Annotated in this window: 54 protein-coding genes and 3 tRNA genes (1 of these 57 only partly in view); 25 read left to right on the top strand and 32 right to left on the bottom strand. The window is 59.7% G+C overall.

The window, feature by feature from the left end; translation table 11 throughout:
- Window positions 1-109 precede the first annotated feature (109 nt).
- From CCR96_RS01605 to CCR96_RS01595, 3 genes are all read right to left on the bottom strand, one after another.
- Window positions 110-1,054: a restriction endonuclease subunit S gene (locus tag CCR96_RS01605; RefSeq protein ID WP_201215437.1), complete on the bottom strand. Its 945-nt coding sequence runs from the start codon at window positions 1,052-1,054 to the stop codon at window positions 110-112.
- Window positions 1,051-2,499 (bottom strand): class I SAM-dependent DNA methyltransferase, encoded by a 1,449-nt coding sequence (locus CCR96_RS01600; RefSeq protein WP_201215435.1) that lies wholly within the window; start codon window positions 2,497-2,499, stop codon window positions 1,051-1,053. The genes CCR96_RS01605 and CCR96_RS01600 overlap by 4 nt, the downstream gene beginning before the upstream one ends.
- Window positions 2,500-2,612: 113 nt before the next feature.
- Window positions 2,613-2,697, bottom strand: a tRNA-Leu gene (locus tag CCR96_RS01595).
- Window positions 2,698-2,943: 246 nt separating this feature from the next.
- Here CCR96_RS01595 and CCR96_RS01590 point away from each other — a divergent pair.
- From CCR96_RS01590 to CCR96_RS01580, 3 genes are all read left to right on the top strand, one after another.
- On the top strand, window positions 2,944-3,600 hold the full coding sequence (locus tag CCR96_RS01590; protein ID WP_201215418.1) for an LON peptidase substrate-binding domain-containing protein: 657 nt from the start codon (window positions 2,944-2,946) through the stop codon (window positions 3,598-3,600).
- Window positions 3,601-3,687: 87 nt separating this feature from the next.
- Window positions 3,688-4,014, top strand: a complete 327-nt coding sequence (locus CCR96_RS01585) for a HesB/IscA family protein (protein WP_201215410.1) — start codon at window positions 3,688-3,690, stop codon at window positions 4,012-4,014.
- A gap of 36 nt (window positions 4,015-4,050) precedes the next feature.
- The gene (locus CCR96_RS01580) at window positions 4,051-4,461 is read left to right on the top strand and encodes a SufE family protein (protein ID WP_201215408.1); all 411 of its coding nucleotides are present in this window, start codon (window positions 4,051-4,053) and stop codon (window positions 4,459-4,461) included.
- Between the two features lie 6 nt (window positions 4,462-4,467).
- Here CCR96_RS01580 and CCR96_RS01575 read toward each other — a convergent pair whose 3' ends face one another.
- Complete coding sequence (locus tag CCR96_RS01575; RefSeq protein WP_201215406.1) at window positions 4,468-5,142, bottom strand: Fe2+-dependent dioxygenase; 675 nt, start codon at window positions 5,140-5,142, stop codon at window positions 4,468-4,470.
- A gap of 178 nt (window positions 5,143-5,320) precedes the next feature.
- On the opposite strand from CCR96_RS01575, the gene CCR96_RS01570 reads away from it, so the two are divergent.
- From CCR96_RS01570 to mepA, 4 genes are all read left to right on the top strand, one after another.
- Window positions 5,321-5,992 carry a hypothetical protein gene (locus CCR96_RS01570; RefSeq protein WP_201215404.1) on the top strand — a complete coding sequence of 224 codons (672 nt, stop codon included), beginning with the start codon at window positions 5,321-5,323 and terminating at the stop codon, window positions 5,990-5,992.
- A gap of 20 nt (window positions 5,993-6,012) precedes the next feature.
- On the top strand, window positions 6,013-7,800 hold the full coding sequence (locus CCR96_RS01565) for an SLC13 family permease (protein ID WP_201215403.1): 1,788 nt from the start codon (window positions 6,013-6,015) through the stop codon (window positions 7,798-7,800).
- 235 nt (window positions 7,801-8,035) lie between these two features.
- Window positions 8,036-8,716 (top strand): hypothetical protein, encoded by a 681-nt coding sequence (locus tag CCR96_RS01560; protein WP_338035792.1) that lies wholly within the window; start codon window positions 8,036-8,038, stop codon window positions 8,714-8,716.
- A gap of 307 nt (window positions 8,717-9,023) precedes the next feature.
- On the top strand, window positions 9,024-9,866 hold the full coding sequence (gene mepA, locus CCR96_RS01555) for a penicillin-insensitive murein endopeptidase (RefSeq protein WP_201215401.1): 843 nt from the start codon (window positions 9,024-9,026) through the stop codon (window positions 9,864-9,866).
- Window positions 9,867-9,890: 24 nt separating this feature from the next.
- On the opposite strand, the gene CCR96_RS01550 is transcribed toward mepA, so the two are convergent.
- From CCR96_RS01550 to CCR96_RS01520, 7 genes are all read right to left on the bottom strand, one after another.
- Window positions 9,891-10,295: a hypothetical protein gene (locus CCR96_RS01550; protein WP_201215399.1), complete on the bottom strand. Its 405-nt coding sequence runs from the start codon at window positions 10,293-10,295 to the stop codon at window positions 9,891-9,893.
- 18 nt (window positions 10,296-10,313) lie between these two features.
- Complete coding sequence (locus tag CCR96_RS01545; protein WP_242518313.1) at window positions 10,314-10,961, bottom strand: 2OG-Fe(II) oxygenase; 648 nt, start codon at window positions 10,959-10,961, stop codon at window positions 10,314-10,316.
- Window positions 10,958-11,905: a protein translocase subunit SecF gene (secF, locus tag CCR96_RS01540; RefSeq protein WP_201215397.1), complete on the bottom strand. Its 948-nt coding sequence runs from the start codon at window positions 11,903-11,905 to the stop codon at window positions 10,958-10,960. The genes CCR96_RS01545 and secF overlap by 4 nt, the downstream gene beginning before the upstream one ends.
- Window positions 11,906-11,931: 26 nt before the next feature.
- Window positions 11,932-13,785 (bottom strand): protein translocase subunit SecD, encoded by a 1,854-nt coding sequence (gene secD / locus CCR96_RS01535; protein WP_201215395.1) that lies wholly within the window; start codon window positions 13,783-13,785, stop codon window positions 11,932-11,934.
- A gap of 232 nt (window positions 13,786-14,017) precedes the next feature.
- Entirely contained in the window at window positions 14,018-14,347 is a 330-nt protein-coding gene (yajC, locus tag CCR96_RS01530) for a preprotein translocase subunit YajC (protein WP_201215393.1), read from the bottom strand.
- Window positions 14,348-14,405: 58 nt separating this feature from the next.
- On the bottom strand, window positions 14,406-15,512 hold the full coding sequence (gene tgt / locus CCR96_RS01525; RefSeq protein WP_201215391.1) for a tRNA guanosine(34) transglycosylase Tgt: 1,107 nt from the start codon (window positions 15,510-15,512) through the stop codon (window positions 14,406-14,408).
- Complete coding sequence (locus CCR96_RS01520; RefSeq protein WP_201215389.1) at window positions 15,512-16,231, bottom strand: HAD family hydrolase; 720 nt, start codon at window positions 16,229-16,231, stop codon at window positions 15,512-15,514. The genes tgt and CCR96_RS01520 overlap by 1 nt, the downstream gene beginning before the upstream one ends.
- A gap of 275 nt (window positions 16,232-16,506) precedes the next feature.
- Here CCR96_RS01520 and msrA point away from each other — a divergent pair, with 275 nt between their 5' ends.
- Window positions 16,507-17,166 carry a peptide-methionine (S)-S-oxide reductase MsrA gene (gene msrA, locus CCR96_RS01515; RefSeq protein ID WP_201215387.1) on the top strand — a complete coding sequence of 220 codons (660 nt, stop codon included), beginning with the start codon at window positions 16,507-16,509 and terminating at the stop codon, window positions 17,164-17,166.
- A gap of 329 nt (window positions 17,167-17,495) precedes the next feature.
- On the opposite strand, the gene queA is transcribed toward msrA, so the two are convergent.
- Window positions 17,496-18,599: a tRNA preQ1(34) S-adenosylmethionine ribosyltransferase-isomerase QueA gene (gene queA / locus CCR96_RS01510; RefSeq protein ID WP_201215385.1), complete on the bottom strand. Its 1,104-nt coding sequence runs from the start codon at window positions 18,597-18,599 to the stop codon at window positions 17,496-17,498.
- Window positions 18,600-18,671: 72 nt separating this feature from the next.
- On the opposite strand from queA, the gene CCR96_RS01505 reads away from it, so the two are divergent.
- The 4 genes from CCR96_RS01505 (at window position 18,672) to CCR96_RS01490 (ending at window position 21,387) form a co-directional block, all read left to right on the top strand.
- Window positions 18,672-18,758, top strand: a tRNA-Leu gene (locus CCR96_RS01505).
- A 137-nt stretch (window positions 18,759-18,895) separates the two neighbouring features.
- Entirely contained in the window at window positions 18,896-20,098 is a 1,203-nt protein-coding gene (locus CCR96_RS01500) for an exo-beta-N-acetylmuramidase NamZ family protein (RefSeq protein ID WP_201215383.1), read from the top strand.
- A 293-nt stretch (window positions 20,099-20,391) separates the two neighbouring features.
- Window positions 20,392-20,467 (top strand) — tRNA-Phe (locus CCR96_RS01495).
- 266 nt (window positions 20,468-20,733) lie between these two features.
- Window positions 20,734-21,387, top strand: a complete 654-nt coding sequence (locus CCR96_RS01490) for a hypothetical protein (protein WP_242518311.1) — start codon at window positions 20,734-20,736, stop codon at window positions 21,385-21,387.
- A 163-nt stretch (window positions 21,388-21,550) separates the two neighbouring features.
- On the opposite strand, the gene CCR96_RS01485 is transcribed toward CCR96_RS01490, so the two are convergent.
- Window positions 21,551-21,871 (bottom strand): (2Fe-2S) ferredoxin domain-containing protein, encoded by a 321-nt coding sequence (locus CCR96_RS01485; protein WP_201215381.1) that lies wholly within the window; start codon window positions 21,869-21,871, stop codon window positions 21,551-21,553.
- A 116-nt stretch (window positions 21,872-21,987) separates the two neighbouring features.
- Between CCR96_RS01485 and CCR96_RS01480 the strand changes: the two genes are divergently transcribed.
- Together CCR96_RS01480 and coq7 are read left to right on the top strand one after the other, a co-directional pair.
- Window positions 21,988-23,364, top strand: a complete 1,377-nt coding sequence (locus CCR96_RS01480; RefSeq protein ID WP_201215379.1) for a (Fe-S)-binding protein — start codon at window positions 21,988-21,990, stop codon at window positions 23,362-23,364.
- 25 nt (window positions 23,365-23,389) lie between these two features.
- Window positions 23,390-24,034 (top strand): 2-polyprenyl-3-methyl-6-methoxy-1,4-benzoquinone monooxygenase, encoded by a 645-nt coding sequence (gene coq7 / locus CCR96_RS01475; RefSeq protein WP_201215377.1) that lies wholly within the window; start codon window positions 23,390-23,392, stop codon window positions 24,032-24,034.
- Between the two features lie 97 nt (window positions 24,035-24,131).
- Here the strand turns inward: coq7 and speD are convergent, their stop codons facing one another.
- Both speD and CCR96_RS01465 read right to left on the bottom strand, forming a co-directional pair.
- Window positions 24,132-24,965 carry an adenosylmethionine decarboxylase gene (gene speD, locus CCR96_RS01470; protein ID WP_201215375.1) on the bottom strand — a complete coding sequence of 278 codons (834 nt, stop codon included), beginning with the start codon at window positions 24,963-24,965 and terminating at the stop codon, window positions 24,132-24,134.
- A gap of 84 nt (window positions 24,966-25,049) precedes the next feature.
- Window positions 25,050-25,472, bottom strand: a complete 423-nt coding sequence (locus CCR96_RS01465) for an OsmC family protein (RefSeq protein WP_201215373.1) — start codon at window positions 25,470-25,472, stop codon at window positions 25,050-25,052.
- A gap of 118 nt (window positions 25,473-25,590) precedes the next feature.
- Here CCR96_RS01465 and crp point away from each other — a divergent pair, with 118 nt between their 5' ends.
- On the top strand, window positions 25,591-26,238 hold the full coding sequence (crp, locus tag CCR96_RS01460) for a cAMP-activated global transcriptional regulator CRP (protein ID WP_201215371.1): 648 nt from the start codon (window positions 25,591-25,593) through the stop codon (window positions 26,236-26,238).
- A 23-nt stretch (window positions 26,239-26,261) separates the two neighbouring features.
- Here the strand turns inward: crp and trpC are convergent, their stop codons facing one another.
- From trpC to rpmH, 8 genes are all read right to left on the bottom strand, one after another.
- On the bottom strand, window positions 26,262-27,068 hold the full coding sequence (gene trpC, locus CCR96_RS01455) for an indole-3-glycerol phosphate synthase TrpC (protein WP_201215362.1): 807 nt from the start codon (window positions 27,066-27,068) through the stop codon (window positions 26,262-26,264).
- On the bottom strand, window positions 27,065-28,084 hold the full coding sequence (gene trpD, locus CCR96_RS01450; protein WP_201215453.1) for an anthranilate phosphoribosyltransferase: 1,020 nt from the start codon (window positions 28,082-28,084) through the stop codon (window positions 27,065-27,067). Before trpD ends, trpC begins: the two co-directional genes overlap by 4 nt.
- A gap of 20 nt (window positions 28,085-28,104) precedes the next feature.
- Window positions 28,105-28,512, bottom strand: coding sequence for a DUF4332 domain-containing protein (locus CCR96_RS01445; RefSeq protein WP_201215360.1), 408 nt, complete (start codon window positions 28,510-28,512; stop codon window positions 28,105-28,107).
- A 247-nt stretch (window positions 28,513-28,759) separates the two neighbouring features.
- The gene (mnmE, locus tag CCR96_RS01440; RefSeq protein ID WP_201215358.1) at window positions 28,760-30,181 is read right to left on the bottom strand and encodes a tRNA uridine-5-carboxymethylaminomethyl(34) synthesis GTPase MnmE; all 1,422 of its coding nucleotides are present in this window, start codon (window positions 30,179-30,181) and stop codon (window positions 28,760-28,762) included.
- A 19-nt stretch (window positions 30,182-30,200) separates the two neighbouring features.
- Window positions 30,201-31,922 (bottom strand): membrane protein insertase YidC, encoded by a 1,722-nt coding sequence (gene yidC / locus CCR96_RS01435; protein WP_201215356.1) that lies wholly within the window; start codon window positions 31,920-31,922, stop codon window positions 30,201-30,203.
- Between the two features lie 19 nt (window positions 31,923-31,941).
- Window positions 31,942-32,217 carry a membrane protein insertion efficiency factor YidD gene (gene yidD / locus CCR96_RS01430; RefSeq protein ID WP_201215354.1) on the bottom strand — a complete coding sequence of 92 codons (276 nt, stop codon included), beginning with the start codon at window positions 32,215-32,217 and terminating at the stop codon, window positions 31,942-31,944.
- A complete protein-coding gene (gene rnpA, locus CCR96_RS01425) occupies window positions 32,214-32,588 on the bottom strand; it encodes a ribonuclease P protein component (protein ID WP_201215352.1) in 375 nt (124 codons plus the stop codon). The genes yidD and rnpA overlap by 4 nt, the downstream gene beginning before the upstream one ends.
- Window positions 32,589-32,638: 50 nt before the next feature.
- The gene (gene rpmH, locus CCR96_RS24320) at window positions 32,639-32,773 is read right to left on the bottom strand and encodes a 50S ribosomal protein L34 (protein WP_200243277.1); all 135 of its coding nucleotides are present in this window, start codon (window positions 32,771-32,773) and stop codon (window positions 32,639-32,641) included.
- Window positions 32,774-33,158: 385 nt separating this feature from the next.
- Between rpmH and dnaA the strand changes: the two genes are divergently transcribed.
- From dnaA to gyrB, 4 genes are all read left to right on the top strand, one after another.
- The gene (dnaA, locus tag CCR96_RS01415; RefSeq protein ID WP_201215351.1) at window positions 33,159-34,499 is read left to right on the top strand and encodes a chromosomal replication initiator protein DnaA; all 1,341 of its coding nucleotides are present in this window, start codon (window positions 33,159-33,161) and stop codon (window positions 34,497-34,499) included.
- Window positions 34,500-34,691: 192 nt separating this feature from the next.
- Window positions 34,692-35,813, top strand: a complete 1,122-nt coding sequence (gene dnaN / locus CCR96_RS01410; protein WP_201215349.1) for a DNA polymerase III subunit beta — start codon at window positions 34,692-34,694, stop codon at window positions 35,811-35,813.
- A gap of 37 nt (window positions 35,814-35,850) precedes the next feature.
- Entirely contained in the window at window positions 35,851-36,909 is a 1,059-nt protein-coding gene (recF, locus tag CCR96_RS01405; protein ID WP_201215347.1) for a DNA replication/repair protein RecF, read from the top strand.
- A 529-nt stretch (window positions 36,910-37,438) separates the two neighbouring features.
- Entirely contained in the window at window positions 37,439-39,844 is a 2,406-nt protein-coding gene (gene gyrB, locus CCR96_RS01400) for a DNA topoisomerase (ATP-hydrolyzing) subunit B (protein WP_201215339.1), read from the top strand.
- Here the strand turns inward: gyrB and CCR96_RS01395 are convergent.
- From CCR96_RS01395 to glyQ, 4 genes are all read right to left on the bottom strand, one after another.
- On the bottom strand, window positions 39,841-40,614 hold the full coding sequence (locus CCR96_RS01395) for a lysophospholipid acyltransferase family protein (protein WP_201215337.1): 774 nt from the start codon (window positions 40,612-40,614) through the stop codon (window positions 39,841-39,843). The genes gyrB and CCR96_RS01395 overlap by 4 nt on opposite strands.
- Before the next feature lie 21 nt (window positions 40,615-40,635).
- Window positions 40,636-41,178, bottom strand: a complete 543-nt coding sequence (gmhB, locus tag CCR96_RS01390; RefSeq protein WP_201215334.1) for a D-glycero-beta-D-manno-heptose 1,7-bisphosphate 7-phosphatase — start codon at window positions 41,176-41,178, stop codon at window positions 40,636-40,638.
- Between the two features lie 85 nt (window positions 41,179-41,263).
- Entirely contained in the window at window positions 41,264-43,360 is a 2,097-nt protein-coding gene (gene glyS / locus CCR96_RS01385) for a glycine--tRNA ligase subunit beta (protein ID WP_201215332.1), read from the bottom strand.
- Entirely contained in the window at window positions 43,357-44,286 is a 930-nt protein-coding gene (gene glyQ, locus CCR96_RS01380; protein WP_201215330.1) for a glycine--tRNA ligase subunit alpha, read from the bottom strand. The genes glyS and glyQ overlap by 4 nt, the downstream gene beginning before the upstream one ends.
- Before the next feature lie 146 nt (window positions 44,287-44,432).
- On the opposite strand from glyQ, the gene CCR96_RS01375 reads away from it, so the two are divergent.
- From CCR96_RS01375 to CCR96_RS01355, 5 genes are all read left to right on the top strand, one after another.
- Window positions 44,433-45,578, top strand: a complete 1,146-nt coding sequence (locus CCR96_RS01375; RefSeq protein WP_201215328.1) for a cation diffusion facilitator family transporter — start codon at window positions 44,433-44,435, stop codon at window positions 45,576-45,578.
- A gap of 355 nt (window positions 45,579-45,933) precedes the next feature.
- Window positions 45,934-47,343, top strand: coding sequence for a glutamate--ammonia ligase (gene glnA, locus CCR96_RS01370; protein ID WP_201215326.1), 1,410 nt, complete (start codon window positions 45,934-45,936; stop codon window positions 47,341-47,343).
- Between the two features lie 501 nt (window positions 47,344-47,844).
- Complete coding sequence (gene glnL / locus CCR96_RS01365; protein WP_242518306.1) at window positions 47,845-48,927, top strand: nitrogen regulation protein NR(II); 1,083 nt, start codon at window positions 47,845-47,847, stop codon at window positions 48,925-48,927.
- Complete coding sequence (gene ntrC, locus CCR96_RS01360; RefSeq protein WP_201215324.1) at window positions 48,920-50,368, top strand: nitrogen regulation protein NR(I); 1,449 nt, start codon at window positions 48,920-48,922, stop codon at window positions 50,366-50,368. Before glnL ends, ntrC begins: the two co-directional genes overlap by 8 nt.
- 198 nt (window positions 50,369-50,566) lie before the next feature.
- Window positions 50,567-50,989, top strand: coding sequence for a hypothetical protein (locus tag CCR96_RS01355; RefSeq protein ID WP_201215322.1), 423 nt, complete (start codon window positions 50,567-50,569; stop codon window positions 50,987-50,989).
- Window positions 50,990-51,109: 120 nt separating this feature from the next.
- On the opposite strand, the gene CCR96_RS01350 is transcribed toward CCR96_RS01355, so the two are convergent.
- Entirely contained in the window at window positions 51,110-51,334 is a 225-nt protein-coding gene (locus CCR96_RS01350; protein WP_201215319.1) for a hypothetical protein, read from the bottom strand.
- A gap of 173 nt (window positions 51,335-51,507) precedes the next feature.
- Between CCR96_RS01350 and CCR96_RS01345 the strand changes: the two genes are divergently transcribed.
- Complete coding sequence (locus tag CCR96_RS01345) at window positions 51,508-51,969, top strand: tRNA (cytidine(34)-2'-O)-methyltransferase (protein WP_201215317.1); 462 nt, start codon at window positions 51,508-51,510, stop codon at window positions 51,967-51,969.
- 87 nt (window positions 51,970-52,056) lie between these two features.
- On the opposite strand, the gene CCR96_RS01340 is transcribed toward CCR96_RS01345, so the two are convergent.
- The 4 genes from CCR96_RS01340 to CCR96_RS01325 form a co-directional block, all read right to left on the bottom strand.
- Window positions 52,057-53,052 carry an NAD(P)H-dependent glycerol-3-phosphate dehydrogenase gene (locus CCR96_RS01340; RefSeq protein ID WP_201215315.1) on the bottom strand — a complete coding sequence of 332 codons (996 nt, stop codon included), beginning with the start codon at window positions 53,050-53,052 and terminating at the stop codon, window positions 52,057-52,059.
- A gap of 15 nt (window positions 53,053-53,067) precedes the next feature.
- Window positions 53,068-53,577 (bottom strand): protein-export chaperone SecB, encoded by a 510-nt coding sequence (gene secB / locus CCR96_RS01335; RefSeq protein ID WP_201215313.1) that lies wholly within the window; start codon window positions 53,575-53,577, stop codon window positions 53,068-53,070.
- Window positions 53,578-53,679: 102 nt separating this feature from the next.
- Window positions 53,680-54,096, bottom strand: a complete 417-nt coding sequence (locus CCR96_RS01330) for a rhodanese-like domain-containing protein (protein ID WP_201215449.1) — start codon at window positions 54,094-54,096, stop codon at window positions 53,680-53,682.
- 169 nt (window positions 54,097-54,265) lie between these two features.
- Window positions 54,266-54,563: the 3' portion of an ArsR/SmtB family transcription factor gene (locus tag CCR96_RS01325; RefSeq protein WP_242518302.1), read on the bottom strand. 101 nt of this gene lie beyond the right edge of the window; the window shows 298 of its 399 coding nt (coding positions 102-399); its start codon lies off the right edge, out of view; it ends in the stop codon at window positions 54,266-54,268.

The following is a 54,563-nucleotide window of genomic DNA, read 5'->3' as shown; positions in this document are numbered from 1 at the left end:
CCAACACGTTCAGAAATCGTGCTACTCGCATGGCTGATCAGGTGATCTTGGTCGTTGCAGGGTTGGCCAACCTCAAAAATAACTATGTTTTTCAATGAGAAAACGATTATTATTTGGTCACAAGTCTTTTGTGCCAGCCTTCCTTGAGCACCAACTTTGCAGCATTTTCTGTCAGGTTAGCTCCGTCCAAGTGATCTGGTACGATCCCTGTCTTTCCAATTGTTCCAGCGATACTTATATAAACGTCCCGACTGCTAATTGTATAGCGGAGGATCGTTTCTCTAATCTCTTCGGAGATAAACCCAAGGCCTAATGCGGAAACTGTACCTTCCTCAGTAAAGTCACGCACTGTGATATAAGGGTAAGGGGTCTTTTCTGCTTTCGGCTTGAATCCTTTAGGGAGCCTTTTGCCGCCCTTCACATCGGCAAGTTTGTTGATCGGAATAATACCGAAGCGACTAATGTATTCTTCGATTTTAATATCCAGATATCTTAATAGTAGTTGCCGAGATTCCTCTAAATTCGCTTCCACATTCGCACGGGCGCGATCCAGTCCCTCGAACGCCTCGTCCAGAATGGCGATGATTTGCTTTTGTTCTTCGAGTGGGGGGAGGGGGATTGAGATGGATTTTAGGTTTGTGGCTGAAAGTTCTTTGAATGTCGTGCCGGCTCCTAGATCGTTAAGAGTCTTCTTTATCGCATCGAGAAAGTGATAAAGATAGAGGTAATACAATGATTCACGAGGAACAATGCCTCGACAGCCTTGGTTAAAAGCCATCGGTGTTGAATTGATAGCAAGGTGTCCAATAGGAGCGCGGGTTGACAAAATTACAGACTTTTCTGGAACTAGCCGCGCAGATGAATTGGCCAGGCCTTCCTTTGAAATGGTCCTAGGTGTCTCGGATACTGTTCGGCCTAACATCTGCCCCATGTCCTTCGGTGTAAGCCATTGGATATCCCCATTCCAATAGGATTGGACCTTTGACTTAGGAGTTCCTCCGTTGACAACGTCAGCAACCTCACCGAGCGTCTTTGTTTTCCACCCCGCCTTCATAACAACCCCCTGATCTTCTGCAAGATCGCCGCCGTTTCGGCATCCCTTGCCAGCATCGTATCAATGATCTCCTCAGGCGAGCGCAGCGGTGCCGTTTCCGGTGCGTTCGGGTTCTTCACCGACAGATCGAAGGTGGTCTCATCGAGATCATCCCGGCTCAGGGTCCAGCTCTTGGGGCTATCGGCGCGATCGCGTTGCAGGTTGACGAATTCGACCAGGTCGTCATCGTTGAGCGGGTTGGTCTTGCCCAAATTGCGACCAGGATCGAGCTGGTAGAACCAGATGTCACGGGTTGGTGCGCCCTTCTCGAAGAACAGCACCACGGTCTTGACGCCGGCGCCCTGGAAGGTGCCTTGCGGGCAGTCGAGCACGGTGTGCAGCTTGCAGCTGTCCAGCAGCTCTTTGCGCAGCGCGACGCTGGCGTTGTCGGTGTTGCTGAGGAAGGTATTTTTGATCACCACGGCCGCGCGACCGCCGGCCTTGAGCTTGCGCATGAAGTGCTGCAAGAACAGGTAGGCGGTCTCGCCGGTCTTGATCGGGAAATTCTGCTGCACCTCGCGCCGCTCGCCGCCACCAAAGGGCGGATTGGCGAGGATGAGGTCATGGCGGTCGCGCTCTTGGATGTCCATCAGGTTCTCGTTGAGCGAGTTGGTGTGGACGATGTTCGGCGCCTCGATGCCGTGCAGCACCATGTTCATGATGCCGATGACGTAGGCCAGCGATTTCTTCTCCTGACCGAAGAATGTGCGTGTCTGCAGGGTCTCGTACTCGGAGGCGCTGAGCTTGTCGTGGCGCAGGTGGTTGTAGGCTTCGCAGAGGAAGCCGGCGGAGCCGACCGCGCCATCGTAGATGGTCTCGCCGATCCGGGGTGCGGTCACTTGCACCATGGCGCGGATCAGCGGGCGCGGGGTGTAATACTCGCCGCCATTGCGCCCGGCATTGCCCATGCGGCGGATGCGCGTCTCGTACAGCTCCGAGAGTTCGTAGCGCTGTGCCTGGGTGTTGAATGAGAGCCCGTCGACGATCTCCAGCACGTCGCGCAGGATGTAGCCGGAGCGGAACTTGTTGCGCAGCTCGGTGAAGACCTCGCCGATCTTGTATTCGATGGTCCGGGCGCTGAGTGCCGACCGCCGGAACGAGCCCAGGTAGGGGAATAGCTTGTCGTCGATGAAATCGATCAGGTCGTCGCCGATCAGGGCCGCGTTGTGGTCGAAGGCGCCGTCTTTCTTGGGCGCCGCCCAGCGGTCCCAGCGAAAGCCGCTGCCGATGATCGGTCGGTAGGTCTCACCGTTGAGTTCGGCGCGGTCTTGGCGCTCGGTCTCGAGGTCGTGCAGGTACTTGAGGAATAGCACCCAGGAGATCTGCTCGACATAGTCCAGCTCGTTGCTGATGCCTTCCTCGGCGCGTAGGTCGCGCTCGATGCCGTTGAATGCGTTTTCGTACATCGAAGGGGTCTTCCGTTGATCGAGAAAAGACCTGCATAGGGCGCCACCAAGGGTCAGAGCGCAAGCGCAAACAAGGCTATCGCCGCACGACCTTGGAGGTTTCGGGGGAGAAATGGTGCCCGGAGCCGGACTCGAACCGGCACGGCTTGCGCCGAGGGATTTTAAGTCCCTTGTGTCTACCAATTTCACCATCCGGGCGGTTTGGAGGTGCGCTGCTGACCGCAGGGGCTCAGCGCTGGATGGTCGGCGGGTATTATGACGTTTTGAGGCCATTTCGGCGAGTGTCATCGGAAGCGGGTGCTTGTTGCGTCTGCGAAGGTTTTTGAACCGCTGGGGTCGGGCTTTTAGGATCGGGCTCTGAGGATTGGGCTTTGAGCGCAGCCGCGATCGACCCCATGTCCGATGATTGGGTTAGATACTGAGCGAGCAACGGAGATTCGCGCTATGCGCAGCCCCTTTCTTCAGCGTCTTGCGGACCTGCCAGACGTGTTGCCAATCTTTCCACTGAGCGGGGCGGTGGTGCTGCCAGGGGTGCAGCTGCCGCTGAACATCTTCGAGCCGCGCTACCTCGCGCTGGTGCAGGCGGCGCTGGCGAGCGATCATCTTGTCGGCATGGTGCAGCCGCGCGGGCCGGCTGAGGATGAACAGCTCGATATCCATCGGGTCGGCTGCGCTGGGCGCATCACCTCTTACAGTGAGACCAACGATGGTCGGATCATCCTGGTGCTGACAGGGCTGTGCCGGTTCAAGGTCGTGCAAGAGCTGCCGATGCAGGACGGTTTTCGGCGGATCAAGCCGGATTGGCAGGTGTTCGCGCTCGACCTGGAGGACGATGAGGCAGGCCTGGCTGAGCGGGATCGGTTCATGGGCTCACTGAGAGCATTCTGCGATCGGCGCAGCGTGGAAATCCCTTGGGACGACGTGAGCAACATGGCCGACACCGACCTGGTCAATCTCCTCTGCACGCACCTGCCACTGGACGCGGAGGACAAGCAGGCGTTGCTCGAGACGGTTCCGTTGGGGGAGCGGGCGACCTTGATGCGGGGACTGATGGATATGTCGGCGCACGCCTCCGGGCTTGGAACCGAGCATCGCCATTAGCCAGTCGGAGGGTGATCGGCCCTTGAAATTTGCTCCAACGAAAGGCACTAGCAGGGCATCGTCTGATACGACTCGAGGAATCTAGAGATGGCAGTCACTTTGACCGACGCGGCCGCGAGCCACGTCAACAAGATGCTTCAACAGCGTGGCCATGGCGTCGGGCTGCGCATCGGAACACGCAAGAGCGGTTGCACAGGCTTCGCGTACGTTGTCGACTACGCTGACGACTGCGGTGACAGCGACCATATTTTTGAAAGTCACGGTGTGAAGGTCGTCGTCGACGAGGCTAGCCTGCCGCGGCTGGAAGGGATGGAGGTCGACTTCGTCAAGTCGAGCCTGCTCAACGAGGGCTTCGAGTTTCGTAACCCGAATGTCAAGGACGAGTGCGGCTGCGGCGAGTCGTTTAGCGTCTGATCGCAACCTCTGATCGCAACCACGGAAGCTAGGCTCATGGCCGACGAATCGATCCAAGACATCATCGATACCTTTGACTTGCTAGGCGACTGGGACCAGCGCTACCAGTATCTGGTTGAGATCGGCGAGCGGCTCCCAGCGATGGAGCCGGCCGACAAGATCGATGCCAACCGGGTGATGGAGTGCATGAGCACGGTGCATGTGGTTGCAAAGCCCGAGAGCGGCGCGATCCGCTTCGATGGTGATTGCGACACAGCGATCATCAAAGGCGTGGTCGCGTTGTTGGTCGGGCTGTTCTCAGGCAAGACCGCGGCCGAGATCGAGGCCCTCGATGTCGATGCCCTGTTCGAAGGGCTGCAACTCGAAGAGCATCTGAGCCCAAATCGACACGTCGGCGTCTATGCGATCGTGAACAAGATGAAGGGGCAGGCCGCGCGTGCGGCCTAATGCCTGTTAAAGGTCGCTCCACATCCGCACAAGGTTGGAATAGCTGCGGTCGACCAAGGCCGTGTGGTCCGCGGTCGGCGCCTCTTTTAGCAAGACTTCACGCGCCTGGTTGAGTTCGAAAAGCAGCTCCCGTTGAGCGGGATCGCGCACGTAGCTTTGTATCCAGGTGAGCGCCACCAGACGCTCTCCGCGCGTGACCTCAGCGACCTGATGCAGGCTCGAGGAGGGATAGATCACGGCATCGCCGGCGGGCAGCTTCACGCGTCGGTCGCCAAACGGCGTGCGCATCACCAAGTCGCCGCCATCGTAGGTGTCTGGCGCGTTGAGGAACAGCGTCATCGAGACATCGCTGCGAAAGCGCGGCCCAGTGCTGCCCATGATCGGATCATCGACATGGTCGCCATAGGTCATGCCGGGGCGATAGCGGGCGAAGATCGGGTCGGCGACACGATGCGGCAGGGCGCCGAAGCGGAAGCGCTCGTTGTGGCCGAGGCTGGCCATGAGGATGCGCACCAGTAACTTCATACGCTCTGGTTCTTGGCGCATCTCCTCGTTGTGCTTGACCCGCGAGGCGGCGAAGCCGGCACTGAGCTTGCCATCGACGAATTCGGCGTCAGCGAGGAGCTCTTGGATCTTCTGGACCTGAGCGGGATTCAATAGGCCGGGAATGGTGAGCAGCATAAGACAAGCTTACAAGCAGTTGTCGAAAGGAGACCCTGAAACAGACGCTTGATATTCAGGGGACGGTGACGTGCCGGATGGTGACGCGCCATAAAGGTGGTCGGCGCCGACATGGCCACTGAGTTCGGTATAGAATCGGTCGCCTGATCGCGATCACGCAGAGACGTTGGAGGGCCGGATGATCCTCAAGGCCATCATTGATGAGCAAGTTTACACCCTGAACGTGCCCGATCCCGTGATCGAGCGCGGCGATGAGTTTTTTGACCAGCTAGACCGAGATATGGACCAGGGCTGGCAGATGAGCCGCGAGTGGGTCGAGGCGCCGGATCGGCTGCAACGCTGCCAGATCATCGCCGACAAGCTCCTGACCGCGCTCGAGAAAGAGAACGAAAAGCTGGGCATGCTGATGGCTGGCTATATCCTCAGCAGGTTGCCCCAGGTCGAGAGCGTCGAGCTTGATCTCCAGGGTGAGATACAGAACAACCAGTTCCGGTTCAGTGAAGCACCCGGGCTGAGTGATGCAGACGCTAGGCAGACGACCCCGCATGAGAAGCCGGCAAGCTCCACAGCAGGCAATGCGACTGCCGAAACTGGGGCTGCGTCTGGGACTGGTGCGGCGTCAGCCGCCCATTCAGGCCTGCCATCCGGACTGAACAAGATGCAGGCGATGGCACAGGCCGGGCAGGATGTGACTCAAGTCTTCAAGGTCGGCAAGGCGTATCGGTTTTCCGTCATGGATCACGCTAGCGGTAACTGGCAAGACTCCCCGCTCATTGCCACCGAGGCTGAGGCCGAGCGGCTCCGCCAACAAGCCTTCAAGGCGCGCTACGAGGCCTTACAACAACGCTGATCGGAGTGGCGTCGGCCGGCATGGACGGAATCATCCAGCTCGGTTGGCAAGGATGGCTCAGCCTTGGGCTGGTCGTGCTCTCGTTCGTTCTTTTTCTCCGCACGCGCATGGCCCCCGATGTGATCACATCGGGGGCGCTCACTGTTTTACTGGTGACTGGCGTGTTAACGCCGAGCGAGGCCCTCGCCGGTTTTGCCAACCCGGGCATGCTCACCGTTGCCGTTCTCTACATGGTGGTGTCCGGCCTCAAGGAGACCGGGGCAGTGGGTTGGATCGGCCAGACGCTGCTCGGCCGCCCCAAGGGCGAAAACAATGCGCGGTTACGCCTGATGCTGCCGGCTGCGGGGCTCAGCGCCTTTCTCAACAATACCGCCGTGGTCGCGATCTTCATCCCGGCGGTTGCCGACTGGGCGCGTCGACATCGGTTGTCGCTCTCCGGACTGCTGATCCCGCTCAGCTTCGCCAGCATCGTCGGTGGCACCTGTACCCTGATCGGCACTAGCACCAATCTGGTCGTGAATGGCCTCTACAGCAGTCAAGTCGAGGGGCCTGGCTTCGGGCTGTTCGAGCTTGCCTGGATCGGGCTGCCATTAGTGTTTGCGACCTTGGCATTCATCCTCCTCAGTGCGCGTTGGTTGTTGCCAAAACGGGCGACGGCCACCGAACGTTTCGAGGACGTCCGCCGCTTTACCACCGAGATGTTGGTCAACGCGGATAGCCCGCTGGCCGGCAAGAGTATCGAGGCCGCCGGACTGCGCCAGCTGCCAGGCCTGTTCCTCGCCGAGATCGAGCGCGATGGGCAGATCATGCCGGCCGTCTCGCCGCAGGTGCTGCTTGCGGCGGGCGATCGACTGGTGTTTGCTGGCATCCTCGATTCGGTGGTCGAATTGCACCGCATCCGTGGTCTGATGCCGGCGACGAAACAGGTCTATAAGCTCGGTGGACCCCGCCAGGACCGCTGCTTCGTCGAGGCCGTCATCTCGAATAAGTGTCCGCTGGTGGGCTCCAGTGTGCGCAAGGGCCACTTTCGCGGCTACTACAATGCGGTCATCTTGGCGCTGTCGCGTAACGGCGAGCGGGTGGAGCGGAAGATTGGCGACATCATCCTCGAGGCCGGCGATACATTGCTGCTCGAGACGCGTCCCGATTTCCTGCTACAGCAGCGCAATTCCAAAGACTTCCTCGTCGTGAGTCAGTTTGGTGATGAACACCCGCTCAGCCACGATCGGGCGCCGATCGCGATTGCTATCGTGGTCGCGATGGTTGCCGTCGTCACCCTTGAGCTGCTCAGCATGCTGGAGGCTGCGCTGCTGGCTGCCGGGGCGATGATCCTGACCCGCTGCACACCCGATCGAGTCGCTCGGCGCGCACCAGACTGGCAGGTGCTGATCGTGATCGCGACCTCGTTTGGTATCGGTGCCGCGCTGGAGAAGACGGGCGCCGCCGCACTGCTGGCGGGATCGCTGATCGAGTTTGCCGGCGGTGTCCCCTGGCTCGCCCTGGGGCTGCTGTTTGTTGCGGCAGCATTGCTGACCGCGCTGGCAACCAACAATGTCGCGGCGGTCTTGCTGTTCCCTGTTGCGATCGATAGTGCGCGGCTGATGGAGGTGAGTGCGGTCCCGTTCCTGGTGACCTTGATGGTGGGCGCCTCAGCGAGCTTCGCCACGCCGATCGGCTATCAGACCAACCTGATGGTGTTCAACGTTGGCGGCTATCGCTTCGCTGATTTCATGCGAATCGGCATCCCCCTCACGGCGCTGATCGGCCTGATCACGGTCGCCCTAGTGCCGTTGATCTGGCCATTTTGATCTTCCTCATGCTCGGGTGTCTATTTGTATTGACACTTTTTGAATTTTTTTGTGTCAATCAGACTACACACAATCTGAAAAGGGTTTACACTTAGGCGGAGCTTGTCACTTCCGGCGGTCCCGCGTCGCGATAGCGGTGTCGGTTTTAGCGCGACGTCGTGTTGAGGTCTACCCTGTACCTCGACGGTTGTGACTGTCGGTCCCCTTCACTACAGGTCCAGTTGGAGGACTCGTCGTGCCTGAAGCTACTGCCGTTCCCAGTGCAACGCCTGCCAAGCCCAAACCCAAACCCAAGGTCAAGCGCAAGCGTTATCAATCCCCCCTGCTGCTTTCGCTGTTGCCGCAGATCGTCTTATTTGTCAGCGCGGTCGTCTTGTTTTGGCTGAGCCAGAACGATATGGCAGGTACCATCGAGTACTGGGAATACTTCGGCGCGGTCATCGCGGTGATCTCCTTGATCTCGGGTTGGAGTCAGTCTTATCTCTCGAACGAGGTCCGGGCCTGGTACCTGATTAAGCAGGTGATCCATTGGGGGGCTCTGTTCACCCTTCTGTATGTCGCCAATAACCAAGGGTTACGTGGGGCGATTGATGCCCAGCAGTACACCACGATCGTGATCTACCTGATCGCCTTCACAACATTGCTGGCTGCGATTCACCTCGACTTCAAGCTGTTCTTCTTCAGCCTGTTCCTGGTGTTCTGCGCCTATCTCCTCGCCGTACCGGCCGATAACGCCGTGCTGCTCTACATCGGCGAAACCTTCGGCATCGACGGTGCGCAGAGCAAGACGCTATCGATCAGTATTGGTGTTGCGGTGGCGGGCTTTATCGCGAGCACCTTTGTGCTGCTCTCGATGCGTGGTGCTCTGCTCACGAAACGCATCGGCGCTAAGCGTAAGGAAGCGGAAGCGGCTTAGGCGATTGCTAGAAACGCTTGTACCGAATGGCGTGGGGCTCTTCGTCTGCCATCAAGAAGCGTCGCCGGGAGCATAGCTCGGCTATGTGACCGGCGGCGTTGCAGGCGTTATCGCGGCACCACGCCCTGATGCCCTGGCTGACGTTATACTGATCGCTTATTTGTCGCCATTGAATGGCGCATCGATCAGGAACGCGCTGATGATCTCTCTATCTTGTCGGCTTTGGGTACAGCAATCGCGTCATCTTCTCGCATGGCGGCGGGTGATGCCCGTTGGTTGGGCGCTCGGTACTGGCCGCAGACTCAGCATGATGAGCGCTGTGCGACTGGGGTTGGGACTGCTTTCGTTAGTGGCCCTCGAGACTAGCCTGGCTGCTGAGACACCCTGGTCTCAGGTGCAGACCACCGCCACGGGCCGCGTCGAAGCGATCGGCGGACCCTCAAACGGATGCCTTCGCGGTGCTCTCGCGCTACCACCAAGCGGCGAAGGCTTCGTCAGTATCCGTCGCCATCGAAATCGCTACTACGGGCACGTCAAGACGATCGGCTTGATTGAAGTGTTGGGGGCAGCGGTTTCGGAGCACACCGGTGGTCGCCTGATCATGATCGGTGACCTCGCCCAGCCCCGGGGTGGGCGGATGGCGTCCTCGCATGTCAGTCATCAGAACGGGCTGGACGTTGATATCTGGCTCACCCTGGCTGATTCGCCTCGCCAAGCCTGGCAAGACACCCCCGAAGTCCGTGATCCGCCAAGCCTGCTTGGCAAACATGGTCTTCAGCCCAATTCGGCCTGGGGAGCGGATCAGGAGTTCTTGATCAAGCGCGCGGCCGAACATCCAGACGTCGACCGTATCCTCGTCAATCCAGGCATCAAGCGCGCGCTCTGCCGCAGCGACCCCGATGCGCCTTGGCTGCGTAAACTGCGACCCTGGTGGGGGCACGATGCACACATGCATGTGCGGCTGAAATGCCCAGCAGATAGCCCGAACTGCCAAGGGCAGGCGCCCATCGCTCGGGGAAGCGGCTGCGGCTCCGAACTTGCCTGGTGGTTCAGTCCGCAGTCTCGGTCGCCGCGCGGCGGATCATCGGCCAAACCGAAGCCGCGCCCAGAGCCGCCAGCCGCTTGTCTAAGTCTGCTGAAATCCCCTTGAGTCAAAGGACCGACGGCGGCGGTATCAAGATGGCCCTTTCAACAGGCGCTGGAGCGCTGCCTCCATATCGGTCTCGCTGACGGGTAGTGGCAGCGTCGCAAAGAGCGGAAAGCGCTCAAGCAGCAGGTCGAGTTTGTGCCGGTGGTCGGGCTGATAGATAGCGATGACACGCACCTGCGGGTGACGCTGCAGCCGTGCCATCAGGGTCTCGAGATTGCTAGTGCGATCACGAAAATCCGATTGGAAATTGTACTCGGCAACGATGACGTCCGGGAGCTGGCGTTTGAGGGCGGCTTGTGCCTTGCGTTGCGAGCTGACCAGCTCGGTGTCGAAGCCAAGCCGACGATAGAGCGGGTTGAAGTTGGGATAGCCGCCCAGCTCAATGATCGCGAGGAGGCGCGGCGCTGTGATCGGGGCGTTGGTCGACATCGTGTCGGAATTGAGGCCTCAGGCAAAGACGACCCAGGTCGTGGCAATGTATTTGAGCCCTGCCCGTAACTCCGCTGCCCGATGCTCATGGGTCCAGAACGGGGGAAATAACACGAGCTTTCCACGCTCTGGTCGCACGCTGAGCTGTTGAAACAGAAAGTCGGTCTCGCCGCCTGGGCCGGGCACATCATTGAGATACCAGAGGGCCACGAGCTGGCGTTGACTGAGTTCGTGGCTGCCACCGTCGATATGCCAATGATAGTACTCGCCGGCGCGATAGCGCTGGACCTGATAGCCGATGTCCTTGAATGGCCCTTTGAAGTAGGGAAAGGCCTCGCGCAGCTCCAGCATGGCGGCGCCGAGCGAGCGAAAGAACATTCGATCGACGTCTTTCCAGTCGTCCTTATTGCTGACAACTAGATCGGTTGTCTTCTTCACCGAGGCGTCTTCTTCCCGCAACTGGCCGACGCGACCGGCATACTGTTGCGCTGGATTGGCTTCGAAGCGGGCGATGACCTCGTCGCAGAAGGCGGGCGGCAGCGCCGCTGGACGCTCGAAGATGAAGCTACCTGGCTTGAGTTCGCGCAGGCTGTTCAGAGCCGCGGCACCAACCGCCAGTGGTGCAGAGGTTGTCATCGGCGTATCAGCACTTGCATCAGTACTCATGGGCGGTCATCCACCACCTTGCCTTCTTTCTCTACTGGCATCAGATCGGCTCGGCTTAAGCCCAACCAAACGGCGGCGGCGGTAGCGATATAGATGGTCGAGTAGGTACCTACCAAGACGCCGATGATCAACGCCAGTGAGAAGCCAGCGATGGCGGCGCCGCCGAGGAAGTAGAGCGCCAGTAGCACCAGCAGCGTGGTTCCGGAGGTGATGATGGTGCGCGACAGGGTCTGATTGACCGAGCGATTGCTGATCTCGATCACCGTGCCCTTACGCATCTTGCGGAAGTTTTCGCGAATGCGGTCGAAGATGACGATGGTGTCGTTGAGCGAGTAGCCGATGACGGCGAGCACCGCCGCGAGCACCGTCAGATCGAAGGGGATGTAGAAGATCGAGAACAGGCCGATGGTGAACAGCACATCGTGCATCAGAGCGGCGACCGCGCCCACCGCCAGTCGCCACTCAAATCGCAGCGCGACATAGACCAGGATACCAATCAGCGCGAACAGCACCGCCAAACCACCCTGCTCGCGCAGCTCCTCGCCGACTTGTGGCCCGACGAATTCAACCCGCCGCAGCTCGATCGCGGTCTCGGCATTTGCGCTGAGCAGCCGGAACACGCGATCGCTCAGCTCAGCACTGGCCTCTTCACCTTCTTGTGGGGCAATGCGGATCAGGATGTCGCGGTTCGAGCCGAAGTATTGGACAGTTGCGTCGACGATGCCTGCTTCGGCCAACGTCGTGGTGATGGCGGCGACTTCGACTGGCTGCTCATAGCCGAGCTCGATCACGGTACCGCCGGTGAAATCGAGGCCAAAGTTGAAGCCGCGTAACAGGATCGATAACAGGCAGATAACCATCAGCGCCCCGGAGACGATCGCTGCAATGCGTCGTTTACCGAGAAAGTCGATGTTGGACTCTTTGAGGATTTGGGCGTGCGCCATAGGGGTGCTCCTGGTGAGATGATCAGTTAGATCGCGAGCCGCTTCACGCGACGCCCGCCGTAGATCAGGTTGATCAACGCCCGAGATCCGAGAATGGCGGTGAACATCGAGGTGAGGATGCCGATGAACAGGGTGACCGCGAAGCCCTTGACCGGCCCGGTACCGAAGCTGAACAGGACGATAGCCGCGATCAAGGTGGTCACATTAGCATCGACGATGGTGGACAGCGCCTTGTCATAACCGGCGTGGATGCTCGCCTGCGGCGTGCTGCCGTTGCGGATCTCCTCGCGGATGCGCTCGAAGATCAGCACATTGGCGTCGACGGCCATGCCCACGGTCAAGACGATACCGGCGATACCGGGCATGGTGAGCGTTGCCTGCAGCAGCGAGAGCACGGCGATGATCAGCACCAGGTTGACCACCAGCACCACATCGGCCACCAGCCCGAAGACGCGGTAGTACAAGGCCATGAAGATGACGACCAGGGAGAGTCCGATGAGCACCGAGCGGAAGCCCTGATCGATATTGTCCTGGCCGAGGCTTGGGCCGATGGTGCGCTCCTCGACGATCTCGATCGGTGCCGCTAGCGCGCCAGCGCGCAGCAACAAGGCGAGGGTATGCGCTTCTTCGGAGCTGTCGAGGCCGGTGGTCTGGAAGCGTCGGCCAAAGGGCTCGAGGATGTTGGCAACGCTGATCACCTCCTCGCTGCGAACCCGTTCTTTCACCGGCTCGCCATCGACGATGCGCGTGACCGTGCGGGATTCGATGAACACCACGGCCATCGGCTTGCCGACGTTCTCGGTGGTCACCCGGCGCATCTGGCGAGCACCCTGGCCGTCGAGACTGACGCTCACCATTGGCGAGCCGCTTTGTTGGTCGAAGCCAGCCGCGGCGCTGGTGATCTGGTCGCCGGTGACGATGACTCGGCGTTTGAGCAGGATCGGCTGGCCGTTGCGCTCGTAGTAGAGCGCGGCACCGACCGGTACCCGACCATCAAGCGCATCCTGTACGTTGTGCTCGGTGTCGACCAAGCGGTATTCGAGGGTAGCTGTCGCCCCTAGCAGATCCTTAAGGCGGGCTGGGTCTTGAGCGCCGGGCAGCTGGACGATGATGCGACGCTCACCCTGGCGCTGGATGATCGGCTCGGCGACGCCCAGCGCGTTGACGCGGTTGCGCAGCGTGGTGATGTTTTGTTGGAGCGCGAAGCCTTTGATCTCTGCTTGCTTGGCCGGTGGCAGGATGGCGTAGACGTAGTAATCGCCGCCTTCGCTACCCGTCGTCACCTCTAGATCTTGAAACTCTCGCCGGATCAGCTTGGCCGCCTCATCCCGGACTGGCTCCTCGCGGAAGCGGACCGCGATGCGGCCGTTCTCGTGGCCAACCGTCAGATAGCGGATGCGATCGTTGCGCAACAGGGTACGGATGTCACCGGTGAAGCGTTCGAGCGCCTGTGTCACCGCCGCATCCATATCGACATCGATCAACACATGGATACCACCGCGAAGATCAAGGCCGAGGAACATCGGCTGCAACCCGAGTGCTTCAACCCAGCCAGGGAGATCCGGAGATTGTGTCAGCGCATGCTGATAGCGGTCGCCCAGGGTCCGCTCGAGGGTTGCTTGACCGCGCAGTTGGTCACTCGGCTTCTCGAAACGGATCAGGGCTCGGCCAGCTTCGCGCGCTTCGATCGCCTTCACCGGCACGCCGGCGTTCTCCATTGCCGCCGCGATCTCAGCCCGAGTCGCAGCACTGACCTCACCCGTTTCCGCCTTGATCTCGATTGCCGGGTCCTGCGAAAACAGGTTTGGCAATGCCAAGATCAGGCCGAAGAGGATGACAGCCAGGATCAGCAAATTCTTCCAAAGTGGATACTGATTCATGGGGTGTGTCTTTCAGTGGCGGAAATTTGCGGCGAACAGCACGATCAGAGCGCGGTCAAGCCGTGAACGAGCGCATGGTTATGGAAGATGGTCACGCGCGTTGAAGCTGCGGTTAAGCGGGAGCGGCATCCGGTTGCCTGAAGCACTGGCTCAGGGCAAGCAAAGTCCGCTGTGTCAAGCGGCGTCGGCGGGCGTGACTGAGGAGCCGTTGCCCCCCAGTGCGACGATTCGCTCAAAGATCTTTCAACGATCCCTTCGGCAGCACCGCCTCGATCGCTTGGCGGCGGATCTTGATGATCACGTTATCGGCCACTTCGACCTGCGCAAAATTGTCGCCGAGGTCGGTGATACGCCCGGCGACGCCACCCATGGTGACGACCTCATCGCCTTTGCCCAGCCCTTCAACCAGGCGCTTGTGTTCCTTTTGACGTTTGATCTGTGGCCGAATCATCAAGAAATACAAGATGATGATGAGGCCAATCGGGAACAGCAGCCCCAGCAACGGGTCGCCAGCGGGAGCGCCTTCGGCCTGGGCCAGCGCGTCAGAGATGAAAAAGCTCATCAGAGGGTTCCTCTTAGGCCGCGCTATGCGCGCGATTCAGCAGTGATCTAGCCCGCTATTATGGCATATCCTCATGCGCAGAGAACTGGGCCGCGAAGGCCGCGAATGCGCCTGCGGCGATGGCCTCGCGCAGCGCGCGCATCAGGTCCTGATAGAAGGCGAGATTGTGGATGGTGTTCAGACGAGCACCTAGGATCTCGTTGCAACGCTCCAGATGATGCAGATAGGCGCGGCTGTAGTGCTGGCAGGTGTAGCAGCCACAGCGCGGATCAAGCGGACGTTCGTCATTTTTGTAGCGAGCGTTGCGAATTCGCAAAACACCACCGCGCACGAAGAGGTGGCCGTTGCGGGCGTTGCGGGTTGGCATCACGCAATCGAAGAGATCGATCCCGCGTGCGACGGCCTCGACGATGTCAGCGGGCTTGCCGACACCCATGAGGTAGCGAGGATGCTCAGCCGGCAGCTCGGTCGCGAGATGATCAAGCACCCGCAGCCGATCTTCGCGCGGCTCGCCGACTGAGAGTCCACCAACTGCGTAGCCATCGAAACCGATCTCGACCAGGCCGGTTAGCGAGGCCGAGCGCAGTGCCGGCGACATGCCACCCTGGACAATGCCGAAGAGCGCGGCTGGATTGCCCGAATGCGCCTGCTTGCAGCGCTTGGCCCAACGCAGTGAAAGCTCCATCGAGGCACGCACCTGTTCGTCACTGGCCGGATAGGGCGTGCACTCGTCGAAGATCATGACGATATCGGAGCCAAGCGCCCGCTGCACCGCCATGGACTCTTCAGGGCCCAGGAACACGGGGCTGCCGTCGATCGGCGAGCGGAAATGGACGCCTTGCTCGCTGATCTTGCGCAGCTCGCCGAGGCTGAAGACCTGGAAGCCACCCGAATCGGTCAGGATGGGGCCATCCCAGTGCATGAACCGATGCAGACCGCCAAACGGTTCGATGATCTCGGTCCCGGGCCGCAGCATCAGATGGAAGGTGTTGCCGAGGATGATCTCGGCGCCGATCTCACGCAGCTCCTCCGGTGTCATGCCCTTGACCGTGCCGTAGGTACCAACGGGCATGAAGGCTGGGGTCTCGATGCTGCCGCGTGGCAGGGTGAGGCGAGCGCGCCGGGCTAAGCCATCGCTCGCCAAGCGCTCAAATACTAGGCTCATCACTCGGTCTCCCCGAGGCCAAGCCAGGCCTCGGCCGCGGTCAGTTCCGCCACCTCCAATAGCGGCGGCTGAAGCTCAGTGGGCCAGGCGCGCCCGGTCCGATTCACCCAGATGGCAGCAAGCCCCACGGCCCGGGCCGCCTCGACATCGAGCGCGGGATCATCGCCGATGTGCAGGGTTTGCTCAGGCCTGGCATCAGCCCAGCGCATCGCTAACTCGAAGAGCGCTGGGTCTGGCTTAGCGGCACCGGCATCGGCCGCGGTGAGACAGTGGTTGAAGGTATCGCGAAGCGGGGTGTGCTGGATCTGCGCATTGCCATTCGTGACCGCGACTAACGGGCAGTGGCGGCGCAGCCGAGCCAAGACTGCAGCGACGTCCGGATAGGGTTCAACCTGATTGCGTGCCACACGGAAGGCGCGCATCGCGCCATCTGCCAACGCATTGGCGTGCTGCTCGGAATAGCCGAGCTCGCTCAGCAGGCTCAGCAACGACACATGCCGCAGCGCGGTCACGTCATGAGCGATGTCCGGGCGGGTTTGCATCAGGACACGGCGATTAGCGCGCAGACTCTCAAGATCGTGGCGCTGCGCTAGGCGAGGGGCTTGGGCGGCGAGCCAGGCGTAGTGCGCGGTTTCCGCGGCTTGGATGACTGGCGCACAGGGCCAAACCGTATCGTCAAGGTCAACGGTGATTAAGCGAAGATGATGCCAAGCAGACATGCGAGCGTTCAGGATTCTGTTGTGGGCCTGTTGCTGCAACCGACGTCGAGAGCCTGGCGATATAGGCTGGCGATGCAGCGTAGAGCATTTCGAGTTAATGAGCGCGCTCCGCGAGCGACGGCGCGCTCATTGTGCGTCAAGGTCAGGTAACAAGAACAGCGGCGATCAGAGCAAGGATACGCTTGGCTTGAGCCGCGGCGCCCAAACCTCGGGCAGAGATCGCGTGCGCTCGCCGCGGCATCTTCGTCTAACTCCGACTGTTCGAGGCTATGCAAATGTTCATGTTTCGCAAAAAGACCGAGCTGCCAACCGCAAGCGAGGCCCTCCGCGGCCGCGACACGCCGATGCCAATCAACAACCGGCATGCCGTGCTCGGTCATCCACTGCAGCCACCCTTCCCTGAGACCCTGCAGCAGGTGCTCTTTGGCATGGGTTGTTTTTGGGGCGCGGAAAAGGCCTATTGGAGCCTGCCAGGGGTCTACAGCACCGCCGTCGGCTACGCTGGCGGCCGGACGCCGAACCCGACCTACGATGAGGTTTGTTCCGGCTACACCGGCCATAACGAGGTGGTGTTGGTCGTTTACGACCCGACACAAATCGCGTTTGAGCAGTTGCTTCGGACCTTCTGGGAGGGCCATGACCCAACCCAAGGGATGCGCCAGGGCAATGATGTCGGCACCCAATATCGCTCCGGAATCTACCCGTTCGACCAGTCGCAACTTGAAGCGGCGCGGCAAAGCTTGAACCACTACCAGCAGGCGCTAACAGAAGCCGGCCGGCACCTGACCATTACCACCGAGATCCAAATGGCGCCAAGCTTCTATTACGCGGAAGACTATCACCAGCAATATCTGGCGAAAAACCCAGGCGGATACTGTGGGCATGGCGGCTGCGGTGTGCGCTATCCAGAGCCGGCGACCGGTGTGGCCGGGTGAGGTTAGCATGCGTGGCACCGAATGGAGCCGACATGTTACGGACATCTTGCAGACATGTTTCAAACATGTAGCATCAATGCGAACTGGTTCCCGTTTCTGCCTCAAAGTATGACTAGACTGAGACTCAGGTGGTAGCGATGCAGCGCTCGGCCTTGACAATAGGATTAGTATTTAAGAAACTAGCGATGCACTGGAGGTTCGCAGTCCTCTGGTGCACTCCTCCATCCTCCTTTGGTGGTAATCTTTAGAGCGCGGCACTTGCCGCGCTTTTTTTTGCCGATTACAAAGGTTTTGCACACTGTTTTGCACAGTTCTACCGCAAGTCAGCGCTACGCACGCGTCAGAAACATCGCATCCCCGTAGCTAAAGAACCGATACCGTTGAGAAACAGCGTGGCTGTAGGCCGCCATGACCGCCTCATGGCCGGCAAACGCCGACACCAGCATCAAGAGCGTCGAGCCGGGAAGATGGAAGTTGGTGATCATCGCGTCGACCACGCGGAACTGATAGGGTGGGCGGATGAACAAGCGGCTTTCACCGCGATAAGGACGCAGGCCAAGCGGGCCTTTCCCTGACACAAGATGATCCGGCGTTACCGCATCGGCGCGTTGATCTTGACTGTCAGCGCTGTCCGCGCCGCTTGCCGCGGCCGCAGTCTCGAGGCTGCGGACCGAGGTCGTGCCAACAGCGATGATCCGACCGCCGGCAGCTCGCGTTGCCGCGATCTGCGCGACGGCCTTCTCATTGACCTCGAGCCATTCGGCATGCATCCGGTGCCGGTCTAGATCCTCCTCGCGTACCGGTTGAAAGGTGCCTGCGCCGACGTGCAGAGTAATCTGTGCGGTCTTGATCCCTGCTGCAGCCAGTCGGTCGAGCATCGGCTGGTCGAAATGCAAGCCAGCAGTCGGCGCGGCAACGGCCCCTTCACGCGCCGCATAGACGGTCTGATAGCGCTCGATATCAGCCGCATCATCAGCGCGCCGAATATAGGGCGGCAGTGGCATGTGCCCATGGCGCTGCATCAGCTTCGGCAAGGCTGTATCGAGTGCGCGAAGTCGAAACAGGTCGTCTTCGCGCTCAAGGATCAGCAGCCGTTCGCCATCAGCTAACTGCAGCTCAGCACCGGGCCGGGGCGTCTTACTCGCGCGCAAGTGGGCGAAGGCCTCGCGATCGTCGACCATGCGCTCAATCAGCACCTCAACCTGGCCGCCGGTGGATTTACGTGCGAAGAGTCTCGCCGGGATCACCCGGGTGTCGTTGAACACGAGCAGATCGCCCGCCCGCAACAGGCTCGGGAGATCAAGAAAACGAAGGTCGGTCTGCCGACCGGTTGCGCCATCGAGGGCGAGTAAGCGGCTAGCGCTGCGCTCGGCAAGGGGTCGTTGAGCGATCAACTCATCGGGCAAATCGAAGTGGAAATCGGAGCGGCGCATCATATTGATCGGCAAACCTGCTACTGTGACTATTCTCTTCGGGGAAAGAAGCGCTATAATTATAGGTTCGCTGCCGGGGTGGCGGAATTGGTAGACGCAGTGGACTCAAAATCCACCGGTGGTAACACCTTACGAGTTCGAGTCTCGTCCCCGGTACCAAACACTCGACGGTGAAGCCATCGCTTCATCTTCTTGGTGGTCAACGCGCAAAGAGCGCTACCCTGAAACAAGCGCCGCCCCTCGACGCGTCCAGATCTCAGCGGCGTCCCGTCTGCCCATGAGCTAGTGACCACTCCATGCGCCTAGGAATCGATCGTCTTCTCGCCGACGGCAACCTGCGGCGGCCCCTTGTCGGACGGCGCATCGCCTTGCTCGGCCATCCCGCTTCAGTCAACCATGTCGGGCGCCATAGCCTGGACGCACTGATGTCGCTGAGCGGCCTGCAGATCACCGCCGCCTTTGGGCCTCAGCATGGCATGCGTGGCGACAAGCAGGACAACATGATCGAGTCCGATGATTATGTCGACCCGATCCACCAAATTCCGGTGTTCAGCCTCTACGGGCAGGTGCGTTATCCCAGCGACGCGATGCTCGATCATTTCGATGTCCTGCTGGTCGATCTCCAGGACATTGGCACGCGCATCTACACCTATGTGACCACGCTCGCCTATGTCCTCGAGGCCTGTGCCAAGCACGGCAAGACGGTCTGGGTGCTCGACCGCCCTAATCCCGCGGGTCGACCGGTCGAGGGCAGTCTGCTCGAGGACGACTGGCACAGCTTTGTCGGCATCGCCCCATTGCCAATGCGCCATGGGCTCAGTTTCGGCGAGCTCGCTCGCTGGCTCATCGCCAACAAACGGCTCGAGCTTGAGTGCGAGGTGATCGCGATGGACGGCTACCAGCCCGACGCCGCGCCCGGATACGGTTGGCCGCGCGACGAGCTGCCCTGGGTCAATCCGAGTCCCAATGCCTCTAGCCTCAACATGGCCCGCTGCTTCCCTGGCACGGTCCTGCTCGAGGGAACCCATCTCTCTGAGGGGCGCGGCACCACAACACCCTTGGAGGTGGTCGGGGCGCCTGAGTTGGATATCTGTCGGCTGATGCAACGCATGGAGACCTTCGCCTCAGACTGGATGCAAGGCGTCCTGCTTCGGTGCTGCGCCTTCGAGCCCTGTTTCCACAAACACCAAGGCCAGCTCTGCCGCGGCCTGCAGATCCACACCGACAACATCCACTACGATCACCAGCGCTTCCGCCCGTACCGCCTCATCGCACTCTTCCTCAAGGCCCTGCGCCTAGAGTATCCAGACTACCCCATCTGGCGCGACTTCCCTTACGAATACGAGACCGAGCGCCTTGCCATCGACCTTCTCAGCGGCGGCACCAGGTTACGCGAATGGGTTGACGATGCCACCACTGAACCCGCTGACCTCGACGAACCGCTCGCCAACGATGAGCAAGAGTGGCTCGAACAGCGCGTGCCCTTCCTGATCTACTAAGTGGCTGTCCATTGCCCATGGCGCGGCGCCACAGCGGACTATGAATCGTCCAAGATTCACGTCGACGTTATCCCGATCCGCTGCGAGGAGCGATCCTGTCGCGGCCTCAGCCTCAGTCGCGCTCTGGTGAGATCTGGCGAGATCTGGCTGAACACCAAGTCATGTCGGCCATATATACAACCAGATGATGGTGACTCATTCCAAAAAACGGCCCGCACGGCTTGACGCGATGACCTCACCGCGGTCTAATAAGGGGCTTCGCCGAGCCTTCCCCGGCCCGGCCTGCCCTTCGAGCCCAGGTAGCTCAGTTGGTAGAGCAGGGGACTGAAAATCCCCGTGTCGGCAGTTCGATTCTGTCCCTGGGCACCAATCTCGGGATCGGCTAGTGCAACTCCCCAGTCTGATTCTGAGATTCTCTCTAGGCCATTAATCTATGGCTACAGCAATCGTTGGAGTTCGTCTCCCGATCTCTAGCTCGATCCCATCGTTTGATTAGATACCGTTTGGCGCATCGATCTGCAGCGCTTCCTGGTTATCGTTCTCGCCTGTAGCATAGTGTCTCTTGCTCTCAAGAACGACCACCATTGCCCTTGAAAAGACCTTCGTCCCTATGGGCTTACCCGGAGAAAACGCTGATGCTGACACTGACACTTAAGAATCCCGTTCGTCTTTTTCTGATCTCCACGATGCTCGCTGGCGTGACTTCTGGGCCAGTATTCGCAGATCAAATCATCGAGCAGATCAATCAGAGCCTGGAGCTTTATCAGAACAAAGAATACGGCGCTGCGATCACCGAACTTGAGTTTGCGATCAGCGACTTGAAGAAGTTGATCTCAGAGGACATCGCGGCAACTTTTCCCGATGCTCCAGCGGGCTGGTCGGCATTACCAGTGGATAGAACATCTGACAGTGGTGGTGGCGGTGCCGCCGCAGCACTGTTCGGCGGTTCGATGGGCACAATCTTGGAGCGGCAATACACCCAAGACGATGGCAACGGCAGCCTAACTGCAACACTGACCATGGATAACCCTATGATTCAGGGCATGGCCTCGCTCTTCAATAATCCTGCCATGCTTGCAGCGCAACCGAACGTCGAGCGCATCCGTATTGGTCGGGAGACCGGAATGTTGAAATGGGAGCCCGAGGCCGCGCGCGCTGAAGCAACCTTGATGCTTGATGGCCGTATCATGATGCAGGTCGTCGGCGAAAACCTCGAATCTGCTGATATCGCCGCCGATATCCTCAAGGCTTGGGATATCAAGACGGTGCGTGAGCAATCTGCCCGTTGACAGGCCGCCGCAGCACCGGCCCACTGCCAGCTCTCAGCGAGTACGGCAGCAGCGAGGATGAGAAGCTCGAACAGGGTTTGCCTAGACCCTGTTCCGGGATTGATTGCTAGCACTGCGTCGGCGGCCCAGTCCGCCGCCGCCTAGTTCCCAACAGGCACCCCACCTACATCAGGTCAGCCAGGCGCAACCGCTCTACGGGCTCACCCTTAATCAAGTGTGACTGCAGGATTTCTTCGAGGTCTTCCTTGTCCACGTAGGTGTACCAAACATTGTCTGGGTAGACGACCGCCACCGGCCCCTCACTGCAACGGTCAAGACAGCCGGCGGTGTTGATCCGAACCCCACCCTGACCCGCGATCCCTAGCTCCTTGGTGCGTTTCTTCAAGAAGTCGCGCGACGCTTGCGCGTTACACTGAGCGCAGCACTGGCTGCCATCGGCGCGCTCATTGATACACATGAACAGATGATGCTTGTAATAGGACACTATCAACGACTCCAATTCGATCAAAGGAAGACGCGAGCGGCGCTCGTGCCGAGGTTAGAGCGTGCGGCTAACGCGCCAAAATCGCAACGTACCTGCCGGCGACATCATGGGCACCCATGAGCGCGTCTGCCCAGCTTGAGCCAGTCCAATGGCCAACAGGTGCCGTCGCGCCAGAGATCGCCGACCTGCTGACCCTGGCTGACCAGTGCGTTAAGTGCGGCTATTGCCTGCCGCATTGTCCGACCTTCAAACTCGCGCATGACGAAGGTGAGTCGCCACGCGGGCGTATCGCGCTGATTCAAGGTTGGCTTAGCGGCGCGATCGAGGATGGGCCGCGAGTACAGTTTCATCTCGACCAATGCCTAGAATGCCGCGCCTGCGAGCCAAGTTGCCCGTCGCTCGTGCGCTATGGAACGCTGATGGACGGCGCCCGTGCGGTGCGCGAGCAACGCCGCTCAATCTGGCAACGCAGGCTGAGGCGAGTCAGGCTTGCGCTGCTGACACGACCGCTTGGGCTGCGTCTCGTCGCCGTGCTGGGTATCGGCTATCAGTGGCTGCGGCTGCCGCAGGGGTTGATCGGGCGCGCCTCGATCTACTGGCCAGCCCTTCAGATTCTGCACCCGTTGGCGCGCGCATTGCGCTGGCCACGGAAGCATATCCCATTGGGCATGAGCGTTGATCGCGGCGCGCAAGGCTCGATCTCGGGTTCGATCTCTGGCTCAGTCAGCTCATTCTCTAGGTCGAGCTTCAGCCGACTGTCCAGTTTGGCATCAAGACAGGCGCGCACCGTCCGCTCGTCCGAAGGGGAAACCGGCTCAGCCCCGGCACTCTTTCGTGGTTGTGTCGCGCGGCTGACTGATCAACCGCTTGAGTCCACAGCCCTGCGCTTGCTAACCCGTCTTGGCTACCCACCCTTCGTGCCGGACGAACAGGGCTGTTGCGGTGCCATCCATCGTCATAACGGTTATCCCGCCGACGCTGATCAGTTGGCCGCCGTCAATGCCCAGGCCTTCGCTCAGCGGCCAGTGATTGGACTCGCCAGTGCCTGTGTTGCCGAACTGCGAGAACAGGGCCAGATCAACGCCATCGAGGTTTGCCGTTTCCTGCTCGATCATCCTTGGCCGGTCGCGGCCAGACTGCAGCCATTACCGCTAACCGTTGCTGTGCATGAGCCCTGCTCACATCGCAATCAGTTGCGTGATCAGGGTGCCGTCTATGCATTGCTCAGACGCATCCCCGAACTCTGCGTGATCTCATTGCCCGGAAACGACACTTGCTGTGGTGCTGCGGGAACCTATCTCGTCGAACATCCGGAGTATGCGCTGGCCTTGGCCGCGCCTAAGATTGACGCAATCCAAGAGATCAAGCCGGACTACTTAGTCACGACCAACACCGGATGCGCGTTACACCTCGCTGCGCGCTTACGCCGTGCTGGTCTTGCAACCGAGGTCTTGCATCCGATTCAGCTCATCGAGCGGCAGCTCATTCTCTAACCGCTACCCACATACAGACGCCTCTATGAACAACCGAAATTACAGCCCGATCGATCGCGCCCTGATCGGCATGGATCAAACCCTGCGTACCCTGTTTGGCCGCCCGGCCGTAACCGAGCGCGTCAACCCGGGTAAGCAACTGCCTGAGGTGGAGCTCACTGACGAGGAACGTCTGCATATCGGGCGTCTGATGCGCGTCAACCATACCGGCGAGGTCTGCGCCCAGGCACTCTATCAAGGGCAAGCGTTGACCGCTCGTGATCACTCTGTACGCGAACGATTAGAGCGCTCGGCACAGGAGGAGAATGATCATCTGGCCTGGTGCGAAGAGCGTATGCAGGAGCTTGGCGCCCGCAAGAGCCTGCTCAATCCGCTTTGGTATGCTGGATCTTTCGCCATGGGAACCGCTGCAGGGATCGCCGGCGACAAATGGAGCCTAGGCTTTGTCGTCGAGACCGAGCGCCAAGTCGAAGATCATCTCGATGCGCATATCGCCCAGGTCCCGGCCGATGACCATCGGACGCGCGCCGTACTCGATCAGATGAAGCTCGACGAGGCCCACCACGCACAAGTGGCCAAAGGGGCTGGTGGTGCCGAGTTGCCAGAGCCCGTCAAGCTGGCGATGCGAGCCGTCTCCAAGGTGATGACACGCGGCGCCTATTGGATTTAGTAGCTGTCTAACGTCTACTTCCCGATGATGGCCCCACAGTGGTACTCAAATCGGGAAGTCGTTGATGGACATTCTTAGCGGGGCGCCGAGGCTCAGCTCAACAGCTAGGCGACTTCCAGGTCGCGATCTCGCGCGAGAGGTTGCGACCATAAAAGATCTCCATCATCTCACGCCTGACCAAGCGCTCGATGCGGTGCTGCTCCTTCTCTGATAGATCGCAGGCTGTGACACAGAACAGATAGTCGTTCAGATCAAAGTGGTTGACGACCATCTTGGTGTGGAACAGATTCTCCTGATAGACGTTGACGTCAATCATCTGGAATCGATCCTTGGTATCGCGCGAGAGATAGTTTTGGATCGAGCTGATGTTGTGATCGATGAAGTGCTTACGACCGCCAACGTCGCGCGTGAAGCCACGCACGCGGTAATCCATGATGACGATATCCGACTCAAGCGCGTGGATGAGATAGTTCAGTGCCTTCAGCGGTGAGATCAGGCCACAAGTAGAGACGTCGATATCGGCGCGAAAGGTGCTGATCCCGCTATGTGGATTGCTCTCGGGATAGGTGTGCACGGTGATGTGGCTCTTATCGAGATGGCCCACGACGGCATCTGGAAAGGGTCCAGGAGTCGCGGTATTCGAGAGCGTTTCTTCGCGCACTGCCTCTTCGGCGATCAACATGGTGACTGAAGCGCCCTGGGGCTCGTAGTCTTGGCGTGCGATGTTGAGCACGTTGGCACCGATAATGTTGGCGACATCGGTGAGGATGGTCGTCAGCCGCTCGGCGTTGTAAGCCTCGTCAATGTACTCGAGATAGGCGTTGCGCTGCTCAGCCGTGCTGGCGTAGCAGACATCGTAGATATTGAAGCTTAAAGACTTGGTTAGGTTGTTGAATCCTTCCAGCTTTAAGCGCTTTTTTTGCTTCGGCATGTCAGTTCCAGAACCGCGGGCGCGAAAGATTACGCCGGCCTGTGGCAGGTTGCAAGCATGATCGGTACTCGCGAATGGAGACGATTAACCTTCTGGCTCGCGCAGCTCAAAGTCATGTGTGATCGTTGCCATCGCGCCGAGCATGATCGAGGCCGAACAGTACTTGGTCGCACTCAGCTCAACGGCGCGCGCAACGCGTTTCTCACTCAGCGCTCGGCCGGTGACGATAAAGTGCACATGAATGCGCGTAAAGACCTTTGGATCGCTCGTGCTCCGCTCCGCGGTCAGCTCGACGACGCAGTCGGTGACAGCTTGACGTGCCTTGCGCAGGATCAGCAAGACATCGAACTGCGTACAGCCTCCCAGACCAAGCAACAGCATCTCCATTGGCCGCGGTCCGAGATTGCGACCCCCAGCCTCGGCTGGACCGTCCATGACCAACGCATGGCCACTCGACGATTCGCCAAGCATCGCGGTCCCTTCAACCCACTTGACTCGTGCCTTCATTGCTCCTCCAATCGAGATACCGCTCGGCTTCATGATGGCCACGAAGCCTAGCATGAATCGCGCATGGGCCAAGACTTGCTAGACTCTGGCAATCCACCGCCACGTTAGAGTTGAATCGATGCTGAGTAAGCCGCCGCAAGAGCCTGCGTGGCTCAAGCCATTCTTGAGCCACTGCCATACCAAACACTACGACAAGCATATCGATTTCATCCGCCGCGGCGAACCGGCCGAGAGCCTCTACTATCTGATCGATGGGTCCGTCACGGCGCTGATCGAAGACGATGATCGTCATGAGCTGACCTTGGCCTACATCAACAAGGGTGAATTTGTCGGCGAGATGGGGCTGTTCCAATCGTTGACCTCGCGCAGCGTGATCGTTCGCACGCGAGAGCCCTGCACCATTGCCGAGATCAGCTACGTGCGTATGCAACAGTTGCTCGAGCGAGAGCTGAGCGAGCATGCGCTCGGGCTCATGTTCGCAATCGGCGGCCAGCTCGCTCAGCGCCTCAAGCAAACCAGCCGCCAGGTCGGCGACCTCGCCTTTCTCGATGTGACGGGGCGAATTGCCGGCGCCCTGCTCGAGCTGTGCAAACAGCCCGATGCCATGACCCATCCTGACGGCATGCAGATCAGGATTACCCGTCAGGACATCGGCCGTATGGTGGGTTGCTCCCGTGAGATGGCTGGTCGGGTGTTGAAAAGCCTCGAAGAGAAGGGCCACATCAGTGTCGCCGGCAAGACCATCGTGGTCTTCGGTACGCGCTGATAGGTTTGGCTGATAGGTTTGTATCAGTGGCTCCCAGCGAAGAGCGCGGCAAGCATCTGCCCCGGATCATCACTGCGCATCAAGGACTCACCAACCAAGAAGGCATTGACCGCGTTTGCACGCATCAACGCCACATCCTCTTGAGTCTGGATGCCACTCTCGGTGATCAGGAGCCGGTCCGGCGGCACTTGAGGTCTCAGACTCAGGGTGGTTTGTAGGTCGACCTCAAAGCTGCGCAGATCACGGTTGTTGATGCCGAGCAGGCGGCTTGGAACGGCCAGCGCCCGCTCCAACTCTTGTGCGTCATGCACTTCGATCAGCACGTCAAGGCCGAGATCACCCGCTAAGCTGGCTAGCTGGTTGAGGGATGCATCATCAAGACAGGCGGCGATCAGCAGCACGCAATCGGCGCCAAGGGCGCGCGCCTCGAGCAGCTGATACGGATCGATGACGAAGTCTTTTCGGATCACGGGCAATGCACAGGCCGCGCGTGCCGCGATGAGGTGCTGGTCGTCGCCTTGAAAGAAGTCGCGATCGGTCAGCACCGACAGGCAAGTTGCGCCGCCATGCACATAGGAGCGCGCAATCTCAGCGGGATCGAAATCTTCCCGAATCAGACCTTTGCTTGGGCTCGCGCGTTTGATTTCAGCGATCACCGCCGCGGCGCCCGCGGCAACTCGATGGTGCAATGCGTCGGCGAAGCCGCGTGTTGGGCGGGCATCGGCCGCGCGTATTTCGAGTATGCGGCTCGAGACGCGCTGCTTGCGCTCGGCCACCTCTTCTCGCTTACGCGTGACGATGCGCTTGAGGATATCGGGAATCTCGCTCATAGCGTCTTAGCCAAGGCGATCAGGGCATCGAATCGTTGTCGCGCAGCACCGTTGGCGATGACCTCATCAGCACGCTGGACGCCTTCAGGGAAGCTGTCGACGACGTCGGCTGCATAGATGGCAGCGCCCGCATTGAGGACAACGATGTCGCGTGCTGGACCGGGCTGATTGTCGAGCACCGCCGTCAGCAGGCTCAGGCTCTGCGTCGGATCTTCAACCCGAACCGCATCGAGCGAAGTGCGCTCAAGACCAAAATCCTCAGGTGCGACACTATAACGCGTGATCATACCGTCCTTCAGTTCGGCCACATCGGTGCGCTCGGCGACGCTGATCTCGTCAAGTCCATCCCGGGCATGCACGACCAAAACATGTGTTGCCCCCAATCGCTGCAAGACCTCGGCGAGGGGCAGCAGCAGGTCTTGTGAATAGACACCCAGAACCTGATGATGAACGCCTGCTGGATTAGTGAGCGGCCCGAGGATATTGAAGAGGGTGCGGATACCGAGCTCACGGCGTGGACCGATCGCATGTTTCATCGCGCCATGATGTGCCGGTGCAAACATAAAGCCCACGCCGACTTCGCGCACGCAATGTGCCACCTGCTCAGGGCTGAGATCGAGGCGCAGCCCCGCGGCCTCGAGGACATCGGCGGCACCAGATTTCGACGACACCGAGCGATTGCCATGCTTGGCAACATGACAGCCCGCCGCTGCGGCCACGAACATGCTGGTCGTGGACACATTGAAGGTGCTTGAGGCGTCGCCACCGGTGCCGACGATGTCGACCGTATGCTCGAGCGCGCCGAGATCAACGCCGCTGGCCAGCTTTCGCATCACGGCCGCAGCGGCGGCAATCTCGGTGACGGTCTCGCCTTTCAGGCGCAAGGCCACCAACAAGCCGGCCACCTGGGCTGGGGTCGCCTGGCCGGTCATGATGGCATCCATCGCTATGGTCATGGTCTCGCCATCGAGGTCGTGACCATCAACCGCCTGCGCGATTGCGTACTTGATATCCATCGCTGGTTTGCCGTTGGTCATCAGTAGCTCAAGCGCTTCGGTAGTGTCTTTGCTTGCTCGACCCAGCCGTCTACCTGAGCAGCGGTCGGCGGGCGTTGGGCGAGCTGCATGGCTGCGTTGGTCTCGAGCAGTTTGGCGTGCAAGTTCTCGGGATTACGGGTTGCAAGCTCCTTGACTGTGTCGACACCGGCGTTCTCGAGAAGGTCTGAATACACGCCTGACACACCCTTAACCCGCGCCAGATCGGCCCGGTTCGCCAGCTCGAGGATGGTTGAAACATCGCTGCCGCAGCGCTCGGCCAGTTGCTTGCGCTGACTCGGCGTAGCGGCGGCGGCGACGAAGGCATCATTATCGGTCACGCCCTCTGCTGCTAAGATCTCGATCAAGCCCGTCGTCGCACCACGGAGGTCTTTCAAGGGTGTTGTCATTGCTGCTGGGTCTCCTCAGTTACCGTGAAATACCGTGAAACAAGCGCTTCATCAGCCGGGCTGGCGCTGCGCGCGCTCCGCTAACATGAATCACACGCGATTCATTGTCTCGGATGACGCTGCGTCATGAGCGTTAGAGCCGACAGCGGGCTAGGATAAACCATCCGAAGCTCACACGCGGGTTGACAGATTGTTGCCAGACCTCAGCTCGTTCTTGCCTTGGTGGTCTCTTCGGTCGATATCGGCGTCATTTTCCGATGCAGAACTCGCTGAAGATGCGGCCAAGCAGATCATCGGAGCTGAACTCACCAGTGATCTCACCCAGTGCGTATTGAGCAAGCCGCAGATCCTCAGCGACCAGTTCAGGCGCTGGATGCCTGTGTCCACGCTGCTCAGCCCAGGCCTGCTGAGCCTGTTTGAGATGCGTTAACCCCTGCCGCAACGCTTCAACATGACGGCGTCGTGCAGAGAATTCCCCGGCGTCAGCGCCGCGGTAGCCGGCAATGGTCTTGAGATGGGAGCGCAGATCATCGAGGCCAGCGCCGGTTTTGGCTGAGCAGGCGAGTTCGGTATGGCCCTCAGGGGTTATCGACTTGCCGATCGGCCTACCGCTGCGATCGATCTTGTTACGGAGGATGGTCACTGGCACCCCTGGGTCCAATTTAAGCTCGACAAGGTGGGTTTGCAGGGAGCTGTCTGGGCGTTGCGCGTGGTCGTCAATGATCAACAGAAGATGATCCGCCTGCTGAATCTGGCCGCGCGCGCGACGAATCCCTTCTTGCTCGACCGGGTCCGTCGACGGCCGCAGTCCGGCGGTATCCACCAACCGGAGCGGCAGGCCGTCGATCTGGATCTCCGCACGCAGCAGATCGCGCGTGGTGCCAGGTATTTCGGTGACGATGGCTGCCTCGGTACCGGCGAGCGCATTGAGCAAGCTCGATTTGCCGGCATTGGGCGCGCCGGCAATCACCACGAGGAGGCCATCGCGGATCAACTCACCTTGGTGCGAGCTTGCCAGCAAGGTCTCGATGGCAGCAATCAAGGTGGCGAAATCGGTGTCGGAGATCGGTAACGCATCGAGCTCGTCGTCTGGGAAATCGAGGGCAGCTTCAATGAGTGCGCGCAGTCGGGTGAGCTGCTCGACGAGGGTGTTAACGCGCCGTGAGAACACACCTTGGAGGCTCCGCGTCGCGAGCCTGGCCTGGGTCGCGGTACCGGCCTGAATCAGGTCGGCGATTGCCTCGGCCTGCGCAAGATCCAGCTTCCCATTCAGAAATGCGCGCTCGCTGAACTCACCTGGTCGTGCCGGGCGTGCGCCCAAGTCGAGGGCGCGCGCGAGGAGGAGATCGAGCACGATCGGCCCCCCATGGCCCTGCAGCTCAAGCAGATTCTCACCGGTGAACGAGTGGGGCGCGGGGAACCAGAGTGCAACGCCTTGATCGATCGCTTCGCCTTGTGCATCGACGAAGCGACGGAGCGTTGCCTGACGTGGCTGCGGCACGGATCCGATCAGATGCTCGGCGATACGCTCGGCGGCAGGTCCTGAGATACGCAGAATACCGATGGCTCCGACGCCCGGAGCCGTGGCCACCGCCGCGATCGTATCAGGCGCACTGGATGCCGGTGGCTCGGGCGCTAATGACGAGGGCGATCTGTCCGATCCTGGCATCCTGAGCCTTCGCCAACAGTCATTTCGACTTTTTCGAGCCGTGACCCCCACCGTGGCTAGCGGCCTGCTCGACCTTTCGAGTGATGTACCACTGCTGGGAGATCGAGAGTAGGTTATTGGTCACCCAGTACAGCACCAGGCCGGACGGGAAGAAGGCGAAGAACACCGTAAACACGAACGGCAAGGCCATGAAGATCTTTGCCTGCATCGGATCGGGCGGTGGCGGATTGAGCTTCTGCTGCACGAACATGGACACGCCCATGATCAGCGGCAGGATATACAACGGATCAGGCTCGGTGAGATTATCGAGCCAGAGGATGAAGGGGGCGTGACGCAGCTCGACACTCTCGAGCAGTACCCAGTAGAGCGCGATGAAGACCGGGATCTGTACCAAGATTGGCAAACAGCCGCCGAGTGGATTGATCTTCTCCTTCTTGTACAGCTCCATGAACGCCTGGTTCAGCTTCTCCTTATCATCCCCATAGCGATCTTTGAGGGCTTGAATGCGCGGTGTCATCTTGCGCATATTGGCCATCGATTTATAACTGGCCTCAGACAGCTTGTAGAAGGCCGCCTTGATCAGGATGGTCAGGATAATGATCGCCCAACCCCAGTTACCAACCACGGAATGAATGGCGTTGAGTAGCCAGAAGATCGGCTCGGCGAGGATGGTGAGCCAGCCATAGTCGACCGCCAGCTCAAGGCCGGGCGCGATCTCGGCAAGCCGATCCTGCAACTTCGGGCCGGCGAACAGCTGACTCTCAAAGGTATGACTGGCACCGGCAGGGATGGTGATCGCAGGGGAATAGGTGCCGATGATGTAGCGACTACCGCCATCGATGGCCTTGGTGTAAAAGGTTTCTTCAACACCTGTTGGCGGTATCCAGGCCGCCATGAAGTAATGCTGGATCATCGCCACCCAGCCATCGGTGATGGTCAGATCCAGCGGCCGCTTCGCGATGTCGGCGAAGGACTCCTTCTTATACTTGACCTCGGGGCCGTAGTAGACGCCACCGGTATAGGTATGGATAAAGCTCGATTTGCCAGGATCGTAGAGTTCGGTGCGCTGAAGCTGTTCGTAGTCGCGGACCGCAATCGGCGTCTCGGTCCCGTTGATGATCTCTTGACTGGCATGCACCAAGAATCGACCACGCTCGAAGCGATAGCGCTTCACCACTTGAATGCCAGCGTCATTCTGCCAGAACAGCTCGACCAACAGTTCGTTGTCGTCTTCGGTCAGACTGTAGCGCTGCTGGGCTGGGGTGAACACCGCCTCATGGGTCGGCAGATCGTTATCCGCCCCACCAAGTAGCCCAGACTGGACAATAAAGAGGTTTGGGGTGGTCGCTTTTAGCAGCTGAAACGGCTTGCTTGGATCATCCGCATTCTGCTTATAGTCCAGCAGGTATAGCGCCTGAATGGTCCCGCCCCGTGGCGAGATCTCAGCGCGGAGCACATCGGTTTCGACGACAATCGGCCCTGCAGCAAGTGCCGCTCCAGTCGCTTGGTCGGCGGCGAACGCTCCCGGTACTGCATTTACCGTTGGCGCACCGACAGCGGGCGCATTCGGCGCATCGGCTGGCGAGCCAGCATGAGGCGAATCAGCGGCTGAACTGCCCACGAAGGTCTCCGTTTCCGTCGACGCAACGGGTGGCGTACTGTAGTCCTCGACCCAGGCCTGATAGATCAGAAATAGGACGAAAGCGAGAGCCAGGATCAAGATCAGGCGCATGTTTTCCATGAGGGGGGAGTCGACTGCGCTAGCGGTTAGTGGATGAAGGAGGAGCAGACCGCGTGTCTTGTACGGTCGACCTGTTTGCAGGCGGAACCGGATCAACGCCGCCCGGGTGCCAAGGGTGGCATCTGAGCAGGCGCCGAACCCCGAGCCAAAGGCCGCGCAGCACACCGTGCTGCTCAACGGCCTCGATCGCGTATTGCGAGCAAGTTGGGTAGAAGCGGCAGTGATTGCCGAGCAACGGACTCAAGAACAATTGATAGGCCCGAATCGAGCCGCGTACCAGTCGATTAACAATCATCGCCGCTGAAAGCGCTTCCAGTGCTTGGCGAGTGAAGCGTTCAGCGTTGCATTGTCTGCATCGACAGCGGCTCGACGGCAGAGCACAACGAAGTCAGCGAACTCCAGCGAATCTTGGGCATGACGGAAGCTTTCACGAATCACGCGCTTTATCCGATTGCGGGCAACTGCTCGCGGAGCACAGCGTTTGGCAATGGCGAGGCCGAGACGTGCAGTCTGAACCGTTTCACAGCCAGGAGGCGTGCGGCCCAACACCGTGAAGTACAGATCGCTCGAACGGCGTGGCTCAGCAAATACCCAGTCAAAATGTCGCGACTTGCGCAATCGAACCGCAAGCGGGAAACCAAACCCTGACGCTGCTCCACTGGGCACGGCAACATCTGTATCGTCTGTGCTGTTTCGCGGTTGACAGGCCGACAAGACTAGGGCGTCAACCGCGCCCGACCTTTCGCGCGCCGCGCCTGCAACACTTTGCGACCATTACGCGTGGCATTGCGCGCTCGGAAGCCGTGCGTCCGCGCCCGCTTCAAACGACTGGGTTTAAAGGTCTGTTTCACGAAAAAGTCTCCACAGATGTGACCCGCAGCTGAACGCAGCTCGCAGGTCGGACGATGATGGTCAGCCGTTTGCGTCGGCACTCACCAATCGGCAGGCCAGGCAATGCTTAGCGCTGGGTCTGACCGATTGGTCCACAGGTTAAAGGTAGAGGCTGCCGGGGCTACTTGTGCCGCGAGCGCTAGGCAATCCAAGCGGACCCGCAGAGCATGACCGCCCATATTAGAACGAGGGTGGACTCGGGTCAACGTCTTCGCTGAGATCATTGCACAGTCCTGTTCCCAAGTCAGGCTGTGGATAAGTCGTCATCAGGGGTCTAGACTGGCAGGTCGCAGTGGCTGCAATCTCAGCTGCTCAATCTGAAACGTACTAACGAGGGGATCGGCGATGCCGAAGCTCTGGGACCAGTGTACAAGCCTGCTCAGGCAGGATCTCACTGACTCTGAATTCAATACTTGGATCATGCCGTTGCAAGCCAGCGAGGAGGGCGAACGCCTAAGGCTCTTTGCACCCAACCGCTTCGTCAAAGACTGGGTCAAGCAGCACTATGAGACACAAATTGCTTCGCTCTGCCGAGCTGTCAGCGAGGGCCGGGTCACCCAGCTGAGCTTCGAGATCGGGGCCCTGCGTAAGCAGGAGAACGGCACCGCGGCTGTACTGAGCAGCAACGAGGCGGCTAACGATCTCGTCCTGGAGCAGCGGCGCGCGGAAGCCTGCCTCAACCGAGCGTTTAACTTCGACACCTTTGTTGAGGGCAAGTCGAACCAAATCGCCCGTGCTGCGTCGATCCAGATCGGGCAAAACCCCGGCACTGCGTATAACCCGCTCTTCGTCTATGGCGGTGTCGGCTTAGGCAAGACCCATCTGATGCATGCGATCGGTAACGCCATCCTCGAGGCCAATCCGTCGTCTAAAGTGGTCTACGTCCACTCCGAGCGATTCGTCTCGGACATGATTCGGGCGCTGCAGCACAACGAGATCGACAAGTTCAAGCGACTCTATCGTCGTGTCAATGTCCTGCTGATCGACGACGTTCAGTTCTTCGCTGGCAAGGACCGCTCGCAGGAGGAGTTTTTTCATACCTTCAATGCGCTGTTTGAGGCGCAGCAGCAGATCGTCTTGTCGAGCGATCGGTTTCCGAAGGAGGTCAGTGGGCTTGAGGAGCGGCTGCGCTCGCGCTTCGGTTGGGGGCTGACGGTGGCGATCGAGCCACCAGACCTTGAGACCCGGGTCGCGATACTGAATAGCAAAGCCACATTAATCGGAGCTGACCTGCCAGAAGACGTTGCCTTCTTTGTCGCTAAGCGTGTGCGCTCTAACATCCGTGAGCTCGAGGGTGCACTCCGTCGGCTCGCCGCTAACTCTCGATTCCTTGGCGTGCCGGTCACGGTCGAATTCGCAAAAGATGCGTTACGCGACATGCTGGTGGCACAGGACAAACAGGTCTCGATCGAGAATATCCAGAAGGCGGTAGCCGCCCACTACAAGATACGCGTCAGCGATCTCCTGTCATCCAGCCGATCTCGCTCGGTCGCGCGACCAAGGCAGGTCGCGATGACGTTGGCCAAAGAGCTCACTAAACACAGCCTGCCCGAGATCGGCAAGGCGTTCGGCGGACGCGACCACAGCACAGTGATCCATGCAGCCCGCAAAATCGCTGAGCTGCGCTCGGGCGACACCATGATCGAGGAAGACTACAAGATCTTGTTGAGAACCCTGCAGAACTAACTGTGGGCAAGCTGTGTGCTGGTTTTTGAGCCGAGTCTGTCCACAGATCACTCACAGTTAAGCGAGGTTGTCTCCAACCGCTTTAGGATCAGTCATCCGTCTGTTTACAAAAGGCATTTGACTCCTTACAGGGTTATCCACTAAGTCTACTATTACGATAGCTAAGACATTTAAAGACAAGAGTAATAACGCATGAAGATTTCGGTCGATCGATCAGTGTTACTTCCCGCATTGTCGGTTGTGGGCGGCGTTGTTGAGCGTCGGCAAACCTTGCCGATCCTTGGCAATTTGTTACTGAGTGCCGATGATGGACTGTTGCGATTGAAAGGTACCGATCTCGAGATCGAGATCACGAGCACGGCCGTGTGCGAGGTCGAGGAGGCAGGGACAGCGACACTTCCGGCGCGCAAGCTCACTGACATTGCGCGATCGCTGCCCGATGGTACGCAGACACTGATCAAGGTACAGAGTGAACGCGGCTCGGTGGTATCGGGACGCAGTCGATTCACATTGAGCACCTTGCCGGCGGCTGATTTCCCAACCATGGAAGTCCCGGCTCCGGAGGTGATGGTCGAGGTCGATCGTGACCTGCTGCAACGACTGCTGGATAAGACCTCGTTCGCAATGGCGCAGCAGGATGTGCGTTACTACCTCAATGGTGTGCTACTCGAACTGTCGTCGGAGCGCGCAGTTGCCGTTGCTACTGATGGACATCGGCTGGCAAAGGTTGTCGCGGCGCTAGACAACGCTAATCCAGAAGAATCAGGGTTGGCGACGGAGCCGCGGCAGGTCATTGTTCCGGCAAAGACGGTGCTTGAGCTCAAGCGTCTTCTCGGATCGGCTCCAGAGCGAGTGCGGGTTGAGTTATCTGAGCGGGCGCTCAAGGTTGATCTCGGTAAGACCCAGGTCGTCTCGAAATTGGTCGAGGGTCAGTATCCAGACTACAACCGGGTCATTCCTGCAGACCTGGAGCGTGTTGCAAGCATCGATCGGGATCGTTTGCGGGCTGCACTGCAGCGAACAGCCATCCTGTCGAATGAGAAGTACAAGGGCGTGCGCGTGACCTTCGAGACCGGTCGGTTGTTGCTGCAGACTCAGAATCCGGAGAAGGAGCAGGCGGAAGACGAGATTGAGATCGAGTACAGCGGTGAGTCGGTCTCGGTCGGGTTCAACGTCGCTTACGTGCTTGATGTTCTCTCAGCGGTAGACGCCTCGACTGTCGAGGTACGCTTCAAGAATGCTGAGAACAGTGCCGTCTGGCAAGGGGTGGGGGCTGAGGATGAGGTGTTCGTCATCATGCCGATGCGGCTCTAGCATCTGTGGTGGCGAGGCGGGAGCATGAAGGTGATGGTTGTTTAACGCAACGTTAAAACGCATCCGGTTGCAACGGTTTAGGAATCTGCGCGAGGTCGATGTTGATTTTTGCTCGGGTGCTAACTGGATTGTTGGTGCTAATGCGGCTGGGAAGACGGCACTACTCGAGTCGATCTACTGCTTGAGCCGAGGTCGGAGCTTTCGCGGACGCCGATTCGGCAGTTTGATCGAGCGTGGTGAGACATCGGCTCGGATCGAAGGCTGGCTAGAGGGGTCGTTCGGGGACGCAAGAATCAGTTGGGCGAGTACTCGCGGGGAGGTCACGCGAGATCCGGCCCAGGGTATTGAAACTCGGTTGCCGGTCCGTCTGATCTGCGAGTGGACACATGCCCTCGTTGAGGGTGAACCTTCATTGCGACGGCGTTTTATTGACTGGAATCTCATGCTATGGGATCGGTCGGCAGGCGGCTTATTTTCCCGATTTCGGCGAGTGGCGTCGCAACGCAACGCTTGGTTGCGGTCTGGTGCGCGGGGCCAGGCTGTCTGGGATGAACCCTATGCTGTCGTGCTCAGCGCTATTTCACGACGACGGGCGAGGTTCTTCGAGGCCTTAGCGGAAGGATTCCGGGCTCTGAATGCCGAGGAGGATTGGTTCAGGGAGATCGAGGCCCGCTGGGACGGCGCCATCCTGGAACACGACGAACTGCTGTCAAGATTGGCAGCGATGCGCCCAGCGGATCAGGAACGTGGCTTCACCTATCTAGGGATCTCGCGCGATGACTTTTCCCTGCGGCTCGATGGCAATAAGTGGGTTGGTTCTCGCGGGCAGTCGAAGATCCTTGGCTGCGTCTTGCAACTTGCGGCTGAGCAGTTGGTGTCGGTCGAAAATGGGATGGGTGCATTGTGGCTGGTTGACGATCTCGACGCCGAGTTGGCTCCTGCGTGGAGCCAGCGAGTGGTGAGTCTATTAAGACGACATGGTTCTCAAGCCTTCTACACGGCCTTACCAGGTAAGGAGCTGCTGACCAGTTGTTGCACTGCGGATGACGCGATGTTCCACGTGGAACATGGATGCCTGCTGCGTGCAGCCGACTGATTGACTGGCGGTGAAGATCGCCGCGGTGGAACCCTTGCGGTTATCGGTCTGCTTCAGGCGTTTAGTGGGCTCTGGACGAACTGATGTCCAGAGGGATGTTCCACGTGGAACATTCGCCTGCAGATCGACCCTTCAGCTATGAGCGACCCGCCTGGCCGCGCGCCATGCATGTTCCACGTGGAACATTCGGTTGCAGGTCGGCTCTTCAGCCACGGGGGCTGTTTGGCGGAGCGCCCGTGCATGTTCCACGTGGAACACTTGGCTGATGCCACCGACCGATTGCTCAGCCCAAAACATGCGTCAGCCATGTATAATCAATGGGTTCTAGCCTTTTGCCACAGTGGCGCCATCGCCAGCTGTCGCCAAGCTAGGCTTGACGCCGCCGATCGATGAGTCGAGCCGCAATTGACGCAGGCGCGCTAGCGTCCTCACAGCCTGCCCTTTTCTGAGGCTTCCCGCCCGATGGCGTCGATTGCCTGCCTCATCTGGCTTGGCACATCTTGTCTACCACAACAGATCTCCCCAGCGTATGAGCTACGATTCCTCAAGTATCAAGGTTCTTCGAGGCCTTGACGCTGTCCGCAAGCGGCCCGGAATGTACATCGGCGATACCGATGATGGGACAGGGCTCCACCACATGGTCTTCGAGGTCGTCGACAATGCGATCGACGAAGCGCTTGCTGGCCATTGCACCGAAATCCTGGTCACCGTGCACGCTGATGGCGCTGTCTCGGTCATCGACAATGGCCGCGGCATCCCTGTCGACATCCATCCTGAGGAGAATCGTTCCGCCGCCGAGGTGATCATGACCGTGCTCCATGCGGGCGGTAAGTTCGACGATAACTCTTACAAGGTATCGGGTGGTCTACACGGGGTCGGCGTCTCGGTCGTCAATGCCCTCTCGGAGTATTTGCGCCTGCGTATCCGGCGCGACGGCATGGCCTATGAACAAGAGTTCAAGCTTGGCGTGCCCTCCTACCCACTGCGGGAATGCGGCCCCTCCGATGCCACTGGTACCGAGGTCTACTTCAAGCCATCGCCAAGTATTTTCACCGATCTCGAGTTTCACTTCGAAATACTCGCCAAACGCTTGCGAGAGCTATCCTTCCTGAACTCCGGAGTGCGCATTCGGCTGAAAGACGAGCGTACCGACCGCGAAAATGTCTTCGAGTATCAAGGCGGTATTCGCGCCTTCGTCGAACATCTCAACCAGAACAAATCTCCAATCCATCCAAGCGTCTTCTATTTCACTGCCGAGCGCAGTGAGATCGTCACCGAGGTCGCCTTGCAATGGAACGATGCCTACCAAGAAAGCATCTTCTGCTATACCAATAACATCCCGCAGCGGGATGGTGGTACACACCTCGCGGGGTTTCGTGCAGGGCTCACCCGGACGCTCAACCAGTACATCGAACGGCAGCAACTCGACAAAAATCAGAAGACCCGACCCGTCGGTGACGATGCACGCGAGGGATTAACCGCGGTTGTCTCCGTCAAGGTGCCTGATCCCAAGTTCTCCTCTCAAACCAAGGACAAGCTGGTTTCTTCGGATGTCAAGCCGGTGGTCGAGGCATTGCTGAGCCAGTACTTGGACATGTTTCTCGAAGAGAATCCGTCCGAAGCAAAGATCATCGCCAATAAGATGCTGGATGCGGCGCGGGCGCGAGAGGCTGCTCGCAAGGCCCGTGACATGACGCGTCGAAAGGGCGTGCTCGACATTGCCGGTCTACCTGGAAAATTGGCGGACTGTCAGGAGAAGGACCCCTCGCGCTCCGAACTCTTTATCGTCGAGGGTGATTCAGCTGGCGGCTCAGCAAAGCAGGGTCGAGACCGCGCCTTCCAAGCGATCCTGCCGCTGAAGGGCAAGATCCTCAATGTCGAAAAGGCCCGTTTTGACAAGATGCTGTCCTCGGCAGAGGTTGGGACCTTGATCACGGCACTCGGCTGTGGCATCGGTCGCGAGGAATATAATCCTGACAAGCTCCGTTACCATCGCATCATCATCATGACCGATGCCGATGTCGACGGCGCCCATATCCGAACGCTCCTGCTGACCTTCTTCTATCGCCAGATGCCAGAGCTGATCGATCGCGGCTACGTTTATATCGCTCAGCCACCGCTGTACAAGGTCAAGCGCGGAAAGCAGGAAGACTATCTGCTCGATGATGCGGAAATGAGCGCATCGCTGCTTCGAGCCGCGATCGATAACGCCGCGCTCTATGTTGAGCCAGAGGCCCCGCCGATCAGCGATATCGGGTTTGAAGCCTTGATGAGCGATTATCAGGTCTTCCGCGCGATGCTCCTGAGAATGGCGACGCGCTACGATCTCAATTTCCTGACGGAACTTCTGAGCATGCCTCGCCTCACCGTGGATGTCCGCACCGATGCCGAACGCCTTGCCGCCTGGGCAGACCAGCTAGAGCAGTTACTTCGAGCGCAAGCGGGCCCAGCCATCGACTATCGCATCAGGCTGAGCCAATCGGATAGCGAAAAGCCGATTGGCCTTTCGATCATTCGCCTCGTGCATGGTATTCCAGAGACCCGAGAAGTGGCCCTCGACTTCTTCGATTCTGCAGACTACCGCCGCATCGCAACGCTCGCGGAGAAGCTCGAAGGTCTACTGAAGCCTGGAGCGCGCGTGGTGCGTGGTGAGCGTTACCGCGAAGTGAGCACGTTCGGGGAGGCCTTTGATTGGCTGCTTGCTGAAGGGCGGCGCGGCTACCACATTCAGCGCTACAAGGGTCTTGGAGAGATGAACCCGGCTCAGTTATGGGAGACCACCATGGACCCGGATTGCCGTCGCCTCCTGCGCGTGACCATCGAAGATGCGGTGAGCGCGGATCAAATCTTCACCACCCTGATGGGTGAGCATGTCGAACCGCGGCGAGAATTCATCGAGCTGCATGCGCTCGATGCCGCCAATATCGACGTCTAGTCGGACGCAGGCATACAGTCCGTCTTCTGGACCAGCGCTGTTACGGCAGCGCTGATCCAGTCTTCAGCCAAGGCATTGATGGCGCTTGCGCTCAATCCCTTGGTCTCGATCGGCGGTCCGATCACCACATCGATGATTCCAGGGCGCTTGCGCAATTGGTTGCGGCCCCAGAAACAGCCCGCGTTGTGCGCGATTGGCACCACCGGCACGCCGGTGCGGGCAGCCAACAGTGCGCCACCGATCCCAAAACGCTTTAGCTTTCCTGGTGTAACACGTGTGCCTTCAGGAAAGATCACAATCGAGTGACCGAGTGCTAGCCGTTCTGCGCCAACCGTAAGCAGCTGTCTCATCGCCCGACGGCCCGCCGAGCGATCAATCGCGATTGGCCGAAAGAGCGCGAGCGCCCAGCCAAAAAACGGGACCAGTAACAGCTCGCGTTTCGTCACCCAGGTTTGTGGGGTCGGTAACAAAGGGCCGAGGGCAATGGTTTCCCAGGCCGACTGATGATTACTGAAAATAATCTGTCCCTGGCCATGGCAAGCTTGCAGGTGTTCCAACCCGGTTACGCGATAGCCAAGCCCACACAGCCTCCGCAGGGCCCAGAGCACAGCATGTTCCCATTGCAGAACCAGGCGCTGCAGATGCTGTCTTGGCAGAAGTGGAAACAGAATCAGCAGCAGCGTGCTGTAGATGACCGCGCTGAGCCAGAGAAAGGCGGCAAAACTGAGGGCTCGAGCAGTGTCCAGCGCAGAGGTTTGCCACCCAGACATTGGCAAGCCAGCCATGAGCCATTAACTGCGCTGGAGGAGCGCATCAACCGCGGCGGCTAGATCATCGAACACCGGCACTTCAGCCAGCGCCGGCGGGAGCAGTTGCTCCGTTTTCTCGCCATTGCCGGTGCGCACCAGGATTGGCTGCGCCCCCACACCGAGTGCGGCCTCGAGATCCCGGCGCGAATCGCCGATCATCGGCGTGCCGCTGAGCGGAAAGCCGGTTCGACGACGGATCTCACGCAAGAGTCCCGGCAACGGCTTGCGGCATTCGCAACCATTGCTGGGTCCGTGGTGACAAAAGGCGATGACTTCGACGCGGCCGCCAACGGCACTCAAGCGCGTGCGCAGCGCCTGATGGATGGCGTTGATGTCGTCCAAATCACAGAGTCCGCGCGCGACGGCCGACTGATTGGTGGCGACCGCAACGCTGATGCCGGCGTTGTTGAGTCGCGCGATTGCCTCTAGGCTGCCGGGGATGGGGTACCACTCGTCTGCAGACTTGATGTAGTCCTCTGAGTCGTAGTTGATCACCCCATCGCGATCCAAGATGACGAGTTTCATAGTGGCGCCTCTTTCGGATCTTGGTGTGGCTCTTGGTGCGGCTTTAGCTCGGCAATCAACAGAGCAGATTAGCCGGACTTTCGCATTATCCTTGCAGCAACGAGATATCAGCGACCCCAAGAAACAACCGCTCGATCCGCTGCAACAGCGCGAGTCGATTGGCCCGGATCTCGGGCGCGTCCGCCATCACCATCACCTGCTCAAAGAAATCGTCAAGCGTTTGGCGCAGACTCGAGAGTTCGGCAAGGGCGGCCTTGTAGTCGTGCTGATCCAACAAGCCAGTCACCTTATCGCTCAGCGTATTGACAGCCATGGCAAGCGACTGCTCGGCAACGTCCTGCAACAACGCCTGCTCGACCTGCTGGCCAATCTCCTCAGCCGACACCTTCCGCAGGATATTGCGCGTCCGCTTATTGGCGGCCGCGAGTGCGCTCGCCTCCGGGCGGCCACGAAAATGCTGGACGGCTTGGATGCGGCGATCGATATCCACGGGCTCGCTGAGGTCGAGCGCCAAGACCGAAGCGATGACGTCGGCATCGGCTGAACGATCGTCGCCAGCGTCAGCGTAGTAGCGCTTCAGGCGCTCGACACAATATCTCAAGACCTCGTCGACGCAGCTGGCCGCATTCAGACTGGCCGGAAAACGAGCCGCTGCCCGTTCGAACAGAACGCGAAGATCCAGTGCCAATGGCGTCTCGATCAAGATGCGCAGCACGCCAATGGCGGCCCGACGCAACCCATAAGGATCTTTGACTCCGGTTGGACGCAGACCGATGGCGAAAATGCCAACCAAGGTGTCGGCGCGGTCCGCGATCGCCAGCGCGCGCGCAAGGTCAGTCTCCGGCAAATGATCGCCAGCGTGCTTAGGCCAGTAATGCTGTTCAATCGCCGCTGCGACGATCGGGGCTTCGCCAGAGTGCTCTGCATAGTAGCGGCCCATCACGCCTTGCAAGCTGCCAAACTCGCCAACCATCTGGGTCACGAGATCGGCCTTGGCCAGCCGCGCGGCGTGGCGGGTTTGGCTGCTATCGCCGCCAATCACCTCAGCAATCCAAGCACTCAGTTCCGCGACACGCTCAGTCTTTTCGAGCAGGGTGCCAAGCTGATGCTGGAAGACGATTCCCTGGAGCGCGTCCACGCGCTCGCCGAGTGGAGTCTTGAGATCCTGCTCCCAGAAGAACTTGGCATCGGCAAACCGCGGCCGAATCACCCGCTCGTTGCCGGCCCGAACCTGATTCGGATCGCGGCTTTGGATGTTGCTGACGGTGATGAAGCAAGGCAACAGGCTTCCAGAGTCATCCACCACCGGGAAATACTTCTGGTTGGCTTGCATGGTCTCGATCAAGACCTCTGAGGGCACCTCGAGGAAGCTTGGATCGAAGCGTCCGAGTATGGCGACTGGCCACTCACAGAGTGCCGTCACCTCATCGAGCACGGACTCATCGATCATCGCCGCCCCACCCGCTTCGGCCGCGAGTGCTTCAACCTGCTCGAGGATGGCGCTGCGTCTAGCTGCCAGGTCGGCTTCGACGTAAGCACCTCGCAGCGCCGTCAGATAGTCAGCGGCGGAGGTCAGACTCAGTGCACCCGGATGATGGAAACGATGCCCGTGCGTGAGACGATCGATCTCGATCCCGAGCACCTGTCCCGGGACGACGGCATCGCCCAGCAGCACGCAGACCCAATGCACCGGGCGCACGAACTCGACATGGCTATCCCCCCAGCGCATCCGTTTCGGGATCGGCAACGCTGCCAATGCCGCGTCGATCAGCTCCGGCAAGAGGGCTGCGGCCGGTTTGCCGATGACCTGCTGCCGATAGCATAGCCAAGCGCCCTTTTCGGTCAGTTCCTGCTCCAGCGTGTCGACAGCAACGCCGCAAGACTGCGCAAATCCCAATGCGGCCTTGGTCGGAGCGCCATCGGCATCGAATGCGGCTTTCAGCGCGGGGCCGCGCCGAGCGACTTGCTCATCGGGTTGCGCGAGTGCGACTTGGCACAGGATCACCGCGAGCCGACGAGGGCTTGCAAACGCCTGCCCGCTACCATGAGTAAGCCGGGCATCGTCTAGGCCCTTCAGCAGGCCATCGCGGAACGCCGTCGAGAGTTTTGCCAGGGCGGCTGGAGGCAATTCCTCGGTGCCAATCTCGACCAAGAGATCAGCGGTATTATTGTGACTGCTCATGCGGCCTCCTCGGCGCCGGCATTGGCGGCTGCCATCGGGAAGCCGAGCGTCTCGCGACTGTGGTAATAGGCCTCAGCCACCGCTCGCGCGAGCGTCCGGACCCGGAGGATAAAGCGTTGACGCTCGGTGACGGAAATGGCACCGCGTGCATCGAGCAGATTGAAGGTATGGGAGGCCTTCAACACCTGCTCGTAGGCCGGCAGCGGCAGGCCAGCCTCGACCAAGACCTTGCTTTGTTGCTCGCAGACGTCGAACAACGCAAACAGCGACGGGATATCAGCGTGCTCGAAGTTGTAAGCGGACTGCTCGCGCTCGTTCTGCAGAAAGACGTCGCCATAGGAGACAGGGCCAGTGGCGGAATCTGTCCAGAGCAGATCGTAGACGCTCTCGACGCCCTGTAAATACATCGCGATGCGCTCGAGCCCGTAAGTGATCTCGCCGGTGACGGGCCGACATTCGAGCCCACCGACCTGCTGGAAATAGGTGAACTGTGTCACCTCCATGCCATTCAGCCAGACCTCCCAGCCCAATCCCCAGGCGCCCAAGGTTGGTGACTCCCAATTGTCTTCGACAAAACGGATATCGTGGATCAGCGGATCGATACCGAGCGCGCGGAGTGAGTCCAGATACAGCGCTTGGATCGCCTCCGGCGAGGGCTTCATGACCACCTGAAACTGATAATAGTGCTGCAAACGATTTGGGTTCTCGCCATAGCGACCATCCGTCGGCCGCCGCGATGGCTGCACATAAGCAGCATTCCATGGCTCTGGGCCGATCGCGCGCAAGAAGGTCCCTGGATGGAAGGTTCCTGCCCCTACCTCCATGTCATAAGGCTGTAGGATCACGCAGCCTTGACGGCTCCAATAGTGCTCGAGTTTGAAGATCAGTTCCTGGAAACTGATCCGATCGTCCGACAGATTGCTCAACGCGGACTCCGGCGTCTGCTAAAACCCCACAGTATAGCGATCTTGCTCCTTTGCCGACCACAGCAAACGCCAGGGTCACAAGCCATCCTCGCCGTTATAATCCGCGCCATTCGACGCCGCACTCGCACAGACGCATCGGGGCTCTCATGGACACCATCGCACGCCAGACGCGCGCAAGGGCGATCAAGCGCACGACCTTGGTTGGCGCGCTCATCAACCTGCTGCTGTCCGCGATCAAGATCGCGGCTGGCTGGTTTGGGCAATCTCACGCGCTGATCGCCGACGGCGTTCACTCCCTGTCTGACCTGTTGTCTGATGTCCTGGTCTGGTTTGCAGGCCACAAAGCGGCGAAAGGACCCGACGCCGAGCATCCCTACGGCCACGGGCGCTTCGAGACGGTCGCGACACTGGTGCTCGGCTTCTTGCTCAGTGCCGTCGCCATCGGTATTGCATGGGACGCCACCGAGCGCCTGTTCCAGCCGGAAGCGTTGTTGCAGCCTGAGCCCATTGCGCTCTACGCGGCAGGCCTGTCGATCCTCGTCAAAGAGGCGCTCTACTGGTATACGCGTGCCTATGGACTGCGCGTGCGCTCGGATCTGCTCATGGCCAACGCCTGGCACCACCGTTCGGATGCGATCTCCTCGATCGTCGTCTTGATCGGTGTCGCCGGAACGCTCGCCGGCCTGCCCTACCTCGATTCGGTGGCCTCGGTGATCGTTGCGGTGATGATCGCAAAGATCGCTTGGGATCTTGGCTCGAATGCGATGCGCGAGTTGGTCGATACCGGTCTCAGCCCCGAGCGGCTGCGCGAGATCAGTCAGATCATCCGCCGCAGCACCGGTGTCCGCGATGTCCACATGCTGCGCACGCGCACCCTGGGCGGCAACGCCTCGGCTGACGTCCACATCCTGGTCGACCCTGATATCAGCGTCTCTGAAGGGCACGCCATCAGTGTGTTGGTACAAGAGCGGCTCATGGAGACCATCGATCGGATGTCTGACGTTACGGTCCACATCGATCCCGAGGACGATGAGACCGCGGCGCCAACCAAGGGCTTGCCGCTGCGCACCGAGGTCATTGAGCGCCTCGACCAGCTTTGGGGGCAGATTCCCGAAGCCTTGATGCGCAAACGCTTAGTCCTCCACTACCTTGAGGGCGCCATCACCGTCGACATCTTTTTCCCCTTGCGAACCTATATCGACGAGCCAACAGCCCGTCAGCTTCGGGATCGACTTCGCCAGGCGTTGCAAGCAGATGCTCGCTTCGCCGAGGTCCGAGTCTACTTTGGTTGAGGGATTGGTTGAGGGTTTGGCTGATGGATCGACTGATCGATGGACCCTCTTTTAGTCTGCCCTGTTTTGGTGCATTATCACGCGATACGTGTTTTATCCTGGTGCGTCATGCGGCTTGCTTCGCCAAAACCTTGCCGCTTGACCGCTCGCAGAGAGCGAGCTGCAGACGATGGCACATAATCTGCATAAAAATATTTGGATAGCAGCGACGCGATCCGAGTATTGCACAACCACGGCTTGTCCGAACTGACAGACCGATGATCGATCGCCTGTGATCCTGGATCGGGCGCTTCGCGTTGACCTAGCATTCGAACCCTATTCTCAATCCCAAGACCTACAGCGGGAGATTTCGCAGATGTCCGCCACTGACGTGTTGAAGACCATCAAAGACGAGGAAGTAAAGTTCGTGGACCTTCGGTTCACCGACACGCGCGGCAAGGAGCAACACGTCTCCCTGCCCGCTCGGGTGATCGATGAGGCCCTATTCCAAGACGGAAAGATGTTCGATGGCTCATCAATCGCCGGCTGGAAAGGTATCGAGGCGTCTGACATGGTCTTGATGCCAGAGGCCGCGACGGCGGTGATGGACCCGTTCACCGATGAGAAGACGATGATCATCCGCTGCGACATCCTTGAGCCCGCGACCATGCAGGGCTACGAGCGTGATCCACGTTCGGTCGCCAAGCGCGCCGAGGCCTACCTCGCATCGACCGGAATCGCCGATACCGCGTTCTTTGGTCCCGAGCCTGAATTCTTTGTCTTCGATGATGTCCGTTGGGGCGTCACCATGGCCGGTTCGTTCTATAAGGTCGATTCCGAAGAGGCCGAGTGGAACTCCGAGCGCGTGTTCGAAGATGGCAACATGGGCCATCGTCCCAGTGTCAAGGGAGGCTACTTTCCGGTACCGCCGGTCGACTCTCTGAACGACCTCCGTGCGGCCATGTGCCTAGCGCTAGAGGAAATGGGCGTTCCGGTCGAGGTCCATCATCACGAGGTCGCTACTGCTGGCCAGTGCGAGATCGGCACCCGGTTCGGGCCTCTGGTTCGTCGTGCCGACATGAACCAGATCACCAAGTATGTGATCCAAAACGTCGCCCATGCCTATGGCAAAACGGCCACCTTCATGCCGAAGCCACTGGTTGGCGACAACGGTACCGGCATGCACGTGCATCAGTCACTCGCCAAAGACGGCGTCAACATCTTCGCCGGAGACAAGTACGCTGGCCTCTCCGATAACGCGCTGTACTACATCGGCGGCATTATCAAGCACGCCCGCGCGTTGAATGCCCTGACCAACGCCTCGACCAACTCCTACAAGCGGCTGGTCCCCGGATTCGAGGCACCGGTGATGCTGGCCTACTCGTCCAAGAACCGTTCAGCATCGATCCGCATCCCACACGATGCCAATCCGAAGGGTCGCCGCATCGAGGTGCGCTTCCCGGATTCAACCGGCAATCCCTATCTGTCGTTTGCCGCCATGATGATGGCTGGACTCGACGGCATCCAAAACAAGATCCACCCGGGCGATCCGATGGACAAGGATCTCTACGATCTGCCGCCAGAGGAAGAGAAATCGATCCCACAGGTCTGCTTCGCGCTCGACCAAGCGCTCGATGCGCTCGACAAGGACCGAGAGTTCCTGACTGCTGGTGGCGTCTTCACCGATGATGTGATTGATGGTTACATTAACCTGAAGATGGGCGAAGTGACTCAGTTGCGGATGAGCACCCACCCGGTCGAATTTGACATGTACTACAGCCTCTGATCTTTGGATACAGCGCAGGATGAAGGGCCGCTCAGCTAAAGAGCGGCCTCCTGCTACCCCTCTCATCGCGCTCTGATTGACAGAGCCACAGCCGCGATGAAGGCCGTTGTAGGCCAAATGCCCAATCAGCGTTGGCATTGCCTGCCATGAGCCCAGCCCCTTCTGTCTGCGTAGGGCGCCAGCCCAGTCCCAGCCCGCCGGCGTGACCAAGCCCTGTTCGAGCCTGGTGCATTCAATTGCACATCCGCAGTGCGTTAGGCACTAGACTAGTGCGCATGCCGGGTGCTGCCTTGATAAGCAGCGTCCATGAGGGCTTGGGCGCCATTCGTATCCGTCTTTTCAGCGCAACTAACATCCTGCACTGATTGATCTTTTTTGCGATTACCCGGCGCCTTCCTGTTAGCCTGGCGCCTAGGCCCCGATCCCGCGTCCATGGCCCTGATCTGGCGCGGTGTTTGCTTATGGCTTAGGGATAGGAGCCAAGCGACCACACAACGACTGATGAACCAAACACCGAGCGGACTGAGCCGGCTTGGCACCATGATCCTCGACAACCTAAGCACGGCCGTGCTGCTGTTCGATCGCGACCTTCGCCTGCGGTATATCAATATCGCTGGGGAAAATCTTCTCGCGGTCAGCGCAAAAACGGTTCTCGGCGAGGCAGCAGGAAATCTCGTCCCCTGCCCCACCGACTCGGTAGAGGGCCGGCTGCGGGAATCCCTCGATACGCGCCAGCCCTTCACGGAGCGCGAGGTCGAGGTCAAGCGCCCGGATCGCCAGATCATTCGCGTCAACTGCACGGTTCTACCGCTGCATCCCGTCGATGAGCCCTACGAGCTGCTGATGGAGATGCAACAGATTGATCGGCAGCTCAGAATCGCGCGTGAGGAGTATCTGATCTCCCAGCACCATGCGACCCAAGCGCTGCTGCGCGGTTTGGCCCACGAGATCAAGAATCCGCTCGGCGGCCTACGAGGCGCTGCTCAACTCCTAGAGCGCGAGCTGCCGAATCCGGAACTCCGCGAATACACCCGAATCATCATCGACGAAGCGGACCGGTTACAGACGCTGCTGAATCGCATGCTAGGGCCGAATAACCTGCCACATCTCAGCTCCCTGAATATCCACCATGTGATCGAGCATGTGCGCGGTCTGCTGAGCGCCGAGTTCCCCTCTGGACCCGAGATTATTCGCGACTACGACCCGAGCATCCCGAACCTAGAAGCCGATGCCGATCGCCTCATCCAGGCCATTCTCAATATCGCACGCAATGCCGCCCACGCCGCCGGCCAGCATGGCCAGGTCAGGCTGCGCACCCGCGTCATGCGGCAGTTCACCGTCGGTAATGTACGCCACCGGCTGGTCTTGGTGATCGAGATCGAAGACGATGGGCCGGGCATCCCCGAGGAGCTCATGGATCGTATCTTCTTTCCAATGGTGTCTGGCCGCGCTGGTGGCACGGGACTTGGGCTCGCGATTGCTCAGGAACTCGTGAATCAGCATCAAGGATTGATCGAATGCGAAAGCCGCCCGGGCTATACCAACTTCCTGGTCTATCTTCCGCTGGAGCCGATCCATGAATAGAGTGCCCCGGATTTGGGTGATCGACGACGACCGTTCGATACGCTGGGTGCTTGAGCGCGCCCTGCGTCAGGCTGAGATGGATGTGACCAGCTTTTCCAACGGCGTCGGCGTCATGGATGCGCTCGAGCGCGAGACGCCCGATGTCATCCTTTCCGACATCCGCATGCCGGGGATCGACGGTCTCGAGCTGCTTGAGCAGATCACAGCGCGCTACCCTCAGATTCCGGTCATCATCATGACCGCGCACTCCGATCTCAACAGCGCTGTTTCGGCCTTCCACGGCGGCGCCTTCGAGTACCTGCCAAAGCCATTCGACATCGATGAGGCGGTGGATCAGGTGCAGCGGGCCTGTCGCAAACACAACGATGGAGCTGCTGAACCACCACCGCTGCCGCATAGTCCGGACATCATCGGCGAGGCAGCGTCGATGCAGGAGGTCTTCCGTGCGATTGGCCGTCTCGCACGCTCCAACATCACCGTGTTGATCAATGGCGAGTCCGGGACGGGTAAGGAACTGGTCGCACATGCGCTGCACCGGCACAGCCCACGCGCGCAGGCGCCGTTCATCGCCCTGAACATGGCTGCGATCCCGCGCGATCTGATGGAGTCTGAGCTCTTTGGCCATGAGCGTGGCGCCTTCACTGGTGCCCAGACGCGCCGTGAAGGCCGCTTTGAGCAGGCCGATGGCGGCACCCTGTTCCTCGACGAGATCGGCGATATGCCCGCTGAGCTGCAGACGAGGCTCCTGCGGGTGCTCGCTGATGGCGAATTCTATCGTGTCGGCGGACTCACCCCCGTCAAGGTCGATGTCCGCATCATCGCCGCAACGCATCAGAACCTACGCGAACTCGTCGCCAAGGGCAGTTTCCGCGAAGATCTGTTCCATCGCCTGAATGTCATCCGCATTCATCTGCCAGCATTGCGCGAACGGCGTGAAGACATTGGCTTATTGATGCGCCACTTTCTCGCCCAAGCCGCCAAAGAGCTCGGCTGCGAGGCTAAGATATTGGCGAATGACGCGCTTGAGCGGCTCGAACGGCTCGAATGGCCAGGCAATGTACGCCAGCTCGAGAACACCGCCCGCTGGCTTACCGTGATGGCCTCGACCAAGCAGATCCATGTCGGCGATCTACCGCCCGACCTCGATGGAATCTCAACAGCGGCGCACAGCGATGACCAGTGGGAAGGCACGCTACGCGCCTGGACCCGGCGTCGCTTGCAGCAGGGTGATCACGGCATCCTTGACTCCGCGATGCCGGCGTTCGAGCGCATTCTGATCGAATGTGCCCTTGAGCATACCGGCGGTCGGCGTCAAGAAGCCGCCAGGCTATTAGGCTGGGGGCGAAATACCCTAACCCGCAAGATCAAGGATCTTGGCATGGATGAAGACGGATCGGATGATACCAGCGAGGACGACGAAGCCAGCCCTGCTGCTAGCTAGCTCGTCGCGAATCCTTTCGGGCGTCCATTCGCTCATCCATCGCGTCGCGCAGCGCGGCCTGGGCCTAAACCAACCGCAGGCGACGCTAGCAATCGCGAGCAAGGCGCCCCACCTCGGTGCAATCGAGGCGGCCAAGCCGTCAATCGCCAGACCCTTAACCGCCAAACCCCAAACACCCTCAGCCACAGGACTTCACCAGTGGACAGTAGCAGTATCCGCCTCCCCGGCTCTGAGCTTGCCGAGATCAGTTTTGCCGATGGCACCCTCAGGGTTGCCTTCGCCCGCGCCTATATCATCAAGACCATGACCGGATCGACCGAGAAGACCCTCTGGTGGCAGGCCGGTGAACTGGTGCTCGACAATGCCGAGCTGCTCGCGCCGCTACCGGAGCCAGAGCCGGGCGAAAGTCTCATCTGCGACGGCGGCGACATCGACGAAAACGTCTATACCTATCGAGATATGATTCCCATCCCGCTCGAGAGTCGTGGCCATTGTCGCTGCGATCTGAAGCTTCGTGATAGTGACGCGCGCATCATCGCTCAGGGCGAGACCGTTCAGCTCTTGATGCAGGCGACGCCGAAATATATCGAGCATATTCGACCCGCAGGCGAGGTCGACTGAATCGAACAGGTCGCATGCTATCGGTCCATTCTATCGGCCAGCAAAAAGCCCCAGGCCGCAAACAAGGCACTGGGGCTTTTAGCTGGCACATCGATCCGGGGTATCAGCCCCGCTGCCCTTTTAGAGCCGGCTTGAGCCAACAATCTCGTGCGCGATGTCGACGACGCGGTTGGCCATGTCCGAATACTCTTGGCGGTAGTCGGCCAACAAGCCATCCTGCGAGGCCCAGTAGTCCTTGCCGCTGACGCCATGCTCATGCTCGTAATCGATGAATTGCTTCTGCATCTCGAGCATCTTGTCGATCAGGTCCTGCTTCTCTTTCTTCAAGGCAGCGATGTCGGTCATGGTGTTCTCCCCCGCAGGGTATCGTTGATCTCTTAGTGCGAACGCCGGATGGAACCGTTGCCGGCAAGGTTCATCGCCTTGTGCGGCAGATCCGGAGAGGTGGGCGGCTCAAAAGAATATGCCGAACGATTAATATACCATGGTCGCTCGATACTCGGTCAAGCAACGCCAGCATGTTCCATGTCATCCTCTATCAGCCTGAGATCCCGCCCAACACCGGCAACGTGATCCGGCTCTGTGCGAATACCGGCTCCAGTCTCCACCTCATCGAGCCCTTGGGCTTCGAACTTGACGACCGTAGGTTGCGCCGCGCTGGCCTCGATTATCGGGAATGGGTCGGTGTGCAGGTGCATGCAAACATGACCGCATGTTTGCATGCACTGGGCCAACCCCGACTCTTCACGCTGAGCACCCATAGTCGTTGCACCTATGCGGATAGCCGCTTCCGGGCCGGTGACGCCTTTCTGTTCGGGCCCGAGACTCGCGGACTCCCGGTGGAGCTGCGCGAGTCCGTCCCACCTGAGCGACGTCTGCGGCTACCGATGCGGCCAAACAACCGCAGCCTCAACCTCTCCAACGCGGTGGCTGTGGTGGTTTATGAAGCCTGGCGTCAGAATGACTTTCGCAGCGACTAGCCCGGTATAGCCCAGACTCAGTTTAATGCTCTCTGTCCGGCGCTCTCAGTCCAGCCCTCTCAGTCCAGCCCTCTCAGTCTAGCCCTCTCAGTCTAGCTCAGAGCGACCCGAGCGCTCGAGCAATCGACGGGTTGCGGCTTCTGGGGTCTGGCCCTCATGGAGCACTGCATAAACCTGCTCGCAGATCGGCATCTCGATCTGATGCGCGCGGGCGATCCGCTGCACGGCCTGTGCGGTGATCATGCCTTCGACCTCTTGACCGATCTCCGCCAAGGCGGACGCTGTGCTTTGGCCGTGGGCCAGAGCCAACCCCAGCCGTCGATTTCGAGACTGATTGTCGGTACAGGTCAGCACCAGATCGCCAAGGCCAGCCAGGCCCATAAAGGTCTCGCGGCGTGCGCCGAGCGCGGTTCCAAGCCGGATCAGTTCGGCCAGCCCGCGGGTGATCAGCGCGGCCCGGGTATTCGCGCCAAAGCCCAAACCGTCGGCGATGCCGGTGGCGATGGCGAGCACATTCTTGGCCGCGCCGCCGACTTGCACACCGATCAGATCATCATGAGTGTAGGCACGAAAACGCTCCGAGTGCACCCAAGCTGCGCACTGCTCGGCAAAGGCCATGCTGGATGCGGCCAGGGTGACCGCCGTTGGCAGGCCCTGTGCGACCTCTGCCGCAAAGCTCGGACCCGAGAGGACGGCGAGTTCACGCTGTCCGGTGCGCTCGAGCACGACCTCGTGCAGTAGCCGCCCACTGGCGAGGTCGAAACCCTTGGTAGCCCAGAGCACCCCGAGGTCGGCCGGCAAGAATGGCGCCGTTGCGCTCAGGACATCAGCGAAGAACTGGCTCGGCACCGCGACCAAGATCCCCGTCGCGCCGTCGAGCGCCTGCACGAGCGAGGTCGTCGGCTCGATCAGATCCGGAAGCGCGATGCCGGGCAGGAAGGTCTTGTTTTCGCGGTCGCGCTGCAGCGCGGCGATCTGTTCGGGGTCATGGCTCCAGAGTGGTGTCTGATGGCCATTCCGAGCCAACAGCACCGCAAGTGCCGTACCCCAAGAACCGGCACCAATGACCGCGATACGCTGCATGAGGGTTCGTAACCGTTAATGGGTCTTCTCGCCAGCGGCTGGCGCTTGTGCCTGGCCTGCGGCCGCTGTAGCCTCGCCCGACGCCGCCTGCTCGGCCTGCTTCTGCGCATAGATTGCGTCGAAGCTGACATGCTGGAGCACCAAGTGCGGGAAGCCGCCTTTGACGACCAGATCAGAGACAGCCTGGCGCGCATAGGGAAATAGCAGGCTGGGGCAGTACACATAGAAGAGCGGGCCGAGCTCTTCTTGCGCGAAACCAGCAACGCTGATGATGCCCGCCTGCTGGACCTCGATCAGATAGGCCGTCTGCTCGCCGACCTTGGTCGTCACGGTTACCGTGAGCACAATCTCGTGCGTGTCTTCGGCGAGTGCAGAGAGCTTGATATCCAGATGCAGCGAGGTCTCAGGCTTCCACTCCTGGCGAAAAATCTCTGGTGCGTTCGGTGCCTCATAGGAGAGGTCTTTGATGTAGATGCTGCGCAACGCAAATTGGCGCTCGCCTTGCGGCTGTGGATTCTCGGCCATGGAAACTCCGGTCGATCTGAACGGTGAACAGGTAATTCGGTGATGAGAAGTGGATGTGAGAATAAAGGTGGTAGAAGCTGATCTAGATGTCGCTGGCGAGCGTCAGCGCTTCTTGCGTGTCAGCGGCAGGTTGGCCGCTTCCCAGGCCATGATGCCGCCCTTGAGGTTGTAGACTTCGTTGAAGCCCGACTTACGCAGCACATGGCAGGCTGCTTGTGATTGCGAGCCGGAGCGGCAGTTGACGATGACTGGGCCATCCTTGTAGCGAGACAATGCCGCGGTCTGCTTCTTGAAGCCGTTCATCGGCACGTTGACAGCATTGATGATGTGTCCTTTCGCGAAGTCCGCGGCAGGGCGAACATCGATGACGGCGGCATCGCGCTGGTTGATCATCGTGGTCGCGGCGCTCGGGTCCACCGACCCCTTCTCGCCAATGATCAGCGTGTAGGTCAGGAGGCCGAGGATGACGCCGAGTGCTGCGAACAACACCCAGTGGTTTCCGATGAATTCGAGAAGCATGGAGAAGATGTCGACTTTGGCAGGGCCGCGAAGCCGCACGAGGCGACACGGCGCAATGAGATCAGCCGATAAGTATAGGGGTCTGTACGTTTGACGTCACGCGCACTAAACAGGAATCTCAGTGAATCACGCAGGATTCATCTGCCAGAGCGGCGCGGCGCCATGCGCGTTAGGGTCCGCGACTGCAAAAGACCTCGCGCATCATGCCGATCAGCCGCAGGGTACGAGCGTCGCCGACACGATAATAGACCCGGTTGGCGTCCTTGCGTGCTGCAAGGATGCCCTTATCACGCAGGATCGCGAGATGCTGCGATATATTGCTCTGAGAGGTGCCGACGTGCTCGACGATGTCTTGCACACTCACCTCCTCGTCACCAAGGGTGCAGAGGATCTTCAGCCGCAACGGATGCGACATCGCCTTCAACGATCGCGAGGCGCGCTCGATATCGGCGTCGTTGGCGAACAGC

Source organism: Halochromatium roseum (assembly GCF_016653315.1).
Lineage (GTDB): Bacteria > Pseudomonadota > Gammaproteobacteria > Chromatiales > Chromatiaceae > Lamprobacter > Lamprobacter roseus.
The sequence above is the reverse complement of the archived record's forward strand: the minus strand, read 5'-3'. Positions and strand labels throughout refer to the sequence as shown.

Excerpts from the sequence above, each read along its gene's own strand:
- CCR96_RS01605 (WP_201215437.1), bottom strand. The coding sequence starts at position 1,054 with ATGAAGGCGGGGTGGAAAACAAAGACGCTCGGTGAGGTTGCTGACGTT.
- CCR96_RS01600 (WP_201215435.1), bottom strand. The coding sequence starts at position 2,499 with ATGTACGAAAACGCATTCAACGGCATCGAGCGCGACCTACGCGCCGAG.
- CCR96_RS01590 (WP_201215418.1), top strand. The coding sequence starts at position 2,944 with ATGCGCAGCCCCTTTCTTCAGCGTCTTGCGGACCTGCCAGACGTGTTG.
- CCR96_RS01585 (WP_201215410.1), top strand. The coding sequence starts at position 3,688 with ATGGCAGTCACTTTGACCGACGCGGCCGCGAGCCACGTCAACAAGATG.
- CCR96_RS01580 (WP_201215408.1), top strand. The coding sequence starts at position 4,051 with ATGGCCGACGAATCGATCCAAGACATCATCGATACCTTTGACTTGCTA.
- CCR96_RS01575 (WP_201215406.1), bottom strand. The coding sequence starts at position 5,142 with ATGCTGCTCACCATTCCCGGCCTATTGAATCCCGCTCAGGTCCAGAAG.
- CCR96_RS01570 (WP_201215404.1), top strand. The coding sequence starts at position 5,321 with ATGATCCTCAAGGCCATCATTGATGAGCAAGTTTACACCCTGAACGTG.
- CCR96_RS01565 (WP_201215403.1), top strand. The coding sequence starts at position 6,013 with ATGGACGGAATCATCCAGCTCGGTTGGCAAGGATGGCTCAGCCTTGGG.
- mepA (WP_201215401.1), top strand. The coding sequence starts at position 9,024 with ATGATGAGCGCTGTGCGACTGGGGTTGGGACTGCTTTCGTTAGTGGCC.
- CCR96_RS01550 (WP_201215399.1), bottom strand. The coding sequence starts at position 10,295 with ATGTCGACCAACGCCCCGATCACAGCGCCGCGCCTCCTCGCGATCATT.
- CCR96_RS01545 (WP_242518313.1), bottom strand. The coding sequence starts at position 10,961 with ATGAGTACTGATGCAAGTGCTGATACGCCGATGACAACCTCTGCACCA.
- secF (WP_201215397.1), bottom strand. The coding sequence starts at position 11,905 with ATGGCGCACGCCCAAATCCTCAAAGAGTCCAACATCGACTTTCTCGGT.
- secD (WP_201215395.1), bottom strand. The coding sequence starts at position 13,785 with ATGAATCAGTATCCACTTTGGAAGAATTTGCTGATCCTGGCTGTCATC.
- yajC (WP_201215393.1), bottom strand. The coding sequence starts at position 14,347 with ATGAGCTTTTTCATCTCTGACGCGCTGGCCCAGGCCGAAGGCGCTCCC.
- tgt (WP_201215391.1), bottom strand. The coding sequence starts at position 15,512 with ATGAGCCTAGTATTTGAGCGCTTGGCGAGCGATGGCTTAGCCCGGCGC.
- CCR96_RS01520 (WP_201215389.1), bottom strand. The coding sequence starts at position 16,231 with ATGTCTGCTTGGCATCATCTTCGCTTAATCACCGTTGACCTTGACGAT.
- msrA (WP_201215387.1), top strand. The coding sequence starts at position 16,507 with ATGTTCATGTTTCGCAAAAAGACCGAGCTGCCAACCGCAAGCGAGGCC.
- queA (WP_201215385.1), bottom strand. The coding sequence starts at position 18,599 with ATGCGCCGCTCCGATTTCCACTTCGATTTGCCCGATGAGTTGATCGCT.
- CCR96_RS01500 (WP_201215383.1), top strand. The coding sequence starts at position 18,896 with ATGCGCCTAGGAATCGATCGTCTTCTCGCCGACGGCAACCTGCGGCGG.
- CCR96_RS01490 (WP_242518311.1), top strand. The coding sequence starts at position 20,734 with ATGCTGACACTGACACTTAAGAATCCCGTTCGTCTTTTTCTGATCTCC.
- CCR96_RS01480 (WP_201215379.1), top strand. The coding sequence starts at position 21,988 with ATGAGCGCGTCTGCCCAGCTTGAGCCAGTCCAATGGCCAACAGGTGCC.
- coq7 (WP_201215377.1), top strand. The coding sequence starts at position 23,390 with ATGAACAACCGAAATTACAGCCCGATCGATCGCGCCCTGATCGGCATG.
- speD (WP_201215375.1), bottom strand. The coding sequence starts at position 24,965 with ATGCCGAAGCAAAAAAAGCGCTTAAAGCTGGAAGGATTCAACAACCTA.
- CCR96_RS01465 (WP_201215373.1), bottom strand. The coding sequence starts at position 25,472 with ATGAAGGCACGAGTCAAGTGGGTTGAAGGGACCGCGATGCTTGGCGAA.
- crp (WP_201215371.1), top strand. The coding sequence starts at position 25,591 with ATGCTGAGTAAGCCGCCGCAAGAGCCTGCGTGGCTCAAGCCATTCTTG.
- trpC (WP_201215362.1), bottom strand. The coding sequence starts at position 27,068 with ATGAGCGAGATTCCCGATATCCTCAAGCGCATCGTCACGCGTAAGCGA.
- trpD (WP_201215453.1), bottom strand. The coding sequence starts at position 28,084 with ATGGATATCAAGTACGCAATCGCGCAGGCGGTTGATGGTCACGACCTC.
- CCR96_RS01445 (WP_201215360.1), bottom strand. The coding sequence starts at position 28,512 with ATGACAACACCCTTGAAAGACCTCCGTGGTGCGACGACGGGCTTGATC.
- mnmE (WP_201215358.1), bottom strand. The coding sequence starts at position 30,181 with ATGCCAGGATCGGACAGATCGCCCTCGTCATTAGCGCCCGAGCCACCG.
- yidC (WP_201215356.1), bottom strand. The coding sequence starts at position 31,922 with ATGGAAAACATGCGCCTGATCTTGATCCTGGCTCTCGCTTTCGTCCTA.
- yidD (WP_201215354.1), bottom strand. The coding sequence starts at position 32,217 with ATGATTGTTAATCGACTGGTACGCGGCTCGATTCGGGCCTATCAATTG.
- dnaA (WP_201215351.1), top strand. The coding sequence starts at position 33,159 with ATGCCGAAGCTCTGGGACCAGTGTACAAGCCTGCTCAGGCAGGATCTC.
- dnaN (WP_201215349.1), top strand. The coding sequence starts at position 34,692 with ATGAAGATTTCGGTCGATCGATCAGTGTTACTTCCCGCATTGTCGGTT.
- gyrB (WP_201215339.1), top strand. The coding sequence starts at position 37,439 with ATGAGCTACGATTCCTCAAGTATCAAGGTTCTTCGAGGCCTTGACGCT.
- CCR96_RS01395 (WP_201215337.1), bottom strand. The coding sequence starts at position 40,614 with ATGTCTGGGTGGCAAACCTCTGCGCTGGACACTGCTCGAGCCCTCAGT.
- gmhB (WP_201215334.1), bottom strand. The coding sequence starts at position 41,178 with ATGAAACTCGTCATCTTGGATCGCGATGGGGTGATCAACTACGACTCA.
- glyS (WP_201215332.1), bottom strand. The coding sequence starts at position 43,360 with ATGAGCAGTCACAATAATACCGCTGATCTCTTGGTCGAGATTGGCACC.
- CCR96_RS01375 (WP_201215328.1), top strand. The coding sequence starts at position 44,433 with ATGGACACCATCGCACGCCAGACGCGCGCAAGGGCGATCAAGCGCACG.
- glnA (WP_201215326.1), top strand. The coding sequence starts at position 45,934 with ATGTCCGCCACTGACGTGTTGAAGACCATCAAAGACGAGGAAGTAAAG.
- glnL (WP_242518306.1), top strand. The coding sequence starts at position 47,845 with ATGAACCAAACACCGAGCGGACTGAGCCGGCTTGGCACCATGATCCTC.
- ntrC (WP_201215324.1), top strand. The coding sequence starts at position 48,920 with ATGAATAGAGTGCCCCGGATTTGGGTGATCGACGACGACCGTTCGATA.
- CCR96_RS01350 (WP_201215319.1), bottom strand. The coding sequence starts at position 51,334 with ATGACCGACATCGCTGCCTTGAAGAAAGAGAAGCAGGACCTGATCGAC.
- CCR96_RS01345 (WP_201215317.1), top strand. The coding sequence starts at position 51,508 with ATGTTCCATGTCATCCTCTATCAGCCTGAGATCCCGCCCAACACCGGC.
- CCR96_RS01340 (WP_201215315.1), bottom strand. The coding sequence starts at position 53,052 with ATGCAGCGTATCGCGGTCATTGGTGCCGGTTCTTGGGGTACGGCACTT.
- secB (WP_201215313.1), bottom strand. The coding sequence starts at position 53,577 with ATGGCCGAGAATCCACAGCCGCAAGGCGAGCGCCAATTTGCGTTGCGC.
- CCR96_RS01330 (WP_201215449.1), bottom strand. The coding sequence starts at position 54,096 with ATGCTTCTCGAATTCATCGGAAACCACTGGGTGTTGTTCGCAGCACTC.